Raw genomic sequence first — 57,671 nt, forward strand, 5'->3', positions numbered from 1 at the left:
GTCGGTCGGGTCAGTCCACGGGGATGATGACGCCCTGGTACTGCTCGGCGAGGAAGTCGGCCATCTCGTCGGAGGTGAGCAGCTCGTAGAGGGTCGCGATCCGCGGGTCGTCGGCGAGCTCGGGGGTCGTCGACAGCACGTTGTAGTACTCGCTGTCGCTCTCCTCGGCGAGGATCATCTTATCCTCACCCAGCCCGGCCGGCAGGGCGAACGCGGCGGTGACGATCGCGGCGTCCTGGTCCTCCACGGCCTGCGGCAGTGTCGCGTTCTCGATCTCGACGAACTCGATGTTGCGCGGGTTGGAGGTGATGTCGGCGATGGTGATCGGCTCGTCGGTGACCTCGATGAGGCCGTGCGCGGCGAGCAGCTTGAGCGCACGGCCCTCGTTCGTCGGGTCGTTCGGGATCGCGATGGACGCGCCGTCGGGCAGCTCGTCGAGGGAGGCGTAGTCGCCCGAGTACAGGCCCATGCGCGGCAGGTACACCTCGCCGACCGAGACGAGCTCCTCCCCGGCGGCCTCGTTGAAGGTCTCCATGAACGTCGTGTTCTGGAAGAGGTTGGCGTCGACGTCGCCGTCGACGACGGCCGGGTTCGGCGTGTTGTAGTCACTGAACTCGACGAACTCGACGGTGAGGCCCTCGGCCGGGGCGAGCTCCTCGGCGACGAACTTGAGCATGTCGCCGGCGGGGACGGCGAGCGCCCCGACGCGGATGGTGTCGGACTCGGCTGCCGAGCCGCCGTCGTCGTCCCCTCCGCAGGCGGTGAGCGCGAGGGCGGCGAGGAGGGCGACGGGGAGCGTGCGGGTGATGCGCATGGGTTCTCTTTCTCAGCGGTGTGACGTGCGTCGGGCGATGAAGCTGCCGATGCTCTGGAGGATCTGGACGAGCAGGACGAGGACCACGACGACGACGAGCATGTACTCGAGGCTGTAGCGCTGGTACCCGTAGCGGAAGGCGACGTCCCCGAGCCCGCCGCCGCCGACGGCGCCGACCATCGCGGAGTAGCCGATGAGCCCGACGACGGTGGTCGAGAGCCCGAGGGTGAGGGCGGGGACGGCCTCGGCGAGGAGGACCTTGAAGAGGACGGTGCGCTTCGTCGCCCCGAGGGAGACTGCGGCGTCGACGATCCCGCGCGGCACCTCACGGACGGCGATCTCGACGAGCCGCGCGAAGAACGGGATGCCGGCGACGGTGAGCGGGACGATCGCGGCGGTCGGGCCGATGAACGTGCCGACGACCGCCCGGGTGAAGGGGATGAGCAGGATCATGAGGATGATGAACGGGATGGACCGCCCGACGTTGACGACGACGTCGAGCACCCGGTTCACCACCTTCCCCAGCGCCCGCGAGCCGAAGGGCTTGGCGTAGAGGCCGCCGCGCTCGGTGGTGACGAGCAGGACGCCGATCGCCGTGCCGACGACGATGGTGAGGAGCAGGGCGACGAAGACCATGTAGAGGGTCTGCCAGGTCGCGTGGATGACGATGCCGAAGAGGTCGGACCAGAACTCCGGGGCGTCGCGGTCGATCATCGGACCACCTCCACGAACAGGCCCTGCTCGCGCAGGTAGGTGAGGGCGCGCTCGACCTCTTCGGCGCTGCCGGGGATCTCCAGCCGGGTGCGGCCGGTCTGGGTGCCGCCGTGGATCGTCTCGATCGCGGCGCCGAGGATGGCGACGTCGATGCCCTGGTCACGGGCGAGCTTGGCGATGACCGGCTCGGAGGACGTCTGCTTGGTGAAGGTGATGTCGACGATGCGGTGGCCGCGGTCCGGGGGGAGCTCGCCGAGCTCGAAGAGGGCGGCGGCCAGGCGGGAGCCGGGGGTGGTGATGAGCTGCTCCATCGCCCCGTTCTCGATGATCCGGCCGTGCTCCATGAGCGCCGCGGAGTCGCAGATCCGCTTGATGACGTCCATCTCGTGGGTGATGAGGAGGACGGTGAGGCCGAGCTCGCGCGACAGGCGGCGGATGAGGTCGAGGACCGAGCGGGTGGTCTCCGGGTCGAGGGCCGAGGTGGCCTCGTCGGAGAGGAGGACGCGCGGGTTGTCGGCCAGGGCGCGGGCGATGCCGACGCGCTGCTTCTGCCCGCCGGAGAGCTGGGCGGGGTAGGCGTCGGCGCGGTCGGCCAGGCCGACGAGGTCGAGGATCTCCTGGGCGCGGCGGCGTCGGGCGCCGCGGCCGGTGCCGGCGATCTCCAGGGTGAGCTCGACGTTGCCGAGGGCGGTGCGCGAGGAGAGGAGGTTGAAGTGCTGGAAGATCATCCCGGCCCGGCGGCGGGCCTCGCGCAGCTCCTTGCCGCGCAGCTCGGAGATCGTCGCTCCGGCGACGGTGACCGTGCCCGAGTCGGGCTGCTCGAGGGCGTTGACGGTGCGGATGAGCGTGGACTTGCCGGCGCCCGACTGGCCGACGATCCCGAAGATCTCCCCGGGCTCCACGTGCAGCGAGACGTGGTCGAGCGCGTGGACCTCGCCGCCGGGGGTGCGGAAGGTCTTGGACACCTCGACGAGGTCGATCACACCGGTCCTCCTGGGATCGCTGGACGCGCGCGGGGTTGCGGCGCGTCGCGGCATGCCCAGGTTCGACCGGTGGAGCGGGCCAAGTCCAACGAGAGAGACGGCAATCTCACGATGTGGCCTGTGATGTGTTCGGAGTCGTGGCACCGGGCTCCCGTCGCACCTTGCCACCCGAGGCGCTGGACGACCCCTCCGCGACCTCTGACCGACCTGATCGGTGCTCACCCAAGGGCTTGGCGGAGGCCTGTACATGAGCCGTCTGGGGCTCACCCTCCCTACGTGGTCCTGCGTATTGGCCTGTCTCCCACACGGACGCATCCTGGGTCGAGGGGCACACCCGCCACGGAAGGAGCAGCTCATGCTTTCGAGTCGAGTGCTGGTCGAGCGGCTGGCACCTACGGCGCCGCTTCCTCGGCTGCCGCACATCCCTTTCGAAGCACTCGCCGCCGGCGGAGCATGGGGCGGGGAAGAGGCTCTCCAGGCGGTTGAGGTCGCTGCGGACTCACGGCCGCGTGGCGCGACAGTGGCACTCGAGCTCATGGATGCACTGTCGGCAGACACCCCGTCCGCCGACATCGCTATCGGCCTTTTCGGCACCCGGGCCGATCCGGACCTCGTCACCCTTCAGATCGACTACCTGCGCTCATGCTTCGGCGTGGCCTACCTCCTCGCCGCCGGGGGTGTCGACGTCGGGCCCTGGGCCGAGCGGATTGCACTCGCGTGCGCGTCTGCGCGCCCCGTTGGCCAGGCGCTCCGGTCGATGTTCGTCGCGGACGGAGCTGGCGTGCCCGCCCCTGGTGAGCCCACCCGGAAGGACAGCGTGCGTCCTGCGCGTGAGCAGGACCCACTCGACCGGCTCCGTCCCGCAGGGTCGACGGTCCCATCCGTCAGAGGCCTGACGTCGACCTCCAGGCTCACACTCGGCGAGAACTTCCGGAAGAAGTCGTCGGTCCGAGCAGTGGAAGCAGCGCTCACCGTCTTCGGCACCGCGGTGGGCCGATCAGTACCCGTTCCTGCCGGTCGGGTGAGCCTCGTCGACCCGGTCGATGCCACGCCGGGAGAGCAAGTCGTGATCACCGGGGTGTCATTCGGTCCGCCGTCCTCCCGCGCCGTGCAGTTCAGCGGGAGCGGCGATGTGCGCGTGTCCGGTGAGGACGCTATCGAGTGGACGGACACACAAGTCCGAGTCGCCGTTCCTGCGGGGGCACGCCCTGGCCCCGTCGCAGTCGTCGAGGAGTCTCACACGACCGGGCCAGAGGGCGACACGGTGGCTGAGATCGTCACGACGCTGGAGCCCTACCTTTCCGCCGCCGCTGCGGCTCCGGTGCGCGTCGTGCTCGCCTCGCTCGCACCCCCCGCCCTCGCTGTCGTCGCCAGGGCAGCGGACGTCGCACATTGGGGGCCACCTGAGATCCTGGAGTTCACGATCGAGCCGGGACCCGACTTCAGCCCCGGACAGACCGTCACCCTGCGGTGGCGTACGAAGGGCGCCGACGAGGTCGAGATCGGGACGCGGCAGCTCTCAGGCGTTCACGAGTTGCCTATCCCACGCCCGCCGCTCCCGCTGTCGGGTGCCGTCACCGTCACCATTCCGGGGACCAGGTCATGGACCGCCGAGTACGCCGTCATCGCGCACAACACGCGGGGTGCAGGCACCAGCACCAGTGCCTACAAGACGATCGTGGTGCGTATGGCGCAACGGACGGGCCTCGCTCTCGGGGGCGGGGGCACGCGCGGCGATTTCCAGGTGGGCGCGCTCCAGTACCTCTACGACGAGCGCGGGTACCGTCCCGACGCGATCGTCGGCACCTCTGTGGGGGCGATCAACGCTGTCGACCTCGCAATGGGCGACGACCCCGGCCGCCACGCCGCCACGAGACTCCGAGCCAGCTGGGACGCCCTCACCGATGAGAGCAGCATGTGGGAGGAGGAGCCATGGGTCTCGGGACTCAAGGCAGATGCAAAGACCGCGCTCGGCCAGCTCTCATGGCAAGGTCTCCTACTCCTGCCCTATGCCGCGATCCGCGGCGTGCTCGCCGTCAGTGAGATCGGCGCGGCGGCAGCGCGTCCGGGAAGCGCGATCTTCAACCTCCTCCCGATCGCGCGACGGCTGAACGCCGCCTTCGACCGCTCGAAACTGCAGGCATCGAGGATTGCGCTGCGGCTAGTGTCGGTAAGCCTCGAGACCGGAGAGGTCGTCCAGGTCGACGAACGCGCAAACCTGACCTTTCCCGGCCCAGATCCGCAACGTCCGACGTTTCCCCCTTTCCCGCCGGTCCCGGTCACCGTGCCGCTCGGAGCCTTGGCCTCGGCAAGCATGCCCGGCATCTTTCCTGCTCTGCCGCTCGGCAACCACATGTGTGTCGACGGCGGCGTCCGCGACGTCGTGCCTGTGCGGATTGCGGTCGAAGAGCTCGGCTGCCACGAGGTCATCGCCCTCCGGTGCAGCGCGCCGGTAGAAATTCAGCAGATGGATCCCACTCGGACCTTTGCCCAGGTCATGGCCCGAGCAGTCCTCGGCATCACCTTCGACGAGGTCGCCGACGACGATGTCAGGCCGCCTGCCTGGGGCCGAGCTGTCACGGTCCACGAGATACGCCCCACCTTCGACCTCCACGACCCGATGGTGGTGGAACCCGGCCTCATCCGCATCGCAGCCGACTACGGATGGATGAGGGCCGCCGACGTGCTCGGTGTGCCAAGTCCCAAGACCGCTCGCGCGAAAGACCTTTCCGACCGCATCACCAGACTCCGTGTCTACAACTGGCAACTGACCTGGCGTGCGTTCGGAAAGGGCAACCATCCCGATCCTCACCGCGGGTTCGCCGACTTCATCCTCGCCGGAACATCTGGCAAGCCTCCCGTCACGGGCTTCAAGTCGGCGCACGATCCCGACGCCGTCCGAGCGATCCGACGGAACTGCCTCGCGATCCGATCGGCACTCGAAGAGAGACTCCGCGAACAGATCCCGATCCCCTCCGCCAGCGTTCACTCGGGGTGGTTCCGGGAGTGGGAGACAGTCAGCGGCGATCACCCGATGCCAGATCCATGGGGGTTCTTCGTCAGCGTCGCGGGCAATGTGGACGCTCAGCCGAAGCCCTCCGAGCTGTAGACGGGACGGTGATTCTCCGCCGTCCAGTACGCCGGGGAACGTTGACGCCCCCGCCCCCGCCCCCGACCATAGGGAGAGCCGGGCGCTTGTGAGGCTGCGCAGGGGGCGACAGATGCGAATGCGACGGCTGGCGTCCTGGCTGGATTTCGCCGGGGACTGCCTCCAGAGCCTTGAGAGCGAGGTCGACTGGTTGACGGTCGGCGATCTTCTCGCCACGCTTCTCCACGCACCGACTGCGGGACTGTTCACATGGAGCCCGCGCGTCGCCGGCTCAGTGACCGCCTTCGAGAGATCGCCCGAGCCACTCCTGCCGGACATCGCCTCTCGGGCGTCTGATTCCCACCCTCTCGCCCTGCACTATGTGAGAACTCGCACGTCAGGCGTCACTGCCATCCACGAGGTCGAGACGACTGCCGAAGGACGGCGATACGTCTCCGAGCTTCGAGCGGTCGGGATGGATCAGCACCTCTGGATACCGGTGCCCTCGGAAGGCCGGATGCTGCAGGTATGCGGAGCGTGCCGCGCCGCCGATCGGTTCACCGGCGACGAGCACGGCGACGCGGTGGCGGTCCAGCGGCTGCTCGTGGGCGTCGTCAAGCACTCACAAGCCGTACATTCATGGAGGGGGACGCCGGGCGGGTTGTCCGATCACCGGCTCGCCACGGCGGCGGAGTGGCATCTGACCGCCCGCGAGGTGCTCGTGCTTGACCTCGGCTCGCGCGGAATGACCTCCGCGGCGATCGCTCGCGCCCTGTCGATCTCGCCGCGCACCGTGGAAAAGCACTTCGAGAACACCTACCGCAAACTCGGCACACGCGATCGGATCTCAGCCGTCCTGCGCGCCCAGTCATCCGGTGTCCTCACCGCGAGAAGGACGAACTAGCGATCGTCGCCCGTCGTCGAACGCGAAAGGCGCGCCGCGTCCTGGGACGTGGCGCGCCTCGGCGGAGGGGCCGGCTAGCTCGCGACCGGCGAGAGCCTTCCGTCGACCATCTCGACGACTCGGTCGCAGTGCTCGAGGACGTCGTGGTCGTGGGTGACCATGACGACGGCGATGCCCCGCTCGTGGCAGCGCTCGGCGAGCAGCTCGACGATCTCGTGGCTGCGCGCCCGGTCGAGCGCCGCGGTGGGCTCGTCGACGAGCATGAGGCCCGGCTCGTTGACCAGGGCCCGGGCGATGCCCACACGCTGGCGCTCCCCGCCGGAGAGCTCACCGGGCCGGTGGCCGGCGCGGTGGCTCATCCCGACGGCCTCGAGCAACGGCATCGGGTCGAACCCGCGGGCGCCGGGGCGCCCGGAGATGCGGCGCGCGAGGCGCAGCTGGTCGGCCGCGGTGAGCGCGGGGACGAGGTTGCCGGACTGGAAGACGAAGCCGAGGCGGCGACGTCGGAAGCCGGCGAGCGCGCCCTGCCCTCGCTCGCGCAGCGCGGCGAGGTCCTCGCCGAGGACGTGGACGTCCCCGGAGGTCGGCGCGGCGAGGGCGCCGGCGACGGCGAGCAGGGAGGACTTGCCAGCGCCGGAGGGGCCGACGACGGCGACGAGCTCGCCGGGGACGACCTCCAGGCTCACCGAGTCCATCGCGCGGACCTTGCCCGCGCCGTCGCCGACCTCGAGGGTGACGTCGCGCAGCAGCAGGGCCACGTCGGCCGAGGGTGCGTCGTTCATCGTGTTCCGGGTGCTCTCGGCGGTGCTCATCGGGCGCCTCCCAGCGCGGTGATCGGTTCGATGCGGGTGACTCGCAGGACGGCGACAGCCGCCCCGAGCAGGCCGAGGAAGATGGTCAGCGCCGAGGCGACGGCGATGGCCGGGGCCTCCAGCGCGAACGGCATGCCCTCGGGCATGAGGGACCCGAGGCCCACCCCGACACCGACGCCGAGCGCGGTGAAGACGAGGAGCAGGATCGCCGCCTGGGCCAGGCCGTCACGCAGGAGGTAGCGGGCCGAGGCGCCCATGGCGCGGAGCACGGCGAGCTCGTGGCTGCGCTGGATGGTCCACACGGTGAAGAACGCGCCGACGACGAGCGCGCCGATCGCGTAGAGGAACCACTGGATCATCTGGAGCGTGAGGGTCTCTGCCTGGTAGCCCGGGGAGGCGTTGAAGGACTCCTTCAGGCTCATCGTCGTTGTCTCGGCGGCAGCGTCACCGGTGGCGTAGTCCCCGGCGGCGACGGCGGAGCCGTCCTCGCCGCGCAGGCCGATGACGGAGAACTCGGCGAAGTCGAGGCCGGCGAGGTCCTCGGCGCTCGGCGTCCTCCCCGCGGGCGCCTGCCCGGCGGCGATGAGCTGCCACGTCTCGAGCGGGAGGTAGGCGACGTCGACGTGGCCGAAGGTGGCCTGGTCCTCGGTGAAGCCGACGACCTCGAGCTCGGTGTCGATGCGGTCGAGGGTGACGACGGTGCCGAGCTCGAGCCCGTCCGCGGCGCCCGAGACGACGATGCCGGCGGGCTCCCCGACACCCTCACCCTCGGCGACCTCGGGTGCGAGGAAGGAGTCGGGCTCGACGCCGAAGAGCGTGAGGTCGACCTGCTCGCCGGAGTCGGTCACGGCGTTGACGATGGAGGCGCCCATCGGGCTCGCCTCGGCGACGCCGGGCTGGTCGCGCCACGCCTCGAGCTGGGTCTCGTCGACGACCGAGCGGGAGAAGGCGTTGTCGGCCTTGGTGCCGGCGTCGAAGGCGAAGGCGGTCGAGGACGGCAGGGCCTTGAGGCCCGAGACGCCGTCGTTGACGAGGCCTGCGGACAGGCCGGAGAGAAGGACCATGAGCACGGCGATGAGCGCGATGACCACGCCCATGAGACTGAACCGGCCCCTGGCGAACGTGAGCTCGCGCAGTGCAAGGAACATGTGGTGACCTTTGGTGTTGCTGGCGACCGGCACCGCTGCGGGCGCTGCGCCCGCGCCAGGATGTCGACACCATGTCGGAATGATGTCGACATTGTGTCCACAAAAGTCGTCCCCGCACAAGGTGCCTGGTCAGACCGGGCGGCCGCTGCCCCCGAGCTCGCGGACCAGCGGTCCGAGGACGGCACAGAGGCGGGCGACGGCGACGTCGCGCCCCTTTCCCGACTCGAGGAGGAGCGTGGCGCCGTGCACGACGGCGTTGACGAGCTCGGCGACCTCGTCCGGCGCCTCGACGTCGAGCGCGGACAGGGCGGCGATGAGCGGCCCCTGGACCTCGCGGTGCATGAGGGCGGCCTGCTCGTCGAGCGCCTCCCCCGGCTCGAGCGCGGCGAGCGCGCTACCGACGGCGTGGGCCCCCTCGTCCACGAGGTCGAGGTTGGCCACCGCGTAGGCGATGATGCGGTCGGCGTCGGTCGGCGCTGCGGCCATCGCCGCGCGGATGCGCTCGGTCCACCGCGGGTAGACGTCGCGCACCATCGCCTGCAGGAGCTCGCGCTTGGAGCCGAAGTACTGGTAGGCGCTCGTACGGGCGAGGCCGGCGCGCCCGGCGACGTCGGAGAGGCTGGGCGGCTCCCCCGTCTCGAGGAGGATGGCGTGCGCAGCGTCGAGCAGGGCACGCTCGCGCGCCGCTCTGTGTTCGGCGACGGTCGCCGCGGAGATCCTGGGCACGACACCGAACCATACGCCCGACTCGACGCCGAGTGGTGCCGTCCCGCAAACGCTCAGCCCCGCAGTCGCGCCAGGCCCTGCGCCGCGCGCTCCAGGACGCTCTCCTGCTTGACGTAGGTGAAGCGCACCCACGAGCCGAGGGCCTGCGCCGTCGGGGAGCCTGCGGCGCAGAACGCGGTCACCGGGATGCCGACGACGCCGGCGAGCTCGGGCAGGCGGCGGCACAGGTCGACGGCGTCGGTGAAGCCGAGCGGCGCGGCGTCGGCGACGACGAAGTAGGTGCCGGCCGGGCGGACGGTGGCGAAGCCGGCGGCGTCGAGCGCGCCGGAGAGCAGGTCGCGCCGCGAGGCGAGCGAGGTCGCGAGCCCGCCGACGTACTCCCCCGTGCGCCCGTCCTCGTCGGCGAGCGCCGTGGCGACGGCGTGCTGGAACGGGCCGGAGGCGACGTAGGTGAGGAACTGCTTGACGGTGCGCACGGCGGTGACGAGCTCGGCCGGGCCGTGCAGCCAGCCGACCTTCCAGCCGGTGAAGGACAGCGTCTTGCCGGCCGAGGAGATCGTCAGCGTGCGCCCGGCCGCCGCGGGCAGGGTGGCGAGCGGGACGTGGCGGGCGCCGTCGTAGGTGAGGTGCTCGTAGACCTCGTCGGTGACGATGACGGCGTCGCGGGCAGCCGCCTGCTCCGCGAGGAGGGTGAGCTCCTCGGTGGTGAGGACGGTGCCGGTGGGGTTGTGCGGGGTGTTGACGAGGACGAGCCGGGTGCGCTCGGAGAACGCGGCGCGCACGTCGTCGGGGTCGAGGTGGAAGCCGTCCGGGCCGGGCCGCAGGGCGACGGTGCGGTGGGTCGCGCCGGCCATCGCGATCGAGGCGGCGTAGGAGTCGTAGTAGGGCTCGAGGGTGAGCACCTCGTCCCCCGGGCCGGCGAGCGCGAGGATCGTCGCCGCGATGGCCTCGGTGGCGCCGGCGGTGACGAGCACCTCGGTGTCCGGGTCGACGGCGAGGCCGTAGTGGCGGGCCTGGTGGGCCGCGACCGCCTCGCGCAGCTGCGGGATGCCCGGGCCGGGCGGGTACTGGTTGAAGCCGTCACGGATCGCGGCGACGGCGGCCTCCTTGAGGTGCTCCGGGCCGTCGACGTCCGGGAAGCCCTGGCCGAGGTTGACCGCCCCGGTGCGGGTCGCGAGCTCGGACATCTCGGCGAAGATCGTCGGCGCGACGGCGCCCGACGGCGAGAGCAGGCCGGCCCCGCGGGCCACGTCGATCCACCGGTCACTACGCATGGCGGGCATCCTCGCACCTCTGCCGGGAGCGGGCGGCTCCCGTTCACCAGGTGCCCTTACACCTACGCGCAGCCTGTGGACGGCCAGGCGGCCGCGACCGAGCTCGACGCCATGGCGGGCGAGCTCAAGGAGCTCTGCGAGACCGCGGTGTTCCCGGCCATGGATCCCTGGGCGTCGGCCCGGACCAGGCCGCCACCTACGTCTACAAGAACGCCGACGGCACCGAGATCTGGAGCCAGACCTTCACGTCCTGACCCGCGCGAGGTGGCGTCCACGGCCCGTGGACGCCACCTCCCCGGCGGCGAGCTGGGACGTGCTCAGCGCACGGGCACGCCGTGCGCCGGCGTCAGAGCCGGTCGAGCAGCCGGCTCCGGCGCCGCTCGTACTCCTCGTCGCTGATCTCGCCGGCCTCGTGGAGGTCGGTGAGCGCCTTCGCAGACGCGACCACCTGCTCACCGACCGTGCGCCGGCGCAGGACCTTGATCGCCGCCGCCACGACGAGGACGGCGGCGACGAGGAACGCGACCAGCACGAGTGTCCACACCACGTCGTACGAGGCGGGGAGCAGAGGGTTCACACCGGGGGCAAGCATGGGCTCAGACTAGGGAAGACGCGTCGGGCCTGTGGGCACTCTCCACCCGAGGATCGCGGACAGCTACGTCACGGCCGGCGACGTAACGTGGGGCAGAGCCTTACCGTCGAGCCGAGGAGTGCCGTGAAGCCCTGGCCTGAGATCGTCCCCCGCCTGGTCGCCAGCGACATCGACGGCACGATCGTGCCGCACGGTGGCACCGTGAGCCCCCGCACCCGCGCCGCGCTGCAGCGGTACGTCGAGCACGGCATCGAGGTCGTCCTCGTCACCGGCCGCCCGCCCCGGTGGCTGCCGCCGGTGGTCGAGGCGACAGGGCTCACCGGTCCGGTCATCGCCGCCAACGGGGCGATGGTCGTCGACGCCGGGTCGCTGGAGCCGATCGAGGTCAGGGCGATCCCGCCCGAGCACCTCGGCGAGGCGGTCGAGCGCTTCACCGCGGCGTTCCCCGACGCCGTCTTCGCCGTCGAGACGCCCGGGGAGCTGCTCGTCGGGCCGGGCTTCGCGCAGGCCCCCGCACGCGGTCGGCGCGAGGGACTGACCCCGGAGGGGCCGCCCGTCACCGAGGCCGCCTCCCTCGGCGAGCTCCTCGACGTCGCGGACGTCATCAAGATCCTCGTCCGCAGCCCCGCGTCCGACCCGGACGAGATGCTCGCGACCGGCCGCGCCGAGGCGGGGCACGTCGTGAGCGTCACCCGCTCCGGCGTCGCCCGGCCGCTGCTCGAGCTCGGGCCGGTGGGCGTCACCAAGGCCTCGACCCTCGCCGAGCACGCGCGCGCCCGCGGCATCGACCGGGCGGACGTCGTCGCCTTCGGGGACATGCCCAACGACGTCGAGATGCTCCGCTGGGCCGGCCACGGCTTCGCCATGCACGACGGGCACCACGAGGCCCGCGCCGCGGCGCCGTACCTCGCCCCTCCCGTCGAGGAAGACGGCGTCGCCCAGGTCCTCGAGACCTTCCTCGCCGCCCGCCCCCTCAGCCCCGTCGTCGAGGGCTGAGGACACCTGACGGCCCGCCGGTCGGGACGGCGGCCGGACCCGGCTAGAGCACGATCAGACTGAGCACCCACGTCGCGAGGATGGCGGCGACACCCTCGATCGCCGTCGCCGGGGTCAGCGTGCGGTAGGCCGTGGCGACGGGGATGCGGCTGAGCTGGGAGACGACCCAGAAGTAGGAGTCGTTGGCGTGGGACACGACCATGGCCCCGGCGCCGACGGCGAGGACCGCGAGCGCCGCGCCCGTGGAGCCCGGCAGCCCGAGGGTGTCGAGCAGCGGGGCGACGAGCGCGGCGGTCGTGATGATCGCGACGGTCGAGGAGCCCTGCGCCGTCTTGAGGGCGGCGGCGATGACGAAGGGGACGAAGACGCCCAGGCCAAGGGTGGTGAGGTGCTCGGTGATGACGTCGGTGAGGGCGCTCGCGCCGAGGACGCCACCGAACGCGGCGCCGGCGGCGGTGATGAGGAGGATCGGCGCGGCCACGGTGATCGAGCCGGTGACGATCGAGTTGAGCTGCTCGAGTCTGCCCTTCCCCCGGAGCAGCGCGACGCCGAGCGCGAAACCGATCACGAGGGCGATGACGGGCGCCCCGACGAAGCGCACGGTGGTGGCGAGCGCGCCGTCCCCGAGCGGGGCGCCGGGCAGCGAGGCGACCGAGGCGAGGCAGATGAGGACGATCGGCACGAGGATCGGCAGGAACGAGGCGAGCGCGGAGGGCAGCGTGCCGTACGCGGCGCGCATCTCCTCGTAGGTCCGCTCGTTGCGTGCCTCCTCCTCGGTCTGCGGCTCGAGCTCGACGTAGCGGTTGCGCAGCGCGCTGGCGAAGAGGAGCGCGGCTCCGGCCGCGAACGCCGCCACGGGCAGACCCAGCCCGATGACGAGGCCGAGGTTGTCGACGACGCCGAGCTCGCTCGCCGCCGCGAGCGGCCCGGGAGTGGGCGGGACGATGGTGTGGGTGGCGTACAGGCCGGTCATGAGCGCGACCGACATGGCCACGGGTGAGACGCGGGCCCGCACGGTGATCGCCTTGCGCAGGGAGTTGAGGATGATGAAACCGGAGTCGCAGAACACCGGGATGGCGACGACGTAGCCGATGACGCTCATCGTGAGGTTGGGGAACCGCGTGCCGAGCACCCGGATGAGGGCGTCGGCCATGGAGATCGCGGCGCCCGAGCGCTCGAGGACGAGCCCGATCATCGTCCCGAAGAGGATGACGAGGCCGATGTTGCCCATCGTGTTGCCGAAGCTCGTGAGGATCGTCGGGATGATGTCCGCGGTCGGCAGCCCGAACGCGAAGCCGCCGACGACCGCGGCGCCGAGGAGCGCGAGGAACGGGGAGATCTTCAGCCTGGCCGTCATGTAGACGATGGCCGCGACGAGTAGGACGAGGACGAGGACGTCGATCACGGGGTGCTCCTTCGCACGAGGTGGTCAGCGGGTGGTCAGCGGTCGGATTCGGCGGGACGGTGGGCGAGGAGGCGGCAGACGGACTCCGCCGCCTCGGCGAGGAGCGGCGCCGCGTCCGCCCGCAGCTCCTCCTCGGTCGCAGGCCCGGGGGCGATGGACACGGCGGCGGTGAGCCCGGCGGCGGCGACCTCCTGCGCGGTGAGGGCGACCCGTCCGGCGAGGACGACGACCGCCGCCCCCTCCGGCGCGCACTCCCGCACCCGGTCGACGACCTTGCCGTGCAGCGACTGTCCGTCCAGGCTGCCCTCCCCGGTGAGGACGATGTCGGCACCGGCGAGCGCGGCGCGCAGGTCGACGGCGTCGGCCACGAGCCGCGAGCCGGGCAGGACCTGCGCCCCGAGCACCGCGCACAGCGCGGCGGGCAGCCCGCCGGCGGCGCCGGTGCCGGGCGTCTCGCGCAGCCATCGCTCCGGGACGCCGGTGGCGCGGGCGAGCCGGCCGGCGAGGTGGGCGAGCCCGGCGTCGAGGGTCGCGACGTCGTCGGGGCCGGCACCCTTCTGCGGGCCGAACACGGCCGCAGCCCCGCGCCGGCCGACGAGCGGGTTGTCGACGTCGACGGCGATGCGCCAGCGCACCCGCCGCGCCCGCGGGTGGAGGTCGTCGAGCTCGATCTGCTCGATCGCGGCCAGCCCTCCCCCGCCGGGTGGGACCGGGTTCCCGGCGGCGTCGAGGAACCGGGCGCCGAGCGCGCGCAGCACACCGGCGCCGCCGTCCGTCGTGGCCGAGCCGCCGATGCACAGGAGGATCTCCTCGGCGCCGGCGTCGAGCGCGGCGCGGGCGAGCTCGCCCACCCCGGCGGAGTCGGCGTGCAGCGGCCGGGGCGGCACGTCGCGCACGTGGGGCAGGCCGTTGGCCTCGGCCGCCTCGATGACGGCGGTGCGCGAGTCGGCGCTCAGCCCGTACCGGGCGGTGCGACGCCGGCCGAGGGCGTCGTGGACCTCGACGTGGCGCTCGCGCCCGTCCCACGCGGCGAGGAGCGCGTCGAGGGTGCCCTCCCCGCCGTCGGCCATCGGGACCGCCGAGACGGACGCGCCGGGGCCGAGGGCGCGCCGTGCGCCGCGCACCATCGCCTCGGCCGCCTCGCGGGCGGTGAGACTTCCCTTGAAGGAGTCCGGGGCGGCGACGACCTGCTGCCTCACCAGCACAGGCAGAAGGGGTGTCCCGCCGGGTCGGCGTACACCTGGAAGGTGTCGGCCCCGTTGCCGTTCTCGGCGGCCTTGAGCAGGCGGGCGCCCAGGGCCATGACGTGCTCGTGCCCCTCGGTGATGTCGTCGATCCACAGGTCGAGGTGGATCTGCTGGGGCTCGCCGTCGGGCCACTGCGGGGGGACGTGCTCGGGTGCGAGCTGGACGGCGACGCACGGCTTGCCGTCGACGACGATCTCGTGCCAGTCGCCGTCTGCCTCGACGGTGCCTCCCAGCACCCCCGCCCAGAAGCGGCTCTCGCTCTCCACGTCGGCGGCGTCCAGGACGACGAGGGTGTGCTTGATCTGCATGGCGGCCTCCTTGTCGGGTGGCGCCACGCTAGTCCGGTCGGTGCCCCGGCGGGAGGGTTCCGGGTGGGCGACCTCGCCCGCCCCGGCTCTGCGCCGGGGCGCCCGACCGCCTCAGACCTGCAGCAACGCCTTGATCGCGCGGCGCTCGTCCATGGCCCGGTAGGCCTCGGCGGCGTCCTCGAGCGGGAGCGCGAGGTCGAAGACCTTGCCCGGGTCGATGCGCCGCTGCCGAATGAGGTCGATGAGCTCGGGCAGGTACCGGCGCACGGGCGCGGGGCCTCCGTGGAGGGCGACGTGGGAGCCGAAGAGGAGCCTGCCGGGGATCTCGACGTCGTGGGAGACGCCGACGAAGCCGACGTGCCCGCCCGCCCGGGTGGAGTTGATCGCCTGGAGCATGGCCTCCTGGGTGCCGACCGCCTCGATGACCGAGTGGGCACCGAGGCCGTGGGTCATCTCCTTGACGACTGCGGCGCCATCGTCGCCGCGCTCGGTGACGATGTCGGTGGCGCCGAACTCCCGGGCCAGTGCCTGCCGGTCGGCGTGCCGGCTGAAGGCGATGATCCGTTCGGCGCCCATCTCGCGGGCGGCGAGCACCCCGAGCAGCCCGACGGCGCCGTCGCCGACGACGGCGACGGTCTTGCCCGGCCCGACCTGCGCGGCCGCGGCCGCGAACCACCCGGTGCCGAGCACGTCGGAGGCGGCGAGGAGGCTGGGGACGAGCTCGGCCTCGGGCTGTTCCGGGGTGGCGACGAGCGTGCCGTCGGCGAGCGGCACGCGCAGGTACTCGGCCTGGGCGCCGCTCATGCCGACGCGGTGGACGCAGCCGGACTGGTAACCCGAGCGGCAGATCTCGCACGTGTTGTCCGAGGCGATGAAGGAGCCGACGACGAAGTCGCCCGGCTTCACCGTCATGACGTCGGAGCCCACCGCCTCGACGATGCCGACGTACTCGTGGCCCATCGGCCGGGGGCGGCGGATCTCGTCGGCGCCGCGGTAGGGCCACAGGTCAGAGCCGCACACGCAGGTGGCCGCGAGTCGGATGACGGCGTCGGTCGGTTCGGTGACCGTGGGCATCGGCAGGTCCTCGACCCTGACGTCCCCGGCCGCGTGCATGACAACTCCGCGCATGGTGCTCCTCTTCGCTCGCGCCGCCCTGGGGCGGTCCCGGCTCGTGCCGGCCAGGTGCCAGCGTCGCCTCCGCCGGGCAGGCGCACAAGCGGGAAGGACGACGGCGGCGCTACCCCCCGCACGTGGGGTGGCGCCGCCGTCGGAGTGCTGTGCCCGGTCGTGCCGCGCACTGCACGGATGTCGAGAAACCTAGTCCTACGTGCGGCGTTGCACCAGAGGTAGCCCTCTCCCCTGCCGGCGTCGGACCGCGGGGAGACCATGGAGAGGTGACGCAGCAGCTCCTCTCGTGGGACGCCCACGCGGGCTCCTGGCAGCCGATCGCGAACGAGCAGCCGATCCCCGCGCGCAGGGCGCAGGTGCCGTGCGACGTCCCGGTGGAGGTGACGGCGCGGGTGGAGTGGGCGACGGACGGCGTCCAGCTCGTCGAGACGGTGGTGTGGGCGTGGTCGGGGCGCACGGTGCTCGTCGAGCTGCACGACACGCGGCGGCAGACGATCGGGGTGTGGCTCCCGGCGGGCGACGTCCGGCGCCGCTGAGGGTCGGACGCTCTCCCGGACCTCGCTCCGGCGCGACGTCCGGAGTCGCCGTGTGACGGCACGGGAGTCGGCAGGAGGCCGACGTCGGGCCGCCTGCCCGTCCGTAGCGTCACCGTCCATGACAACCGACACCGCCACCCGCCCGACGACCCTCACCCGGCTGCGCCTGCCGGCCCTCATCGCCTACACGTGGGTGATGATCCTGCTCCTCGGCGCGATCCTGCTCGAGACGCTGATGGTCTACCCCAACGTCTTCGCCGACCCGCCCGACTCCCTCGCCCTGACGATGGACTTCCTCTCCGTCACCGGACCGAGCGACTTCTTCCCGCCGTTCGGCATGGCCACCTGGGCCTTCGGCGCGGCCGCGCTCGTCACGACGTGGCGCCAGCGCGACGCCCGCGGCTGGGTCGCACTCAGCCTCGCGATGGTCGTGTGCGAGGGCATCGCCTCGGTGCTGTTCTTCTGGCCGCGCAACGAGATCCTCTTCGTCGAGGGCACGGCGGTGCACTCCGCCGACTACCTCGTCCAGGTCGCCCGCGAGTTCGAGACCTGGCACTGGGCCTCACGCATGGTCTTCAACGCCACCGCGGCCCTTGCCGCGTTCGTCGCGTTCCTGCGCGTCCACCGCGCATGGGTGCTGCGGCGCGCGGACCTCGGCTGAGGCTCAGGGGCGGCCGACGCCGTCGAGGTGCCGGCGCAGCACCTCCACCAGCCGCTCGGGGGTGGCGTGCCGCGGGTTGACGGCGGCGTGCACGGCGAGGCCGTCGACGAGCGCGAACAGCCGGTGCGCCTCGAGCTCGACGTCCTCGGCCGCGGCGTCGGCCGGGAGCAGCCGGCGCACCCACTGGAGGCAGCCGTCCCACAGGGCGGTGTAGGCCTCCTCGCGCAGCTCACGCAGCTCGGGCTGGACGAGCGCGCGGGCGGTGAACGCGAGCCAGACCTCGTTCTCCGCCCGCCGCTCCGCGTCGAGGGGCAGGAGCTCGCCGAGGACGGCGACGGCGGCCTCCCGGACGTCCGGCGGGCGGGGCGCAGCGGCGACCCGCTCCTTTACGCGTCCCACGACCAGACGCATCGCGAAGACGAGCAGGTCGGTCTGGGTGCTGAAGTAGTGCCGCAGCGAGCCGGTGGACAGGCCGGCCTCCCGGGCGACGGTCCGGACGGACGCCTCGGCGAGGCCGTCGCGGCGGACCACGCGCCACACCGCCTCACCCAGCTCCCGGCGGCGTTCCTCGACATCGACGACTCTCGGCACCTGCCCTTTGTAGCACGGTCGTGATACTTTGGGCGATCTGACACAGTCGTGCTAGATCCTCCGACCGAGGAGGCGTCGTGGACCACGCCGACCGTCCCGCCCAGCGCACCGCCACCCCCGCGCCCCCTCCGCCGACGCCCGCGCCGCCCGCCGCGCGCCGGGTCGCCCGGCGCAGCCTCGTCATCGCCGCCACCGGCTGGGTGACGGCGAACGCGTGGGTCGCCCTCACGGTGGAGCGCCGCCCCTTCGACTGGCCCGCGCGGCCCGCCGGCTCGGTGGGTCAGGACCTCCTGGACGCCAACCTCGCGCTGGTCCAGGTGCTCCTGCTCATGGGGGTGGTCCACCTCCTCACCCGGCGCCGTGCACGCCCGGACCTCGCTGCCCGCGCTCCCGACCGGACGACGTCGCTGCGGGAGACGCTCCTGCTCCTCGGCTACGGCGCGCTCGGCCTGGCCGGTGGCTTCCTCCTCGCCCGGGCGCTCGGCTGGCACCCGTTCGCGCTGCACGTCGCGGGGAGCATCTACGGCACGCACGCCGTCGTCGAGCCGGCCGAGATCCTCACCTGGGCGGGCTACAACCTCCTCGTCTACGCCGTCGTCCCGCTCCTCTGGTTCCGGCGGCGCTACTCGGCCCTCGCGCTGGGCCTGCGCTCGACCGACCGGCGCGGCGACCTCCTCGTCATAGTCGTCGTCCTGCTCCTCGAGCTCGCCTTCCAGGTCCTCGCCCTCGACCCGGGGATCGTCGACCTGGAACCCCGTCAGCTGGTGCTCGGTGCGCCCCTGACCTTCCTCCTCTACCTCGCCGGGGCGGTCCTGCCGGCGATGGTCTTCATCTACGCGATCCTCGTGCCGCGCTACCTCAGGCTCACCGGCTCCGCGACGGCGACCGTGATCCTGGGAGGGCTGACCTATGCCGCCATGCACGTGTGGGACGCCTGGACGGTGCTCACCTCGCCCAGGGACGCGCTCGTGTCCGGGATCTTCCTGCTCCTCACGTACTTCGCCCCGGGAATGATCAAGACCCACCTCACCGTGCGCACCGGCAACGCGTGGGTCCACGTGTGGGCCTACCACGCCCTCGCGCCGCACACCCTCGTGGACACCCCGCACGTCGTCCACTCCTTCGGCATCCACTGAGGTGCTGTCACGTCCTGCCCGCCCGCGGTGTCTGGTGAGCACAACCCGATGAGGACCTCCGAGGAGTGAGTGGACATGACACGCACGACAGACGTGGTGGTCGTCGGCGGCGGGTACGCCGGCGTCGTCGCCGCGAACCGGCTCAGCACGGCCCCGAACCTCCAGGTCACCCTGGTCAACCCGCGCAGCACCTTCGTCCAGCGGATCCGGCTCCACCAGCGCACCGCGGGCACGCACGACGCCGTCACCGACTTCGCCGACCTCCTCGCCCCCACCGTGCGGCTCACCGTCGACACGGTGACGAGGATCGACCTCCCGTCCCGGACGCTCGTGCTCGACAGCGGCGCCGCCGCCCGGTACGACTACCTCGTCTACGCAGTCGGCAGCCACAGTGCGCCGTCCCGCGTCCCCGGGGCGAGCGGGCACGCCCATCCGCTGAGCACGCTGGAGCAGGCGCAGGCACTCCAGCGCACGCTCGCCGCGACGAGCCCCGCGGAGCCGCTCGTCGTGGTCGGCGGGGGCGCCACCGGGATCGAGACGGCGGCCGAGCTGGCGGAGACCGGGCGCCCGGTCACCGTGGTCACCCGCGGCGAGGTCGGCACCTACCTCCACCCGGGCGCGCGGCGTGAGGTCCGGCGACAGCTCGAGCGGCTCGGCGTCACCCTGCTCGAGGGCGTCACGGTCGGTGCCGTCACCTCCCGCTCGGTCCACCTGTCCGACGGGCGGGAGCTGCCGAGCGCGGTCACCGTGTGGACCGCCGGCTTCGGCGTCCCGGACCTCGCCGCCCGCAGCGGCCTGAGCACCGACGCCGTCGGTCGTGTGCTCACCGACGAGACGCTCACCAGCGTCGACGACGAGCGCGTCGTCGCCGCGGGTGACTCCGCCGCGCCGTCGGGCCTTGCCTACCGGATGAGCTGCGCGGCAGCCCTGCCGCTCGGTGCCCACGCAGCGGCCACGGTCCTGCGGCGGGTGGCCGGCGAGGAGCCCACCCGCTTCTCCGTGCCCATGCCCGGGCAGTGCCTCAGCCTCGGTCGCCGGGCCGGCATCCTGCAGCTCTCCCGGCGCGACGACACCGCGACCCCGGTCTACGTCGGAGGCCGGCTCGGTGCGTGGCTCAAGGAGTCCGTCACCGCCGGCAACCTCGCCTCGCTCGGCATGGTCGCGCGCCACCCCGGCCTCATCGCCTCCCTCACCACCGTCCACGACCCGCGCCGGGCGCGGAGGGTCGCGGACCACACCGCCGCCTCCGCCGCGGCGACCCGGGCAGACTGAGGACACCCGGCCAGGGAGGTCGACCGTGACCGACGAGTCCACCGACGAGGCGACCGACTCCTTCGTCACCCACCGCAACCTGCTCTTCACCGTGGCCTACGAGATCCTCGGCTCGGCCGGCGACGCCGAGGACGTGCTGCAGGAGAGCTGGCTGCGGTGGGTCGGCGTGGACCTCGCCGACGTCCGCGACCGGCGCGCCTACCTCGTGCGGATCACCACCCGGCAGGCGCTCAACCGGCTGCGCACCGTGCGCCGGCGCCGGGAGGAGTACGTCGGGCAGTGGCTGCCCGAACCGCTGCTCACCTCACCCGACGTCGCGGAGGACGTCCTGCTCGCGGAGGGCGTCTCGATGGCGCTCATGGTCGTGCTCGAGACGCTCTCCCCCACCGAGCGGGCCGTGTTCGTCCTGCGCGAGACGTTCGGATTCGGCTACGACGAGATCGCCGACGCCGTCGGGAAGTCCCCCGAGGCCGTCCGGCAGGTCGCCCACCGCGCCCGCACCCACGTGAGGGCGCGCCGGCCCCGTCGGCCCACGAGCCAGACCGAGAGCCGACGAGCGCTGGAGGCGTTCAAGATCTCGATCGAGACGGGCGACGTCCAGGCGCTCATGGACGTCCTCGCTCCCGACGTCGTCGTCCTCGCCGACGGTGGTGGGGTGCGCCAGGCGGTGCCCAACCCGGTCCGCGGGGCGGAGAAGGTGGCCCGGCTGTTCCTCGGCGGCATCCGCAAGGCGGGCGGCGTCCTCGCCGCGGAGCACGCGGCCGTCAACGGCCAGCCGGCCCTCCTCGTCACCATGGACGGCGAGCTCGACGGCGTCTTCACGGCCCAGGTGGAGGACGGCCGGATCACCGGGATCTACTACGTCCGCAACCCGCACAAGCTCTCCCGGACCGAGGAGAGCGTCCCGCTCGCGCGGCGCTGAGGCATGGTCGCACGCCGACGGCCGCACGCGCCGGGCACCATCGAACCGGCGTCACCAAACCACCTCCCGACGTCGGCGTCAGGCGCTAACTTCTGCGCAGTGCCCAGGGAAGGGCACCTGACGACCTCGATGGGACAATCGGATGAACACCACTGTGCGCCGTCTCGGCGCTGGAGCGGCCGCCGCTCTGCTGACCGCATCGCTCGCCGTCGTGGCGGCACCCTCCGCACTCGCGAAGGGCGGTGAGGTCGGCGGCTCGGGCTCGGAGTTCCACCTCTCCGACACCTTCTCGGCCCAGGCCAACACGAAGTTCACCTACGGCCGCGCGACCGACGAGGTCTACGTCGGCGACTGGGACGGTAACGGCACCGACACCCTCGCGCTGCGCCGCGGCGCCACCTTCCACATCCGCAACTCCAACAGCGGCGGGCCGGCAGACCGGGTCGTCACCTACGGCCGTCCGGGCGACGTCGTCCTCGTCGGCGACTGGGACGGGGACGGCAAGGACACCTTCGCGGTCCGCCGCGGCGCCGTCTACCACGTGAAGAACTCGATGTCGGGTGGCCCGGCCGACCAGCAGGTCGTCTACGGACGCGCTGGTGACACCGTCCTCGTCGGGGACTGGAACGGCGACGGCAAGGACACCTTCGCCGTGCGCCGCGGCGCCGAGTACCACGTGAAGAACTCCATGACCCCCGGCCGCGCCGACAAGGTCGCGGTGTACGGGCGCGCCGGTGACGACGTGTACGTCGGCGACTGGAACGGCGACCGGAGGGACACGTTCGCCGTGCGCCGCGGCGCCCAGTACTTCGTCGCCAACGAGATCCGCCCCGGCAACGCCGACCGCACCGTCGTCTACGGCCGCACCACCGACACCACCCTCGTCGGCGACTGGAACGGCGACGGCACCGACAGCCTCGGCATCCGCCGCACCCCCGCGCCGCCCGCGCCGGCGCCCGTGGCCTTCCGCGACGGCACCCACCGGGTGGGCTCCGGCATCAAGCCGGGCACCTACCGCGCCTCGAGCGGCAGCCTCTGCTACTGGGAGCGGTTGTCCGGGTTCAGCGGTGAGCTCGACGACATCATCACCAACGACTTCGGCGGCCGCACGATCGTCACGATCGACGCCTCCGACGCCGGTTTCCGCTCGAGCAACTGCGGCTCGTGGGCGGCGGTCGGAGCAACCTACCAGTCCCCGCTCGCCACCGGCTTCCAGGACGGCACCTACGTGGTGGGCGGGCACATCGCCCCCGGCACCTATCGCGCCCCCGGCGGCACGAGCTGCTACTGGGAGCGCATGTCCGCGTTCAGCGGCTCGGTCGACGACATCATCACCAACGACTTCGGGCAGAGCTCGCCCGTCGTGACGATCGCTCCGGGCGACAAGGGCTTCTACTCCAACGGTTGCGGGACCTGGACCCGCTGAGGATCCCCGTCGGCGGCCCGTGCCACCCCGCGGTGGTGCGGGCCGTTCGTCGTCCCGCCGTCCGGCGACCTGGTCTAGAGCGCCTCGCCGATCCCGTCGTCGACGGCGATGAGCTCGCGCAGCCGACCCTGGAGCGCCGCCTGCTGGGCCATGACCGTGAGCCGCCACAGCGCCGATCCGCCCATGCCGGTGACCTGGTCGGCGTCCTGCTCGGGCCCCATCGGCGTCCTCCTTCGTCGGGGGCGACTTCCCCCGGCGTCGCTGTTGGCGACAGTAGAAGACGTTCCCGTGGCGCCCTGGGACCTTGATCCCGGGTCGCCCGAACGGCGGAAAAGAGGGAGGGCGGGAGCGGGGAGCCCGGCCGTATAGCCTCGTGACAGCCGACCACCCGAGGAGACCGGAGGACCAGTGCACCGCTTCGACGAGATCACCGTCGACCAGCTCCGCGCCGCGGGGAGTGTGAAGTGGACGCTGTTCCCCGACGCCATCGGTGCCTTCATCGCCGAGATGGACTTCGGCGTCGCGCCGCAGATCGCCGACGTCGTGCGCGCCGCGGCCGACTCCCAGGCCATGGGCTACCTCCCCTCGGCCGACCGCGCCACCACCGCCCGCGCCACGTCCGACTGGATGGCGGGCACCTTCGGCTGGCAGGTGCCCGAGGAGCACGTCTTCCTCCTGCCCGACGTCCTGTCCGTCCTGCGCGTCACCGTCCAGCGCTTCACCCCGCCGGGCTCCCCCGTCATCGTCCCCACGCCCGCCTACATGCCGTTCCTCACCGTGGTCCCCGCGCTCGACCGGGAGGTCGTCGAGGTGCCCTCGATCCTCGACGAGGACGGCCGCTACCGTCTCGACCTCGCCGGCATCGACGCCGCGTTCGCCGCCGGGGCAGGGCTCCTCGTCCTGTGCAACCCGTGGAACCCGGTGGGCCGCGTGCTCACGCGCGAGGAGCTCGCGGAGGTGGCCGCGGTGGTCGACCGCCACGGTGGGCGGGTGTTCTCCGACGAGATCCACGCCCCGCTCGTCCTCGACGACCGCCCGCACATCCCCTACGCCTCGCTCGACGAGCGCACCGCGGGCCACACGGTCACCGCCGTCGCCGCCTCGAAGGGGTGGAACGTGCCCGGCCTCAAGTGCGGGCAGATGGTCCTGTCCAACCCCGACGACGTCGCCGCCTTCGCCCCGTACGCCGCCGACACCGGGGACACCGTCGGCCTCCTCGGCGCCCGGGCGGCCACGGCCGCCTACAGCGAGTGCCAGGACTGGCTCGCCGACGTCGTGGGCTACCTGCGCGGCAACCGCGACCTGCTCCTCGAGCTGGCCGGGGAGATCCCGGGTCTGCGGGTCAGCCCGGTGGAGGGCACGTACATCGCCTGGCTCGACTGCCGCGACCTCGACCTGCCCGGCGGGCCCGCGACGTTCTTCCGTCGCGAGGCGGGGGTGGCCCTGACCGACGGGTCCTCCTGCGGGGAGGCCGGCGAGGGGTTCGCGCGCTTCGTCTTCGCGACGCCCCGCCCGGTCCTGCGCCGGGCGCTGGAGCAGATGCGCGACGCCGTCGCCGGCGGCTGAGGAGACGCACGACGTCGGCACGAGTGACCGCAGCGCGTCCGTCTCACGCGCGTTCCGCGGTCACGCCGTACCGCCACCGGCGTACCGCTAGGTACAGCGGCCGATCTTGTGCCCGATCCGCCGCGCGACCGCTCCGGTCTTGCGGTTGACCATGTGTGCCACCCAGCGAGCCCGCGTGGCGCCGGGAACGCGTCGCCCCAGGCCCTCCTCACGCGTGTACCGACAGGGGTTGCAGACGCCGCACGGCTTGCCCCCGAGGGTCGGGTAGTGGCAGAACCAGGTCAGCTCCATGACCTGGCCGAAGCCGGCGGCCGCCGCGCGCTCGCCCATCTCGATCTTCGTCATGTCGAACACCGGGAAGCGGAACGGACGGAACAGCTCCAGCGCGGGCTTCGTCGGCTGCGGCACGAGCTCGTGGTAGCCGCCGGCGTCATCGTCCTGGAACCGGACGTTCCCCTCGAGCAGCCGCACCGCGTTGTCGTCCCGATGGGCAACGATCTCGAGGTTGGTCAGGCCGGACGAGCGGGCCATCGCCGTGAGGAACAGGTACTGAGTCCCGAGAAACCCGAGCTGACGGGCTCCCTCGTGCTGCTTGCGCGCAGCGGGGTCGGCCGGGATGTCGTCATAGTGGTGGACGACGGTCGGCAGGATGAGCCGCGCCGCGTCCGGGTCGATCCGGGCGATCTCCTCCCGGATCTCCTGCTGCCGCAGCATCTCCAGCCGCGTGGAGGCGCGGCGCCAGTCCTTGACGTAGTGCGGTCGAACCGGCTTGCGGTACGTGAACACGAGGTCCGCGACCCGGTAGGTCGAGTCCCACCCAGCCGTCCACAGCACGTTGGCGGCGGCGGTCACAGGCGCGACACCTTCTCGGTCTCGGACGCCACACCGCGCGTGTCGAAGAAGCGCTGGGCTCCCCCGGCGAGCGCCTCGACGTCGTAGTCGCGGTGGTGCTGCAGCAGCATGACGAGGTCCGCATCTGCCACGGCCTGCTCCAGGTCGGGGACGCGTTCCATCGGCGTCCCGGTCGTGTGCCAGGTCTGGACGTGCGGGTCGTGGAAGACCACCGTGGCGCCCTTGTCCGTCAGGTGCTTGGCGACCGGCACGGCCGGGGACTCGCGCTGGTCGGCGATGTTCGGCTTGTACGTGACACCCAGGAGGAGGACGGTCGATCCGCGGAGCGCCTTGCCGTCCTCGTTGAGGATGTCCTGCGCCCGCTTGACCACGTAGGAGGGCATCGTCGCGTTGATCTCCTGGGCCAGCTCCACGAAACGGAAGGGGTAGCCCAGGCGCGCACGGACGTTGTACGACAGGTAGTTCGGATCGATCGGGATGCAGTGCCCACCCACGCCCGGTCCCGGGTAGAAGGCCTGGAAGCCGAAGGGCTTGGTCTTCGCGGCGTCGATGACGTCCCACAGGTCGATACCCAGCTCGTGGCAGAACCGAGCCATCTCGTTGACCAGCGCGATGTTGATGTGGCGGTAGGTGTTCTCGAGCAGCTTGGCCATCTCGGCCTCGCGAGTGCCCTTCGTGCGCACCACCGTGTCGACGATGCGGCCGTAGAACTCGGCGGCAGCCTCCGTCGACTCCGGCGTCACACCCCCGACGACCTTCGGGGTGTTCTTCGCACCGAAGGTCGGGTTGCCCGGGTCGATCCGCTCGGGTGAGAACGCGAGGTGGAAGTCGGTGCCTACCTTGAGCCCACCGGCCTCCAGCATCGGCTGGACGATCTCCTCGGTCGTGCCGGGGTACGTCGTCGACTCGAGGACGACGACCTGACCACGCTGCAGCTGGGCGGCGATGTCGGTCACCGCGGCACGCACCGCTCCTAGGTCCGGTCCGCCGTCCTCGCCGAGCGGGGTGGGGACACAGATGACGACGTGCTTGGCCTCGGCCAGCACCGCCGGGTCGGTCGTCGCCGAGAAGCCGCGCGAGACCAGGTCTGCGATCTGCTCGTCCGACAGGTCGTCGATGTGCGAGACGCCCCCGTTGAGGCCGTCGACAACGCCCCGGTTCACGTCGTAGCCGCGCACCGACAAGCCGGCATGCACCGCCTCGAACACCAGCGGCAGGCCCACGTACCCGAGCCCGACAACCGCAAGATCCACAGCCATGAAATTCCCCCCAAGTAGAGCGTTGCGGAGCCGACATCAATCCACCGGAGCAAGGCCCGGGCAGTATCGGCTGCGCTGGCAGACTACATCTGACGCCGATCTGCGATTGTCACGGCGTGCGCAGCCGGACTGCTCGACCACGTGCACTCCCCGGGCGCAGTCAGTCGCCACCACCCTGTCTGCGAGGCGTCGGGTAGCCTGCCTGAGTGAGAAGTGGGGGCTGGTCACCGGCATCGTGGCGCGCGGTCGACGGCCCATCGATCCGGGGGCGGCGGGCGAGCGGCCATGAGTGAGTCACCACGGCTCGGCAGGTTCGCCCTGTTCGTGCTGTTCGTCTGTCTGCTCGGGGGCCGGTTCAGCCTGGCGCGGCTGCACCCCTCCCTGCCCGCCTTCGACCTGCGCTTCGCAGGCCTGGCCATCGCGGTGATCGTCTTCCTCGTCTGGCGCGCCACCGACCGTGCGCCCAGCCCCGTGACTCGCTCCGGACCCGGCGCGATCGTCTTCGCCGGCTGGCTGTGGTTCATGGCTGCGAGCGCGATGTGGGCGCCGCCAGCCGCACGCGTCGCTGAGAACCTTCTCGACCTCGGCTTCATGGGCGCCTTCGTCGGCCTCGCATGGGCGTGCGTCGGGCGCCTGCCCCGCGACACCGTCGAGAGGGTCTGGACCTGGTTCGCCGTCGCCGGCGTCATCTACTTCCTCGCAGCCGTCGCCGCCGGCCCCGACATCCAGGGCCGGTACGCCGCCTTCGGAGGCGGTCCCAACGTCTTTGTCCGCGTCATGATCCTCGCTGCCCTCGCCGTCACCTACCTCGCCTCGCAGCGCGCGCAGCCGCGGTGGCTGTGGTTCCTGCCACTGTTCATCCTCGGCGCCGTGCTGTCGGGGTCCCGCGGCGGAATGGTCGCGTTCGTCGGCGTCGTCATCGTCGGGTCCTGGCCGATTCTGCGCCGCATGCGCGGCAACGTCCTCGCCCGCCTCGCGCTCCTCGGGGTGGCCGCAGCAGCCGCCATTCCGCCTCTGCTCGGCGCGGAGACCATCGAGTCCCTGAGGCAGCGTTGGGTCGTCCTGACCTTCGAGAGCGGTTACTCCTCCGGGCGCGACTCCATCTACACCCAGGTCTGGGAGCTGTTCTCGAGCTCGCCATTCGTCGGCGTCGGACTCGACGGCTACTACGGCCTCGTCGGCAAGGACCAGGGCTTCGAGTACCCGCACAACGTCCTCATGGCCTCGGCGGCCGAGGGGGGCGTCGTCGGTGCCGGGCTTCTCGTCCTCGCCGTCGTCGTGTTCCTGCTCTCGACCAGGCCCGGACCGATGCCGCCCGCGGCCCTGTACTTCACGCTCGCCGCCGTCTACCTCGCCGGCGCAAGCATGTTCTCCGGCGACTACTACGACGTCCGCCTGCTGTGGTTCTTCCTCGGGCTCGCCGCCATCGACACCCGCCGTGCTCGACGCGAGAGACAGGGTGCCGATGAGACACCCGGCGCGCTGTCGCGCCCCCGCAGCGCGATCGCGGCGAACAGTAAGCAACGAGTGTCGCGTATGCTGCCTGAGGCCTGACGCCTTCAGGCGCCGGGATGCATGCCGCTCCATCAGGGGTTCCAAGGCACGCCAAGAGGGGGAGATCACTTGTCCGGGGGGACACTGGCTCGAAGGAGCCTGGTGGGGCTGTGGGACTGCGCCGCATGGTGCATCGCCGTCGCTCTTATCGTTGGTACTCGTTACGAGTTCTATCTCAGCGTCGAGCAGTGGAACACCGTGTTCCTGTACGCCGCACTGGCGTGCCTGACACAGCTCGGTGTGGGTGCGCTGCTCAAGCTCTACCGGGGCAGGTACCGGCTCGGGAGCTTCGAGGAGAGCCCCGGTCTGCTGCTGTCGATGGTGGTGGTCGCGCTCATCCTCATCGTCGCCTTCGTCGCGATCGGGGGGCTGGCGAACTTCCCGCGGAGCATCGCGCTGCTCGCGCCGCCGTTCGCGCTCATCTTCATGGCCGCCGGGCGGTGGGCGTACAGGGCGTGGAGGACGCCCAAGCCCGTCAGCACCGAGAACGCCGAGAACGTCCTCATCTACGGCGCGGGCGACGCGGGCTACCAGCTCCTTCGCCTCATCGAGATGGACACCTCCTCCCCGTACCGCGTGGTCGGGCTGATCGACGACAACCCCGCCAAACGCCACCTCAACCTGCTGGGTCGGCCCGTGCTCGGCGGCCGCGACGACATCGTGCGCCGCGCTCAGGAACGTGACGTCACCACCGTCATCCTCGCCATCTCGGCGGCAAGCAAGGGCATGATCGCGGAGGTCGCGGACATCGTCGAGGGCTCGGGGATGAAGTTCCTCCTCCTGCCGCCCCTCGGCCAGATCCTCGGCGGCCGGGTGAAGCTCAGTGACGTCAAGGAAGTCGACATCACCGACATCCTGGGCCGCCGCCAGGTCAGCACCGACATCGGCTCGATCGCTGACTACCTCACGGACAAGCGCGTCCTGGTGACGGGTGCGGGCGGCTCCATCGGCTCCGAGCTCGCCCGCCAGGTGCACAAGTTCGGCCCCGCGGAGCTCATCCTGCTCGACCGTGACGAGTCCGCGCTGCACGGCGTCCAGCTCTCGATCTACGGCAAGGCACTCCTCGACACCCCCGACATGGTGCTCGCGAGCATCCGGGACAAGGCGGCCCTGCGGAAGATCTTCGAGGAGCACCGCCCCCAGGTCGTCTTCCACGCTGCTGCGCTCAAGCACCTGCCCATGCTCGAGCAGTACCCGGACGAGGGCTGGAAGACGAACGTCGTCGGCACCCAGAACCTCCTCGAGCTCTCGGCCGAGTTCGGCGTCGAGAAGTTCGTCAACATCTCCACCGACAAGGCCGCGAACCCGACGAGCGTGCTGGGCAGGACCAAGCGCCTGGCCGAGCAGCTGACCGCCTGGTTCGGCCAGCACGCCAGCGGGACGTACCTGTCGGTGCGGTTCGGCAACGTGCTCGGTTCGCGCGGGTCGATGCTGCACACCTTCCGCCAGCAGATTGAGCGCGGTGGTCCCATCACCGTGACCCACCCCGACGTGACGCGCTACTTCATGACGATCCCCGAGGCGAGCGAGCTCGTCATCCAGGCCGGTGCGATCGGCAGCGACGGGGAGGTCCTCGTCCTGGACATGGGCGAGCCGGTCCGGATCCTCGACGTGGCTCGACGCCTGGTCACCCACTCCGGTCAGGACATCGAGATCGTCTTCACCGGGCTGCGCCCGAACGAGAAGCTGCACGAGGACCTCTTCAGCGAGAACGAGACCGGCGTCCGGTCGCACCACCCGCTGATCTCGCACGTCACCGTGCCTCCGCTGGCCCCGGAGACGCTCGGGCGGCACACGCCCGAGCCGCGAGCCGGTCGTGCACGGACCGCGCAGACACTGCCCAACCGATGAAGGGACAGCCACGTTGACGGAGCGAATCCTGCTCTCCCCACCGGACACCGGCGCAGCGGAGGAGGTCGCCGTCATCAGGGCGCTGCGAGGCGGCTGGGTAGCGCCGCTGGGCCCCGAGGTCGACGCCTTCGAGAGCGAGATGGCCGCGTACACCGGCCGGAAGCACGCCGTCGCGCTGGCCTCCGGCACCGCAGCGCTCCACCTCGCCCTGCTCAACTACGGCGTCCGGCCCGGTGACCTCGTCCTGACCGCGACGATGACCTTCGCCGCGACGGCGAACGCCATCGCGTACACGGGGGCACAGCCGGTGTTCGTCGAGTGCGACGCCACCGGCAACATCGACGTCGACCTCCTTGACCACGCGCTCACCGACCTGCAGGAGCAGGGCCGGCGCGTTGCCGCGATCGTGCCCGTCGACCTCCTGGGCAAGGTCGCCGACTACGAGGGGATCGCCAGGATCGCGAACCGTGCGGCCATCCCCGTCATCGCCGACTCCGCGGAGTCACTCGGAGCCCACCGCGGCGGGCGCCCGGCCGGCAGCTTCGGAGACGCGGCCATCCTGTCGTTCAACGGCAACAAGGTGATGACCACCTCCGGCGGCGGCATGCTCCTCACCGACGACCCGGGTGTCGCAGAGCACACGCGCTACCTCGCCACGCAGGCGCGGCAGCCCGTCGTGCACTACGAGCACACGGACATCGGCTACAACTACCGCCTGTCCAACCTGCTCGCCGCGCTCGGCCGCGCCCAGCTCGACCGCCTCGACTCCATGATCGAGCGCCGCCGCGAGATCCGTCAGCACTACCGACGCTTCTTCGCCGACGTCCCGGGCGTCACCGTCTTCGGTGGCGAGGACGGCGCGGAGGACCGCGGGCAGACGCACGACAACTACTGGCTGAGCTCCATCCTCGTGGACCCCGCCGAGGCCGGGTGGACGGCGGACCAGCTCATCGCCCACCTCGCGGCGGCCGGCGTCGAGGCCCGGCCGCTGTGGAAGCCGATGCACCTCCAGCCCGTGTACCGCGACGCCCCCGCGTACACGAACGGCACCAGCGAGGACCTGTTCACCCGCGGGATCTCCCTGCCCAGCGGGTCCGCACACGACGAGGCCACCATCGCCCGTGTCCTCGACGCGGTCTCGGGCTTCCTCGGTGAGGCCCGCGCCGGCGAGACCGGCCGGTGAGCGCCATGAGGTACGACCGCGTCAAGCGTGCCCTCGACCTGGCTGTCGGTGGCGCAGCACTTGTCCTCAGCGCTCCGGTGCAGCTTGCCGTCGCCGCGCTGGTGCGCGTCAAGCTCGGCAGCCCCGTGCTCTTCCGCCAGGACCGTCCCGGCAAGGACGGCCGCGTCTTCCAGCTCGTGAAGTTCCGGACCATGCTCGAGCCGGATCCGGCCGGCGGCCTCATCACGAACGAGCAGCGCATGACCCCGTTCGGGCACCGGCTGCGTTCCACGAGCCTGGACGAGCTGCCCACCCTCCTCAACGTCGTCCGCGGGGACATGAGCCTCGTCGGCCCCCGGCCCCTGCGGACCACCTACCTCCCCCGCTACAGCCGCCGGCACGCCCGGCGCCACGACGTCCGGCCCGGCCTCACCGGCCTCGCGCAGGTGCGGGGACGGAACGCACTGACGTGGGAGGAGCGGCTCGACCTCGACATCGAGTACGTCGACTCCATGTCCCCGGCCCTCGACCTGTCCATCGTGCTGGCGACGATCAGGACCGTCTTCCAGCGCAGCGGCATCGCGGCGGAGGGTCAGGCGACGATGAGTGAGTTCATGGGCTCCGGCGAGCCCATCACCTGCGTGCCGCTCGTCGAGGAGCACCTCCCCGCCCGGGTCGAGTGGCTCAACGACCCACGGGTGCGCGCCGGGATCACCATCTCCTTCCAGGCGTCCCTCGAGGACACCGTCACGTGGTTCCGGAAGGCAGCCGAGGACGAGACCCGGGCCGACTTCGCCTGCGTCTCGCAGGACGGCTCGCCCGTGTCCATGTTCGGCATCACCGACATCGCCGACGGGAGCGCCGCCCTGTACCTCTACGTGGCACCCGACCTGCACGCGAAGGGCATCGGTCGTCTCACCATGGTCCACCTGCTCAAGGAGGCGCAGCGGCTCGGCCTCACCGAGGTGCGCCTCGAGGTCAAGGCCGAGAACACCTCGGCCGTCCGGCTGTACGAGCGCTTCGGCTTCCACGTGACCGGAGAGGTCCCGGGAGAGGCGAAGCTCAAGATGACGGCGGTCGTGCGTTGAGGGACATGAAGATCGTCATCGGCTCGGCCGGCCGGCGCACCTACCTCGTCGGCTGGTTCATGGCGGCTCTCGCCGAGCTCGGCCTGCCCGGCGAGGTCATCGTGACGGAGAACGACGTGACCAGCCCGAGCTTCGGGCTCGCCCACCGCTCGGTGTGGATGCCGCCCTACGCTGACCCTGCGTACGCCGAGCAGATGCTCGAGCTGTTCACGGCCGAGCGGCCCGACCTCTTCGTCCCGCTCAACGACTTCGAGATCGACCTGCTGTCACGGGGCCTCGGCTCCCGGCTCGAGGAGTACTGCGACCAGGTCTTGGTCCCCAGCCGCCAGGCGCAGCGGAACCTCTCGGACAAGCTGGCCATGAGCCAGTCCCTCGCCGCGGCGGGAGTGACGACCCCCCGCACGTGGCTGGCCGCCGAGCTCGACGAGCTGCGCGGCTCGGTCGACGACCCGGTGAGCGAGTACGTCGTCAAGCACCGCTTCGGCAGCGGCTCCTCCGGCCTGCGCTTCGCCACGCCGAGCCAGCTCGACTCCGCCGTCGCCGGGTCCCTCGCCGAGCTCCCGGCCCCCGACAACGACCCCGTCCCCGACCTGCCGCCAGCCGCTCGGGTCGTCGTCCAGCAGCGTGTGCCCGGCGACGAGTACGGCGTGGACGGGGTGTTCTCGCTGACCTCCCCCACCCCGGCGCTGACGGGCGTCCTCGCCCGCCGCAAGCTCCAGATGCGGGCCGGGGAGACCGACAAGGCCGTGACCGTCGACCCCGCCCCGTTCGTCGAGACGGTCACCCGCCTGGGCGATCTCATCGGTCCGCGCGGGCTCGTCGACATCGACATCATCCGCACCGCCGACGGCGCTCAGCACGTCATCGACATCAACCCCCGTTTCGGCGGCGGCTACCCGTTCTGCCACGCCGCCGGCGCGAATGTCCCCCTGTACATCCTCCAGTCCCTGCGCGGCGCCGCCGACCCCGCTCTGCTGGAGTACCGGACGGCGCTGACCGTGGCGAAGTACCAGGACGTGCGGGTCGTCGGCGAGCTGGACAACGTGGAGAAGGGCTCATGACGCTACCTGTCGCAGCACGACAGACCGCCTTCCGGCTCGTCGACACCGCCCGTGGCTCACGGACGAGGCCGGCGGTCGAGGAGATCACCCGGACCCTGGCACGCCCCGGGGACCCGGCGAGCGCCGAGCTCCACGCCCGCCGGCTGCGCGGGATGCTCGTGCATGCGGCCACGACGGCCCGCGCCTTCGCCGGCTGCTCCCCCGACGACCTCGCCTCCTACCCGGTGACCGACAAGAACATCATCCGCGAGCGTCTCGACGACTACAGGTCCTCCGCGCACACCGACGGCAAGCTCCGCCGCGTGTCGACGAGCGGCTCGACCGGCACGCCCTTCGCCTCCTTCCAGGACCCTGGCAAGGTGGCGCGGAACTCGGCCGACACCATCGCCTTCGCCCGCCGGATCGGCTACGACGTCGGTGCACCGGTGTACTACTTCACGGTCTGGCCGGCGAGGAGGGGCCTCGCCGCCGTCAAGCAGCGTCTCCAGAACGTCACCCCGGTCGACGTCACCCGCCTGGACGCCGACCAGGTCGCCCAGGTCGCCCGCCGCATGAGCCGGGCGGGTGACGGCGCGAACCTCATCGGCTACGCCTCCGCCATCGAGCAGTTCTGCGTCCTGGTGCGCGAGCAGGGCATCTCGCTGCCGTCCGGAGCGGTCAACTCGGTGCTGGCCACCTCGGAGGCCCCGAGCCCGGGCCTGGCCGCTCTCGTGGAGTCGGTGCTGAGGCGTCCGCTGAGCGTGCGGTACTCCAACATCGAGAACGGCATCCTCGCGCAGCGCCAGCCGGGGGCGTCCTCCTACCAGCTCAACACAGCCAGCTACCACGTCGAGCTCCTCGACCTGGACACCGACGGCCCAGCCGCCCCGGGAGAGCCCGGCCGGATCGTCGTCACCGACCTGTTCAACCGCGCCATGCCCTTCGTCCGGTACGACACCGGTGATGTCGGGTACTGGCACGTCGGCGCCGACGGGCAGGCGGACACCTCGAGGCTGGCCGGTATCGAGGGCAGGCGCTCGGACCTCATCTACGACGCCGACGACGCCCTGCTGTCGACCCACTTCGTCGCCAAGGTGATGAACGAGTACGTCGACGTCAGGCAGTACCAGCTCGTCCAGACCGGGCAGGGCGCCTACACCGTCCGCCTCAACGCCCCGCAGGACGTTGCGCGCGACGAGCGCATCGCCGCCGACTTCAGGCGCGAGCTCGGCAGCGGTGCCCAGCTCACGATCGAGCACACCGACGAGATCCCCCTCCTCGCGTCCGGCAAGAGACGCAGGATCATCAGCAACTGGTCCCCGGACAGGTGAGGACGCCGTGAAGATCACGTACATCCACCAGCACTACTCCCAGCTCCCCGCCGAGGGCGGCCTGAGCCGGCCGTGGCAGTTCGCCCGTCGGCTGGCCGCCGACGGCCACGAGGTGACGCTCATCGCCGGTTCCCGCCAGGCCCGGACGACGTACGTCGAGGGCGTGCGCATCGTCCACGTCCGTGCCCCGTACGCGAACGCTGCCGGCCCGGTGAAGCGGATCGTCGCCTTTCTGCTCTTCGTCCTGCGGGCGACCCTGCTCGCCGTGCGGACCCCGGCCGACGTCGTCTTCGCCAGCAGCACCCCGCTCACGGTGGCGGTGCCCGGCATGATCGGTGCGCTCACCAACAGGGCGCGCTTCGTCTTCGAGGTCCGCGACCTGTGGCCCACCGTCCCGATCGAGCTCGGCGTCCTCACCAACCCGGTGCTCAAGGCCCTCGCGCGTGGGCTCGAACGGCTCACCTACCGCCGGGCGGACACCGTCATCGCCCTCTCGGACGACATGGCCGCCGGGGTGCGGAGCGTCAACGGTACGGTGCCCGTCGTCGTCATCCCCAACGCGAGCGACTTCTCCCTCTTCCCCGATCCCTCGGAGACGCCGGAGATCCGCGCGGAGCAGGGCTGGGAGCCGGAGGAGACGGTCCTGGTCTACGCCGGGAGCTTCGGCCGCATCTACAACCTCGGCTGGGTGGTGGACCTCGCGGCCGCGCTGCGCTCCCAGGGCGTGCGCGTGGTGATGTACGGGAACGGCGGCACGATGCCCGCACTGCGGCAGCGTGCCACGAAGCACGGCCTCGACGTCGACTCCCTGCTCCCCGGCCGTGTCCGGCGCCAGGACCTCGCCCGCGTCCTGTCGGCGGCGGATGCCACCATCTCCAGCGTGCTGCGTCTCACGTGCCTCGAGCCGGCATCGATCAACAAGGTCTTCGAGTCGATGGCGGCGCAGAAGCCCGTGCTCTTCAACCACGACGGCTGGCTCACCGAGCTCATGACCGAGCACCGTGCCGGCTGGAGGCTCGACGACGACCCGGCCAAGGCGGCGCTCCAGGTCCAGGACATCCTGGCGCGCCCCGAGCAGCTCCGCGAGGCCGGCGAGCGCAGCGCCGAGCTCGGGCGCGAGCGCTTCGACCGCGACAAGCTCTACGTCGGCTTCCGCGCGGCGGTGGTCGGCGCGTGAGCCCGTCGTCACCTTCGGCGCGCGGTCCTCGGTGGATCGCCCGGTGAGCCGCCGGTTCACCCATCCCGCCTACGCCCTGCTCGCGGGGCAGGTGGTCACCGCGGGCGTCGCCTTCGCCATCAACTTCCTCTCCTCGAGCGTGATGCCGCCGGACCAGCGCGGCACCCTGGCCTTCTTCATCCAGCTGTCCTACATCGCGACCACTCTCGGGCTCCTGGGCGTCGAGCGGCCCTACGTGGCCGAACGGACGGGGGTCTCCTTCCCCACCGCCGTGAGGGAGCTCGGCCGGCTGACGAGGTCGGTGTGGGTCGGGGCCGCGCTCCTGGTGGTCGCCGCCTTCGTCACCGGGTGGGTCTCGGGCTGGTTCCTGGCACTCCTGCTCGCGATGACGGCCACCTACGTCGTCTCCAACGCCGCTGTGCGCAGGGTCCGGATCGCCTACGTCGTCAGCCGTGACCGCCGGACCTTCGTCACGAACACCATCGCGGTGCAGTGCGGGCTGCTCGGGCTGGGGGTCGTGCTCTACCTCCTCGACGTGAGCTCGCCGGCCGCCTGGCTGGGCGCCTACGCCCTGAGCAGCGCCGCGGCGATGGTGACGAGCACCCGCGCACGCCGTCGGTCGCGCGAGGAGCACGTGTCCCCGAGCCAGCTGGCGCGTGTCCGGCGCGAGGGGCTCAGGCTCATCCCCGCCTCGCTGGGCAACACCGCGCTGCTCCGCTCGGACCGTCTGATGATGCCTTTCCTCTCGTCGGCTGCGGAGCTGGGCATCTACGTCACCGTCGCGACGGTGATGGAGGTCGGTGCCTGGCCGATCCAGCAGTGGGTGGACGCCTCCCTGGGGCGGCTGCGCTCACGTGCCGCCGGCAGCAACCGAGGCCTCGTCATCAAGCTCTTCCTCGGGGTGGTGAGCCTCACCGTCGTCATCGGCGTGCTCGCCTACTTCGCGATCAGTCTGCTCCTGCCCGAGGAGTACCACCGGTCGCTGGAGCTCATCCCGATCCTCGGCGCGGGCACCGTCGTCTACGCGATGACGCGCCTGCAGCACGGCTGGCTGATCGCCGAGGGGCGTCCAGGCCTCGTGTCCGTCGCCGAGACGGTCGGGCTCGTGGCCTCCGCCGTCCTCTACGTCGGGCTCATCCCGCCCTTCGGGGCGATGGGTGCGGCGATCGGCTCCGGCATCGGGCACTGCATCCTGTTCGGCACGACCTGGGCGCTGCGGCGCCGCGCCAACAGGGCGTAGGTGCGAGGGCCCGCGGCGACCAGCCTCGACCGTTCGGCGGCCGGCCGCCTGGAAGTGATGTGGGAGGATGACCCGGGCATGACCAATGGACTTTCAGGGGGATGAATGGAACTGCGCGACTACCTGCACGTGCTTCGCACCCGATGGTTGTCCATCGTCACGGTTGCGCTGGTCACCCTGGCAGCGACAGCGGCAGCGACGTTGCTGACGACGCCGGAGTACACGTCATCGACGCGCATGTTCTTCGCGGTGCAGGGCGGCGAGACGGTCTCGGACCTCGCTCAGGGCTCGACCTTCACCGAGAAGCAGATGTCCTCCTACGCGGAGGTCGCCAAGTCCCCGATCGTCCTCGACCCCGTCGCCGAGGCCTTCGGCCTCGAGCAGGACTCCCGCAGCCTGGCCTCGGCCCTTGACGTCACCGTCGCGGCCGACACCACGATCCTCGTCATCTCGGCGACCGACGAGGACCCGGTGCTGGCTCGCGACCTGGCCAACGCCGTCGCCGACGAGCTCACGTCCACCGTCGGCAGCCTCTCCCCCGAGCGGCCCGACGGCACCGAGACGGTCCGCGCCACGATGCTCAGCGAGGCGCAGGTCCCCCAGTCCCCGTCGTCACCCAACACGATGCGCAACCTCGCGCTCGGCCTCGTCCTCGGCCTGCTGCTCGGTGTCGGCGTCGCGCTGCTGCGGCAGGTGCTCGACACGAAGGTCCGCGACGAGAACGACATCGCCGCCGTCACCGACGCGAGCCCGCTCGCCATCGTGCCGATCGACACCGCAGCGACCGACCATCCCGTCTTCATGCATGACGACTCCATGGGCATGCGCGCCGAGGCGATCCGCCGGCTCCGGACGAACCTCCAGTTCGTCGACTTCGGGGACCGGCCGAGCTCGATCGTCGTCACCTCCTCCGTCCCGGCCGAGGGCAAGACGACCACGGCGATCAACCTCGCCGCCTCGCTCGCCGACGCCGGCGCGCGGGTGGTGCTCGTCGACGCCGATCTCCGCCGCCCGACCGTGGCCAAGTACATGGGCTTCGAGGGACGCGTCGGCCTCACCACCGTCCTCATCGGCCGAGCCAACGTCGAGGACGTCGTCCAGCCCTGGCAGGGCTCCTCCCTCGACATCCTGCCCTCCGGTCAGATCCCGCCGAACCCGAGCGAGCTGCTCGGCTCGCGGGCCATGACGCGCCTGCTCGAGGAGCTCACCAGCACGTACGACGTCGTCATCCTCGACAGCCCGCCGCTCCTGCCGGTCACCGACGCCGCTGTTCTCAGCAAGCTCGCCGGTGGCACCCTCGTCGTCGCCGGCGCGGACCGCCTGCAGAAGCAGCAGCTGCGAGCCTCGCTCGAGGCACTGACCAAGGTCGACGCCCACGTCCTCGGCATCGTGCTCAACAAGGCGCAGCGCAAGGAGCGCGACCGGTACGCCTACGAGTACTACAGCAGCCAGGACCCCACTCTCACCGGGACCCGCTCGTCCTCGCGCAAGGCGCGTGGCGCTCGACAGGTCACCGAGCCCGAGCCCGCCGTCGCGAACCGGTCCACGTGGCCCGGCGAGCGGATGTCCGCCACTCCTCGCCGCTGATCACGGCGTGACGGTGACCTCGTCACCGGTCCACACCCACACCCGTCCACCTGCCGCGGACACGGCAAGATCCTCACCGCTGGGGGCCACCACGCCGCTGCACGTCGGCTCCTCCCCTGCGCTGCCGTCAGGACGGATGAGGGCGACGGCGAGGGTGTCCGCGCAGGCCTCCCAGGCACCGGCCACCACGTAGCCCTCGTCGGTCAGACCGACAGCCCGCGCCCGGACGTCGGGGGTGTGCCGCGTCCACGTCGCCCCGCCGTCGGCCGTGAGTGCGAGGCTGACGTCGGCGCACAGGACGGCGGCGTGCGCCGTGTCGAGCGCGGCGAGCTGGACCGCCTCGCAGGGTGTCTCCACCGTTCCCGCAGGCGCCCCCATGAGATCGGTGTCGCCCGGCACGAGGTACCAGGAGCCGTCGAGGTACTGGTCGTTCGCCGTCCAGGAGGCTCCGGCGGTCGAGGAGGAGAGGTACGTGGGCGCGCAGCCCGCTCCCCCACCGATGACGGAGAGCGACTCGGGCCCCAGGGCGCGCAGTCGGCTCACCGGAGCGAGGTCGACGGGCAGCTCCTGCCACGTCAGCCCGCCGTCCACGCTGCGCTCCACCGTCCCGGCCTCGCCGCAGGATCCCGCCGTCGCCCGCCACGCCGTCGTGCCGTCGACGTTGACGAGCAGCCGCCCCGACCGGGCGAGCCGCTCCACCTCAGCGAGCCCGTCGGTCTCCTGCTTCGTCGGCGGCGTGGTCGCCTCCACGCCGGGGGTCACCGTCGCAGGTCTGTCCGCGACGTCGACGACGGGAGTGGTCGGGCGGGTCACCAGCAGGGCGACGAGCACGACGTTGAGCAGGACGAGGGCGCCGAGGCCCGCCACGGGGAGTCGGCGGCTGGAGCGCGATGCCATCTGCGGTCACCTCATGGGAGTTCGGAGCACGGCCGTGCTCGGGTCAGGGTCCGAGGAAGAGCTGGGAGCACAGCAGTCGCGCGCCGTCGGGGACGCACCCGATCCCGATCTCGGTGAGGGCCGGGTCGAGGAGGTTCGCCCGGTGACCGGAGGAGTCCAGCCACGCCGCGACGACGTCGGCGGGTTCCGCGGTGCTGTTGACGAGGTTCTCGGCCGCGGTGGTGAACGGCGCGCACTCCTGGATCACCGGCCCCAGCGGTGCATGGACGAGCTCCTCCTGCCCGACGAGGTCCGTCGCGCGAGCCACGGCCGCCTGCCGGGCGCAGTCGGATGCCGCGAGCGGCTGGAGGCCCTCGGCGGAACGGGTCTCGTTGGTGAGCTCGACGAGCTCGGCCGCATACCCCGAGGGGTCCTCCGGTGTCGCGCCGGGGGGCGCCGCGGGCTCGGGGTGGGCGGCACCGGCGCCGCAGGCGCCGAGCGCGGCCGCGACCACACCGAGACAGCCGGCCAGCCGCAGTGCGCCGACACTTCTGCCCATCATCCTTCGCTCCCGGGTGGGCGAAAGGGCCCCGGCGACGAGTCGCCGGGGCCCTCTCGGACGTTCGTTGACGTCGGCAGACGTCAGGCGGAGACCTTCATGCGGCGGGTGAAGTAGATGGCCGCGGCGCCGACGAGCAGCAGCAGCGCGCCGCCGATGATCAGCGGGGTGGCCGTCGCACCCGTCTCGGGAAGGCCGGTGGCCCCACCGTCGGTGGTGACGGGCGCGCCCGAGCCCTCACCCACGACAACAGTGATGGTGTCGAGGACGTTGCCCTCGGCATCGGTGGCGACCAGGTCGTAGGCCCCCTCCTCGAGCAGAGTCACGCTGAAGACGGCCTGGCCGTCGACAGCGGTCTTCGTCAGCGCCTTGGTCCCGGCGATGAGAATGTCGTCGTCCCCCACGTTCGCGTCGTCCGAGGTGACGGTCAGCGTGACGTCAGTCCCGCTGGGTGCAGTGACCGTGACCGTGAAGGCCTCGCCCGGGGCCGGGTTGGTCGTGGACACTGTGACGTCGAAGTCGTCCTCCGAGTAGCCGAGAGCGGCACTCGGTGCGAGGACGAGCAGCGCCGCGGCGAACACCGCGACGATGGCACGTCGAATCATGAGCAGTTCCCCCAAGTTGGTCCCGAAGGACCATAGTTGTGATCGGTTCCGAACAGGCTAACGGCTCGAATCAGCATGTCAACGCGGCGGAGACGAACATCTCGTTACCCGGACCGGGGGTCGTCCGCAGGATCGGGTCGCCCGTGAGGCCCGTCCCGGTGGTGATGTCGATCTCCGTCGTCACGGACTGTCCCGGGCTCAGGTGCACCCGGCGCCCGACCACCACCTGGTCGTCGTGGACCTGTGGGAGGACCTCGACCTCGCCGGCCGGGTCGCGCACGCCCGTGATGCGCCCGCCCGTGGGCGCGTAGACGAGCAGGTTCGAGCGCATGTCACCGTGCGGGACGACGCGACCCAGACCGACGAGCGAGGCCGGGAGCGTAGCCGCGCCGTCGGGCACCTCGGACGTGAGCGTGACCGAGACCGTGAGGTCCTGAGCGCCGTTCGCGTGGCACTGCTCCGCGACGACCTCGACCTCCATGCGTTGGTAGTACGCGATCTTCGCGGCGCTGAGGTCGTTGACGTACACGCCGACGACGGGTGAGCCGTCGCCGTCGTCGCCGCGGAGCTCGCCGCTGAGGACGGTGCCGCTGAGCAGCGCCTGCTCCGGCTCGTGGGCGGACCACACGTGGATCCTGCCCTCGTCAGCGGCCTCGACGAGGGCGGCGACCGTCGCGGTGGGGTCGGCGCCGCCGGTCATCGCGCGGGAGAAGACCTGGGCGGCCGCGAGCTCGAAGAACGCGTCCTGGGCGGCGGGCTCCGCGATCTCGCGGTAGACCCCGTTGAGCATGAGATCCGCAGCGTTGTCCGCGGTCAGCTGCGAGCCCTCCCCGAGAAATCCGGCTGGAGCGCCGACCGCCCACAGGGCCTCCTGCGGGACGTCGATCGGGCCGGTGGCCGAGAGCATGGACCCGAGGACCACCGGGTCCAGCGAGAGGACTCCGTCGACCTCGCCCCCGACGCGCTCCGTCCACATCGCGCGGATGAGCTCGGCGCTGCGCGGGAAGTCCGGCGTGGCGGTGACGTTCCCCGGGTAGCGCCCCAGCTGCGTGCCGAACAGGGCGACCTCGGCGGCGCTGAGCTCGACGACGGGCTCGGGGAAGGAGCCGATGTCACCGGCGGAGAGCTGCTCGACGAGGTCGACGGCGCCGTCGTCGACCCGCAGGTGGAGGAAGGCGCCGGTGAGCCCGCCGGTGGACCGGGGCTCGGCGTTGTTCTGCACCATGAGGACGTAGTCCCGCGGCTCGTCGGCACCGAGCATCGGCGGGACGAGCTGGACGGCACGGGACGCCGTCGCCGTGAGGCTCGCGACGTCGTCGACCTGGCCGGTGAGGTCCGCGAGCGGGCCGCGCATCAGCTCGAGGACCTCCTCGGGGTCGATGGTCGCGAGACGCTCACGGGCGTCGTCGACGGCCTCGTCCGCGGCGACCACCTGCGGCGCGACCTCGGCGAACGGCGCGAGGTCGATCCGCCCGTCCTGCGGTGCCAGGCGCGCCGGGTCGACGACGCCCGCCGCGGAGACGAGCTGGGGCAGCACGTCACCGGCGAGGTCGTCGACCACCTCGGTGGCCGTCCGTGCCGCGGCGACGTTCGGGCCGAGGTACGGCACGTGCGCGGCCAGCGACCAGTGCGGCCCGGAGACGGCGTCCCGGGCAGCCCCGGCGTGCTCCCGCAGCTCCTCCGCCGTGGCCGCGGCGGCGTCGGTCTGCCCGCTGAGCGCCTGCTCGCGCAGCTGGGTGACGAGCGGGATCGCGGCGCGCAGATCGGCCTGCGCCGCCCGGGCCTGCACGGCGAACACGACCATGAGACCGAGGAGCGCGAGCAGGAGCAGCGTGATGAGCAGCGCCAGGACCGTGCGGCCACGGCCTGATCGACGTCGACGGCGGGGACGCTCGCCGTGGTCGCTCGGGCGGGGGGCGGACGTGTCGTCCTCGAGCCAGCTGGGGAAGGTGTCCGTCACGCGGCCATTCCACCACGGGGCACTCCGACCGGACAGCCCTTTCCAGGGCTCCCCGGCTCAGCCGACGACGGTGCGGAACGACCTCGTCAGCCGCTCCGAGTAGCTTCTCCTCCGCCTCGGCGAGGACCCTGCCGTGGATGAGCGCGACCGGCGCGAGCTGCGCGATGAGCGGCACAGTCGAGACCCCGGCCACGTACCTCTCCGGTGACGAGCCACGGTTCGGCTCCCGCCCGGCTGAGGTGCGCGCGCCGGGAGAGCTGACGCGAGACCCACACCCGCGAGCCCCCGCGCCGGGACTCCTGACCTCCCGCGCGCCGGGTTAGGCTCGGGCCCGGGAACGTTCGGAGGAGAAGGGGGAGGACCCGATGGCCTACCGCTCGGGCGAGGACTACACGATCCTCGTCGTGTGCACCGGGAACGTGTGCCGCTCCCCCGCGATCGAGCGCCTCCTGCGCTCCGCGTTCGTCGCCGGCAGCGGGATCGACGTGCACAGCGCGGGCACCGGGGCGCTCGTCGGCGAGCCGGTCCAGCCGCCCATGGTCAAGCTCCTCCAGCGCCATGGCGTCACGGCCGACGGGTTCGCCGCGCGCGCCCTCACCGAGCCGATGGTCAGCGGGGCCGACCTCGTCCTCACCGCCACCCGCGCCCACCGTGCCGACGTCGTCGAGCGGGTGCCGGCGGCCGTGCGGCGCACGTTCACCGTGCGCGAGCTCGCCCGGATGGCGGAAGCGGTCGACCCCGCCGAGCTCGACGCCGCCGCTGGAGCGGACGCCCGGCCCGCCGAGCGCCTCGCCGCGCTCGTGCCGCTGGCCTCCCGCCAGCGCGCGCAGGTCCCGGCCGAGCTCGACGACGTCGTCGACCCCTACCGGCGGTCCGAGGAGGTCTACGAGGAGTCCTTCGGGCAGCTGCTCCTGGCTGTGCGCACCATCGCGCGGACGGTGCTGGGTGTGCGCGCGGCGGGAAGCGTCCGGGTCGAACCCAGCACCGGGTTCTCAACCCGTTCTCGCCACTGAGCGGTCGACCTCGGGTGACCATGTCGTCATCCATGGTCGACGAACCGGCGGGCCCGGCACGCCGACCGGGCCGACCGGTTCGTCCCCAGATCTCCTTCCGGCTCTACCCGACCGGGTCCGTCGCCAGCGACGCCGCGAGCCGTGCACCGAGCTCGTCGTCGTGACCTTCCGCGCTTGCCCCGATCCGCCAGGCCCCCGCCGCGTACTCCCCCGCCGGTAGCGTGCGCCCGCCCGGTTGCCAAAGCGGCTGCCAGACGACGGCACCTGAGCCTGCGTAGTAGCGGTTGTCCTCGTCCCATGCCGAGCCCGGCACGTACGCCGCGGCCACGCTCGCGTCGTCGGACGTGGCCTGCGTCCAGGCGGGGAACCCGGTGACGTCACCCTGCCCGCGGGCCGGGTTCGCGTCGTCGCCCACGCGCGGCAGGGCCGAGTCGATGGTCATGGCCACCTCCCAAGCCGGTGCGGTGAGCTCAGCGGTCACCGACAGGTCCCAGCTCATGTCGAGCCAGCCGGGCTCGAACTCCAGGGTCCAGTCCGCCGTCGCCGGCTCGTCGCCGAGTGGGATGCCGGACAACCGCAGGGTCGAGCCGTCCACCTCCACCTGGGCCGGCTCCCCGGCGATGTCGGTGTTCCCGAAGTTCCCCACCGCGAGGTAGGGGGCGGTGGCGCGGTAGTCCTCGTCGAGCACGGCGGTCCAGCCGTCCCCGTCGCGGACCTCCATCGAGGTGAGGGCGGCACGCGGGGAGGTCTCCACCCGTGCCCGGTACGCCGCCGTCTCCACGTCGTAGCCGGTGGTGACGAGCTCGCCCTCGAAGTCGAGCGGCCGCAGCCACACGCCGCCCTGTCCCCAGCCGGCGCCGGAGACCCACCACTCCTCCCCGTCGCGGACGATCTCCGAGGCGTGCTCGCGGATCCGGCCCACCTCCTGGTCCACGGTGAAGTGCAGCGGGTCCTCGCTGCGGTACACCCGGGTGTCGCTGTAGTCCGAGGTGCAGCACACGGTGAGGTAGTACGCGCCGTCGTGCTCGACGACGAACGGCGACTCCGTCGGCCCGCCGGACGTGCCCTCGGCCGGGTGCTCGAACGCGGTCTGCCGCGGCCCCCAGCTCACCAGGTCGGTGCTCGTCCGGTAGGCGACGATGTGGTTGCCTCCCGCGGGGTCGGAGTTGGCCGTGTAGTACATGACCCACTGGTCGCCCACCCGCGTGACCATCGGGTCACGGCCGTCGAACCCGTCGACGAACAGCGGGTTCTGCGGGTGCCGCGTCCACGTGTACAGGTCCGTGGACGTCGCCAGCTGCATGCGGTAGGCCTCGTGGTCCGCGGTGCCGCCGGCGTAGAACATGTAGTAGGTGCCCTCGTGCTCGATGACGTGGGGCGCCCAGACGTGCAGCTCGCCCGCGTCCGGGTCCGCGTGCATCACCGGCTCCTGCTTGGTCCACGGGCCGTGGAGGGACTCGGCCGTCGCGTGGGCGAAGAACTTCTCGTCCAGCGGGTCGGCCGGCTCCTCGTGCGTGATGCCGAACAGGTGCCACGTGCCCTCGGCGTCCTGGACGAAGGTGTGGTCGTTGATGTACCAGTCCTCGTCCTCGCCGACCGACGGGTCGTAGACGCGCACGCGCTCACCGCCGGTGACCGCCTGGCGCCGCTCCTCGAACGGCCTGAGGGTCACCGGGGCCTCGGTGAGCCGCTCGATGATCGCCGCGGCCTGCTCGCGCAGGTCCGCCCGGGCAGCCTCGCTCAGAGTGTCCGGCCGCTTCGGGTTGTCCAGGTGCCTGACGAACCGCTCGAGCGCCCGCACCGCCGCCTCCACCCGGTCCCCCTCGAGGTGCCGGATCGCCTGCTCGACGGCGTTGGCCAGCTGGCCGGCGATCGGCCCGGCGACATCGCCGGACGTGACGTACCCGTCCACCGAGTCCCGCAGCCCGGCGAGCGCCTCGAGCGGGGTCTCGGGTGGCGGGGGCTCCTCGTCCAGCGCCCGCAGCGTGAGGTAGTCGACGCCCACGAGAAAGCCGGTGGAGCTCGCGTGCTTGCCGGTCACCCGGAACGTCACCTCGTTCGGGCCCTCGGTGAGGTCGACGGTGCCGAGATCGACCGGGCCGGTGGTCCCCACGCCCTGGGCGCGGTAGCCGTCCACCGGCTCGCCGACGACGACGCCGTTCACCAGCACCTCGACGATCCCGTAGTCCGGGGCCTGGGTGAGGACGGCCCCGAGGGCGTACTCGCCGGTCGCGGGTGCCTCGAGGGCCACGGTGATCTCCTGGTCCGCGACGGTCGGCCGGAACCACAGCTGGGCCCCGGCGGACCAGGAGACGCCGCAGCAGTTGGTCTGCCGCTCGTACGGGGCGTCGGCCGCGAGCACCTCGAGGTCCTCGGCCTCGAACCGCAGGGTCGCTCCGGTGCGCGCGGAGACCTCCGGGGAGAGCTCACCGGGGTTGCCGGCGGTGTCCACCGCGCGGACGCGGTAGAACCACTGCTCACCGAGCTCGAGGTCCTCGTGCCGGAAGCCCAGGTCGGTCGTCGTGCCGAGGAGGGTGCTCTCGCCGGGGGTGAAGCCGGACGTCATGGACCCGTAGACCTCGTACCGGGCGATCCCCACGTCGTCGGTCGCGGCGCCCCAGCCGAGCCGGACGGAGTTCGACTCCTCGCCCATCGCGGTGACGTCGGTGGGAGCCGACGGCGCCGTCGTGTCGGTGAACGGGGCGACGATCGACGCCACCTCGTAGCGCGCCGCGGACCACGGCGGGGCGCCGTCGAGCGGGGTGAGCGTGATGTCGAGCTGCCCGCCCTGTGCCAGGTGCGCCGGGATGACGAAGGAGTCCTCCAGCCACCGCCTGGTGGTGTTGCCGAGCGGCTGCAGCCACACGCCCGCGTCCTGGCCGCCGACCTCCACCCGGACGGTCTGGTGGGAGAGAGCCTGGTCGGAGAGCCGGCGCAGCCACACGCCGTGGTTGTCCTCCGCGACGTCGACGGTGAAGGAGACCGGGTCCCCGCCGGCACGGAGGTCCTCGGTGACCGGGGCCGGGTCGTGCGTGCCCTCGAAGGTCGAGGTCAGGGTCGTGACGTCACCGCCCCCGGTGTACCCGTGCGCCCCCTCGCTCGCCGGGTCCCCGACGTCGATCCGGTCGGTGACGCGCAGCGTGCTCACGTCCTCGTGGCCGTACCAGAACGCCGTCGAGCTGTAGCGTGCCGGCTCGTTGGCCACCGGGCCGGGCTCGATGCCGAAGCGGATCGAGGAGCCGAAGCTCACCGCCTCGGTGATCATCAGCCGGTAGGCGGCGTCGCACTGGTTCGGGCACTCGAGGATGCCGGTCTGCATCGCCGGCGCGCCGTTGAACGGGGCGGAGAACTCGTTGCGGTTGAAGTACCAGCCGCCGTTGTAGAAGTCCTCCGAGCCGGTGCCGTGGAGCTGCGGCGAGCGTGAGCCGTCGACGAAGACACGCTCGTCACCCTCGAGGTAGTTGCGGATGTTCCCGGCGGTGATGAGCCCGACCATCGTGTGGTTGACGCCCACGAACCGGCCGGTGCCGTTCGTCTCGAGGAAGATCCAGTCCTGCCCGGCCTCGGTCTCCCCGACCCTGGACTCGGCGCGGAAGTAGCCGATGGCGCGGTCCGCGAGCTGGTCGGCGACGGCGTCGTCCGCGTGCGACGTCACCGTCGCCTCCCCGGCCTCGAGGGGCAGGGTGGAGGTGTTGACGAGGTCGATCGTGGCGCGCTGCGCGAAGGGCATCGGCCACCACGAGAGGTAGGAGCCGTCCTCCTCGGTCTCCATCGCGTACATGAGGGCGTGGACCTCGGCCTCGCCGAGTCCCGAGCCGAAGAACTCCCCGAGCGGCGCGTCCACGGTCTGCTCGCCGTCGAAGGTCATCCGCAGGCGCAGGTCGCGCAGCAGCTCGTTGGAGCGCAGGATCGGCTCCTCGTCCTCGACCTGCGCGCCGTAGGAGTAGTTGCGCACCCCGTCCCACCGCTGCTCGACGATGACGTAGTCGTGCGCCTCCTCGCTCGCGAGGGCGTCGGGACTGGTGCCGACGTCGAGCTCGTCGGTGCGGACCGGCTCGCCGTCGACGATCGAGTCGACCCAGTAGCGGAACTCGTTGAAGTCGATCGAGGCGGAGACGAACGTGGTCGTGACGGTGATCTCGCTCTTGCCGGCGGTGAGCGCGGCAGGCAGCTCGACGGTCTGGTCGGTCCAGCGGCCCGGGTCACCGAGGATCGGCTCCCACTCCCCGGCGGCCTCGCCGTCGACGGTGATGGTCGCGCGCTGGTAGGCGGAGAGCGGGTCGAAGCGGCGGGTGAGGCGCACGCCGTCGTTGTCCGGGTCGATGGCCGCGGTGAAGGTGCTCGAGCCGACGAAGGCCCGGCCGTCGTCCTCGATCGGGTCGGGGACCGGTGGTACACCGACGATCTGCGGGAGCTGGAGCTCGATCTCGCTGACGACCCCGGCCCCGGACAGGTCGGCGAGCCGGACCGACTCACCGGGGGCGAGCTGGAGGCCGGTGGTCTCCGTCGTCGCGCCCGGGTGCGCCGGCTTCGGGTCCTCGTGCCCCCACGTCTGCGCCCGCTCGACGACCCCCGCGGGGACGGCGGCGGGGTCGAACGTCTCGACCCCCTCGGCGTCGGGGAAGGCCCGGTAGCTCACGAGGTAGAAGTACGGGTTGTTCGTCGTCGTGACCCGCATCGACTCCCGGTAGCTCATCGGCACCTTGAGGTAGACACCGCCGGAGCTCTGGTCCGCGTTCGCCACGAGTGGGTACACGAACGGGGCACCGAGCTCGCCGTCGACGACGTCCTGGAGCGGGGCGTCCACGACCGTCTCCCCGTCGAGCTCGATGATGATGTTGCCGGTGTTGGTGACGTCCCCGCCGTCGCGGGTGAACCAGATCGACGCGATCTCCCCCGCGCCGCTCCGCTCGGCGATGACGCAGCCCTGCTCGCTCTGCCGCAGGCAGGAGTAGGTGCCCTCGAAGCCGTCGTTGTTCCCCCCGGTACGGTCGAAGCTCGAGAACTGCCGGGTCTCCACCCCGCTCGTGAGAGTCGGGAGGAGGTCGAGGCGGCTGAGGTTCTCCCAGCCCGTCGGACCGGTCGCCTCGTGCGTCTGCACCTGAGGTGCGGAGGGCAGGGTCGCCGCCGCGGGCGCCAGCAGGCTCAGCCCGGTGAGGACAGCGAGAAGGGTCGTGAGGGCGCGGCCGTGGCCGGCCGGTGCGTGAGTGGACATGTCGTTCCCCCCGGTTCGATCGCTCGTCCTGGCCGTCAGCGGCTCCCGCCGAGCTCGGCGTAGACGTCGGTGGCGTTGTCGGGGGTGATGAGCTGCGTCTCGAGGGTCACTTCCTTCTCGACGTCCTCACAGCCGATGAGGATCTGCTCCGCGGTGGCCACGGCCTCACGGCCACCGGTCGGGTAGACGAACGTCGCCGACAGACGGCCCTCCTCGACCGCCTTGATCCCGCCGGACGGGATGGGCAGGGCGTCGATACCGATGAACTGGATGTCCTCGGCACGGCCGGCGGCGTCGGCGGCGAGGTAGGCACCCTCGGCCATCGGGTCGTTGTGGGCGTAGAAGACGTCGATCTCGTCGTTGGCCTGGAGGATGGCCTCGGCCTGGCTCTGGCCGAGCTCGCGCAGCCAGTCGCCCGTGCCCTCCGCGATGATCTCGATCCCCTCGGCCCCGGCGATGCCCTCGCGGAAGCCGTCGGCACGCTCCTGGGCGGGCGTGGAGCCGGACAGTCCGCGGAGCTCGGCGACGCTCCCACCGTCGGGGAGGAGCTCGGTGGCGACGTACTCCCCCGCGGCCCTGCCGATCTCGAAGTTGTCCGCACCGATGAACTGCGTGTAGGTGTCCCCCTCGATCTTGCGGTCGAGGACGATCACGGGGATCCCGTCGGTGTAGGCGCGCTCGACGATCGCGGTGAGCGGTGCCGCCTCGTTCGGGCTGATGATGAGGAGGTCGATGCCCTGGGCGAGGAAGTTCTCCACGTCCGAGACCTGCTTGGAGTTGTCCTGCGCGGCGTCGGCGAAGACCACCTCGAACTCCTCGATCTCGGAGGCGGCAGCACGGATGTCGTCGTCCATCTGCTGGCGGTAGGGCTCCGCGACGTTCGCCTGGCTCATGCCGATGAGGTACTCCCCGTCCGCGCCCGCACACGCGGCGGCGTCGGCGGTAGCGCCCGAGCCCGTGGCGGTGGCGGTGCCGCCCGTCGTGTCACCGACGCCGGGGGCGTCGGACTCGGTGCCGCACGCGGCCACGAGGAGAAGGGTGGCGCCGGCCGCGAGGACGACGTTGCGGCGGAGAATGTGTGCACGCTTCATTGCTGCCTCCTATTTCGCTGTCCGGAAGGCCTGGATACCCGCCGCGACGATGATGATGACTCCCTTGACGAGGAGCTGGATGTTCGAGTCGACGTTGTTGAGCGCGAGCATGTTGTTGAGGATCCCGAGGAGCAGTGCGCCGGCGATCGTCCCGGCGACGGTGCCGACCCCGCCCATGAGACTGGTGCCGCCGATGACGACGGCGGCGATGGCGTCGAGCTCGTAGCCGATGCCGGCGTTCGGGCTGCCCTGGTTGAGCTGGCCGGCCTGGATGATCCCGGCGAGCGCCGCGAGCAGGCCGGAGATCGCGAAGACAGTGACCTTGACCCGGGTGACGTTGATCCCCGAGAGCCGCGCGGCGCGCTCGTTGCCGCCGAGCGCGTAGACGTGCCGGGCGAAGACGGTGTTGCGGACCACGAGCAGCGCGATGACCGCCACGCCGAGGAAGATGAGTGCCGGGATCGGCACGGTGCCGTTGAACGTGCGGGAGTTGAGCAGGGCGAAGCTCTCCGGGACGTGGCCGGGGCCGTCGCCGTAGGCGAGCGGGACGCCTTGGCCGCCGGACCAGATGCGCGCGAGTCCTCGGGCGATCTGGAGCCCGGCGAGGGTGACGATGAAGGACTGGATGCCGAGCTTGGCGGTGATGAGCCCCTGCATCGCCCCGAACGCCGTGCCCATGAGGAGGATGAGCGCGACGGCCGGCAGCACCCCGTAGTCGTCGACCATGAGGAGGCTGGCCACGCCGGTGGCCGAGAGCCCGAGCACGGCCCCCACGGACAGGTCGATGCCGCCGATGAGGATGACGAAGGTCATCCCGATCGCGATGATCCCGATCTCCGAGGTGGCCCGGACGATGTTCAGCAGGTTCTCGGTCGCCAGGAAGACGGTCTCGCCGCCCCGTCGCGGTGAGAAGACGATGGCGGCGATGAACACGAGGATGAGCGCGACGTAGCTCTGCAGAGCGAAGAAGCGTTCCGGGATCGTGAACCTGCGGCGCTCGTTCTCCGCAGGGGCGCTCGTGTCGGGTGCGACGGTGTTCATCTCGACTCCACGGGGCGTGTTCCGACGTTCTCGTCGTCCGAGGCGTTCTCGGGCCTGCTCGTGTGCTCCATGCCGGCGGCGGCGAGCAGCCTCTCCTCAGTCGCCTCGGCCGCGGGCATCTGGGTGACGACCCTCCCCTCCCGCAGGACTGCGATCCGGTCACAGGTACCGAGCAGCTCGGGCAGCTCGGAGGACGCGAGGAGCACGGACACGCCCTCGGCGGTGAGGGTGGCGAGGAGCCGGTAGATCTCGGACTTCGCGCCGACGTCGACGCCCCGGGTGGGCTCGTCGAGGAGGAGCACGCGCGGCTCACGCAGGAGGTTGCGTCCGAAGACCACCTTCTGCTGGTTGCCGCCGGAGAGCGTGCCCACGAGGGTCTCCGGCGACTGCGTCTTGATCCGCAGGTCGGTCACGGTCTCGCTCACCTTGGACCGCTCGGCCCGCTTGGAGCGCCACCCGAACCTGGCGAGCTCGTGGAAGACGCTGAGGAGGATGTTCGCCGCGACCGAGCTCTTCATCACCAGGCCGGCGGCACGGCGGTCCTCGGGGACGTAGCCGATGCCGTGCCGGATCGCCGAGCGCGGGGAGTGGATCACGACCGGCTCGCCGTCGAGCTGGATGGTGCCGCGCAGGCGGCCGCCACCGAGGCCGTACACGGCCTCGAGGAGCTCGCTTCGGCCGGCACCGAGCAGCCCGGCGAGCCCGACGATCTCCCCGCGGCGCACCTCGAGGTCGATGCCGCTCGGCTCGGACCGGGAGGCGCCCGGACCGGCGTCGAGGCGCAGGTCGCGCAGACGGAGGCGGACGTCGTCCCCGGGCGGGGGCCGGTCGGGGAAGACCTGGTCGAGCGGCTTGCCGATCATCATCCGGATGACCTCGCCGGGGAGGGTGGAGGCGACGTCGAACGTGCCGACGTTCTCGCCGTCGCGCATGACGGCGCCGCGGTCGGCCACCTGGGCGATCTCGTCCATGCGGTGGGAGATGAAGACGACGGCGACGCCGCGGCGTCGCAGCCCGGGCACGATGTCGAAGAGCTTGGTCACCTCGGTCTCCGAGAGCGCCGAGGTGGGCTCGTCCATGACGAGGATGCGCGCGTCCAGCCGCAGCGCCTTGGCGATGGCGACCATCTGCTGCTCACCGACCCGCATGGACTGCACCTGCCGGGACGGGGAGATGGTGATGCCGATGTCGTCGAGCAGCGCCTTGGTCTCGCGTTCCATGGCGCGGCGGTCCAGCAGGCCGAACCTGCGTTGCTCGTCACCGAGGAACACGTTGTCGGTGACGCTGGCGCCGGGGACGAGGTCGAGCTCCTGGTGGATCATCGCGACGCCGGCGGCCTGCGCGTCCGACGGTGAGGAGAACCGCCGTTCCTCACCGCCGATGCGGATCGTGCCGGCGTCCGGCTCGATGACGCCGGCGAGGACGTTCATCAGCGTCGACTTGCCGGCGCCGTTCTCCCCGAGGAGTGCGAGCACCTCACCCCGGCGCACCTCCAGGTCCACGCCCCTGAGCGCACGGACCCCGCCGAACCGCTTGACGATCCCGCTCATCTCGAGGACGGGACCCGCCGACCCTGCCGCGTCGGACGACCGCACGCTGCCTCCCCCATTGAAGACTGTGGTGCTAGTAATCGATTACAGACTTTACCCAAGCCCGCCCACGCTGACAAGGATCAGCACGCACCGACCGTCGACAGCTCCCCGCCCCGTCCGACGGGCGGGAGCAACCCGCAGGCTTCTCCTGCCTAGCCCGCGAGCGACGTGGCGCCGCACAGGTGGACCTGCACACCGAGACGGTCGAACATCGCAGCCTTGACCTCCAGCGCCTTGTCGGCGGTGGCGGCGTCGGGCGCGTAGACGACCTGGATGTGGTTCGCCTTGTGGCGCGCCATGAACTGGTCCCGGCTCACGCCGTGGAGCACGGCGTGCATGACCGGCCACTCCGGGTTGGTGGCCCGCTTGCGCCGGTCGCTCTCCTCCGGTGAGAGCGCGACCGACGAGCCGCGGCCGATGTCGACGTGCAGCCGCCCACCCGCGATGTAGACGCGCGACCACACGATCTCCCCCGGGCGGGAGACGCCGTTGAGCGTGGCGCCGCCCGCCGGGAAGAACACCGGCCCCTGCCGCCACCCCTCGGCGGCGGCGTACCCGCCGTCGAGGTGGGACGCCGGGACAGATCCGGAGATCTCGAACGTCCAGACGTACTCTCCGTCGTACTCCTCGCCCCACCGCACGTCGTGGAGCGTCGTCGCCGGGTCCAGCCCCATCGCACGCCACACCCGGTGGGTGAGGAGCGCGTCGACGGCGACCCCTTCGTCCACCTCGTTGAAGTGCGGCAGCGCCCGGCCCTCCCAGAGCACCCGTGCGCCGTCGCGGCTCGTCACCGGCGGGCGATCGTCGTTGTTGAGCAGACCCTCGACCAGGTCGGAGGCCGGGGAGAGGTTCTTCAGACCCTGCTGGTACTGGATCCCGACGGCGTCGAGCCCGAAGTCGTCGCTCAGCCGGAGCACGGCGACGTACATCTTGTACTGCCACCGCAGCTGGGCCTCGGTGAGCTCGGTGGCCTCGTCGGTACCGATCCGGAAGGTCATCCCCGCGTCGCGGAGCCACTGCCCGACGCCGTCGGCCTCCTCGTCGGCCACCTGCCGCATCTGGGCCCAGAGCTCGCTCTGGGAGAGGCGCTCCTTGTAGATCCCGATCGGGTTGAGCAGCTCGTCGTCGATGATGGCGTTGTACATGCCCATGCAACCCTCGTCGAAGACGCCGATGATCGCCTTCTCGGCGAGCAGCTGCTCGGCCAGGGTGACCCCGAGCCCCGCCTCGGGGGTGTCGGTGAGCGCGGGCAGGTCGCGGACGTGGGAGGCGTCCTGCGGCACGGTGCCGCGCTCGAGCCAGCCGGCCACGCCCTGGCGGAACCACTCGTCACTGCCGTCGACCGTCCAGATCGTCGAGTACTCCTTGCCCATCTTCGTCAGGCCGCCGTTGAGGCCGAGCAGGCCGACGAGCCCGGGCCAGTCCGGGAGGAAGTTGGCGACCGTGAGGATCGGGCCCTCGTGGGTGCGCAGCCCGGGCAGGACGTGGTGGGAGTACTGCCAGGTGCCGACGGCGACGACGAGCGGCACGTCGCGCGGGACGGTCGCGAAGACCTCCAGGCCCATCCGCTGGCTGGAGATGAAGCCGTGGCCGGCCCCGGGGGCCACGTCGAGGGCACGCACCACCCGGTACCCCCGGGCGGTGATCACGTCGGTGATCATGCGCTCGAGCGCCTCCTGGACGGGCCAGCTCGCGGTGTTCGCAGACTCGCGGCCGTCGCCCGAGGAGACGAGGTAGACCGTGTCCGGCTCGGCCGCCGGCGGACGGGTGATCGTGGGCAGCTCGTAGGTGGTGGTCATGGTCCCTCCTGCGGAACGATGGCCGGCCGACACTCGTGGCCGGCCAGGGCATGGGTGGTCGGTTCCGGACGCCGCGGGAGGGCTCGAGGCGCGGCTCGCAGGCGCCCGACCGCGCGGCCGACGGCCCCGTGGGCATCGACGAGCACCGCTGTGCCGATCGACGTCCCTACATCCACCTCGATGCTGACCCGCATGGGGCTGAGGCTGTCAGAAATCGATTACACCTGTCAACGGCCGACGGACGTGCCGGTACCACCCGGCCGTCACGGGCGGCACGGCGTCGCCTCTACGGTGCGCCGAGCAGCACCTTCGTCTCCGGCGCGGCGGCGCTTCCGTGGATGCGGTCGACGAGCAACCGGGCGGCGGTCACGCCCATCTCGCGCGGCTGCAGCGAGAGGTGGAAGACCTCGTCGACGTCGGACGTGGCGAAGGGCAGGTCACCGATGATGCCGACGTCGACGTGCGGGCCGGACCACCCGGCGAGGACCTGGAGCACGCCGACACCGACGAGGTTGTTCGTCGCGAGGACGGCCTCGGGCGGCGTCGGTGCGGCGAGGAGATCGGCCATGGCCGAGCGCCCGCCGTCGACGCGGAAGTTCGCGTACACCAGACGACTCGACGAGAGCCCGGCTTCCTCGAGCGCGTCACGCCACCCCGTGGCGCGCTCGACGGCGGTCGGGGTGGTCCGCGGCCCGGTGATGCACGCGATGTCGCGGTGCCCGCGGGCGATGAGACCCTCAGCCGCCCTGCGGCCGAGGGAGTAGTTGTCGAACACGACCTGGTCGACGTCGTCGCGCACCGCCCGGTCGATGACGACGACGGCACGGTCACGGCGGATCAGCCGGGAGAGGTCCGGGGCCGCGTCCCCCGCCGGCGCGAGGATGACCCCTGCCATGTTCTCGTGCTCGGCGACGGCGAGGTAGAGGCGCTCCTTGGCGACGTCGTCGTCGGCGTTGCAGAGCACCACGGAGAGGCCGGCGGCGCGTGCCACGTCCTCGACTCCGCGGGCGACGGACGTGAAGAACGGGTTCTCGACGTCCGGGATGATCAGCGCGATGACGTCACTGAGCTGGCGGCGCAACGAGCGTGCCGTGCGGTTCGGGGCGTAGTCGAGCTCGGCGACCGCCACGCGGACCCTGTTCTCGAGGTCCGACCGGACCTTGACCCCGTTGAGCACGCGGGAGACCGTCGCCGTGGAGACGCCCGCGTGCGCGGCGACGTCAGCTATCCGGACCATGGGGCTCCTCGCTCAGGTGCCAGCCAGGGTAACCGGCGGCCACACGGAGGGCGTAGCCGCCCGCACGCCTCAGCGCGCCGCCACCTGCCGCAGGAAGCTCTCGACGATCCCGCCCGCGGCGATCGAGCCGTGGCCACCGCCCTGGACGAGGGCGGCGACGGCGAGGTCGCCCTGCGTGGCGATCATCCACGAGTCCACCCGGTAGGAGTCCCCCGCCCCCACCTCGGCCGAGCCGGTCTTCGCGTGGACCGGCTCCCCGGGCACGTCGGCGAGCAGGATCCCGGTGCCCTCCTCGACCACCGCGCGCATGTAGCGCGACAGCACCTCGGCCTCCTCCGCGGTGAGCGGCACGGCCGGGGGCGTGGCGGCAGCGCCGTCGGCGACCTCCTCCGGCCCGAGGACCAGGCGGGGCGTCACCGCCGCGCCGGCCCGCACCGAGGCCGCGACCGTGGCCATGGCGAGCGGGGAGGCGAGCACCTCCCCCTGCCCGATGAACGCGGCGGCGAGCTCGGTCTCGGTCGTCTCGGTCGGCACGGAGCCGGTGAACGCGCCCCAGCCGGTCTCCAGCTGCTGCCCGAGGCCGAGGGCCGCGGCGGCGTCGGCGAGGTCCTGCGCGCTCACGCCGTCCCGCGCGTTGATGAGCGCGGTGTTGCACGACTGCGCGATCGCGTCGGTCATCGCGACGTCCCCGAGGTGGGTGGCCGGGTAGTCGGGGTAGTTGGTGATGCCGTAGCCCGCGACCGTGACGTCCGGGGTGCAGGAGACGACGTCGTCGGGCCCCACGCCGGCACGCAGCAGCGCGAGCGCCGTCACCACCTTGAACGAGGACCCCGGCGCGAGCGTCGCGAGGGCGGCGAGGTTCTGCCCCTCGGTGCCCGCGCTGTTCGCCACGGCGAGCACCTCGCCGGTCGAGGGGCGGATGGCGACGAGCCCGGCCGGGGCCTCGGTCCCGGCGAGCGCCTCCTCCGCGGAGGTCTGCACCGCGGTGTCGAGCGAGAGCTGGACGTCGGCGCCGTCGACCGGCTCCCGGGCGAACACCTCCGACTCGGCCCCGCCGGCGGCGGTGCGGACGACGGCGAGACCCGAGGTGCCGCGCAGCTGCGCGTCGAAGGTGCGCTGCAGCCCGGAGAGCCCGACGACGTCCCCCGCCTGGACGGCGCCCTCGGACTCCTCGACGATCTCGGCGGTCGCCTCCCCTGCCCGGCCGAGCAGCGGGCGGGCCCAGGCGGACGTGGGCGCGAGCGGCAGCTCGTCCGGCACCGCGACGGCACCGGGCACGCCCTCGAGCGCGGCGAGGTCGACGTCCTGCGAGCCCTCGCGCACGGTGATGATCTCGACGAACGCCCGCGGTCCGGCGGCGAGGACCCGCTCGGCGTAGCCGGCGGTGTCCTCGAGCCCGACGACCTCCGCGAGGGCGACGGCGCCGGCGCGGACGTCGTCGTCGCTCGCCCCCTCGGGGAAGCGGGTCTTGTCGATCCCGACCCGCCGGACCGGGCGGTCGGTGACGATCGGGGTGCCCGCGCCGTCGAGGATGTCCCCGCGCTCGGGCACCGTGCGGGCGAGGCTGAGCGTGGCGCCCCCGCCGAGTCCCTCGGCGAGCACGCGCTCGTCGTACTCGGGGGTCCACGCGCCCTCGTCGTCCTCGTGGAGGCGGGCGCGGGTCTCGTAGGTCCAGTCGCTCTCGCCGTCGGCGTCGAGGTCCCAGGCCCAGCCGAGGGTGACGTCGGCGGTGCGCGGGCCGTCCTCGCCGGTCGTCTGCGGCTCCCCGACGGCGACGACGTCGACCACGCGCGGGAGGTCGACGAGGTTGGTGAGCGGGACGGCGAGGTCGGTGCTCCCCCACGTGCCCGACTCCAGCGTCGTCGCCAGCCGCGCGGCTGCCGCGGCGACCCGCTCCGTGGGGTCCTCCTCCGCGCTGCACGCCCCGAGGGCGCCGGAGGCGACGAGAAGGAGGGCGGTCGGGGCTGCGGCGTGGCGGATGCTCCAGGTCACAGGCCGAAAGTCTGGCACGGAGGAGCCGCAGGTCGAGGTCATTTCGGGGTGCCCCGTCCTGCGCGTCGGCCGGGGGCCAAGGCGGACGCCCGAGAGGGCGGTCAGCGGACGTGGCGGTAGAACGCCCGCAGGTCCTCCACGAACAGCTCGGGCACCTCGAGGGCCGGGAAGTGCCCGCCGCGCTCGTGCTCGGCCCAGTACCGGAGGTCCGGGAAGCGGCGCTCGGCCCAGCGTCGGGAGGGCCGGGGAACCTCCGCCCCGAAGACCGAGGCCCCTGCGGGCACCCGGACCACCGGCTCGT

General features: G+C 71.9%; 48 protein-coding genes (1 of these 48 cut by a window edge). 20 read left to right on the forward strand and 28 right to left on the reverse strand.

The genetic code is table 11. The features are described from left to right. Window positions 1-10: 10 nt before the first annotated feature. From FHE66_RS02165 to FHE66_RS02175, 3 genes are read right to left on the reverse strand one after another with little or no spacing between them, the layout of a single operon-like run. Window positions 11-814 (reverse strand): MetQ/NlpA family ABC transporter substrate-binding protein, encoded by an 804-nt coding sequence (locus tag FHE66_RS02165; protein ID WP_139071355.1) that lies wholly within the window; start codon window positions 812-814, stop codon window positions 11-13. 12 nt (window positions 815-826) lie between these two features. After that, window positions 827-1,528: a methionine ABC transporter permease gene (locus FHE66_RS02170; RefSeq protein WP_139071356.1), complete on the reverse strand. Its 702-nt coding sequence runs from the start codon at window positions 1,526-1,528 to the stop codon at window positions 827-829. Next, a complete protein-coding gene (locus tag FHE66_RS02175; protein WP_255303575.1) occupies window positions 1,525-2,511 on the reverse strand; it encodes a methionine ABC transporter ATP-binding protein in 987 nt (328 codons plus the stop codon). Before FHE66_RS02175 ends, FHE66_RS02170 begins: the two co-directional genes overlap by 4 nt. 535 nt (window positions 2,512-3,046) lie before the next feature. Between FHE66_RS02175 and FHE66_RS02180 the strand changes: the two genes are divergently transcribed. Further along, a complete protein-coding gene (locus tag FHE66_RS02180; protein WP_168202715.1) occupies window positions 3,047-5,620 on the forward strand; it encodes a patatin-like phospholipase family protein in 2,574 nt (857 codons plus the stop codon). 112 nt (window positions 5,621-5,732) lie between these two features. Continuing rightward, window positions 5,733-6,503, forward strand: coding sequence for a response regulator transcription factor (locus FHE66_RS02185; protein ID WP_139071359.1), 771 nt, complete (start codon window positions 5,733-5,735; stop codon window positions 6,501-6,503). Between the two features lie 74 nt (window positions 6,504-6,577). On the opposite strand, the gene FHE66_RS02190 is transcribed toward FHE66_RS02185, so the two are convergent. From FHE66_RS02190 to FHE66_RS15275, 5 genes are all read right to left on the reverse strand, one after another. After that, on the reverse strand, window positions 6,578-7,315 hold the full coding sequence (locus tag FHE66_RS02190) for an ABC transporter ATP-binding protein (RefSeq protein ID WP_176554607.1): 738 nt from the start codon (window positions 7,313-7,315) through the stop codon (window positions 6,578-6,580). Further along, window positions 7,312-8,463 carry an ABC transporter permease gene (locus FHE66_RS02195; protein ID WP_139071360.1) on the reverse strand — a complete coding sequence of 384 codons (1,152 nt, stop codon included), beginning with the start codon at window positions 8,461-8,463 and terminating at the stop codon, window positions 7,312-7,314. The genes FHE66_RS02190 and FHE66_RS02195 overlap by 4 nt, the downstream gene beginning before the upstream one ends. 129 nt (window positions 8,464-8,592) lie before the next feature. Then, window positions 8,593-9,189: a TetR/AcrR family transcriptional regulator gene (locus FHE66_RS02200; protein WP_139071361.1), complete on the reverse strand. Its 597-nt coding sequence runs from the start codon at window positions 9,187-9,189 to the stop codon at window positions 8,593-8,595. Window positions 9,190-9,242: 53 nt separating this feature from the next. Then, a complete protein-coding gene (locus FHE66_RS02205; RefSeq protein WP_139071362.1) occupies window positions 9,243-10,463 on the reverse strand; it encodes an aminotransferase class I/II-fold pyridoxal phosphate-dependent enzyme in 1,221 nt (406 codons plus the stop codon). A 346-nt stretch (window positions 10,464-10,809) separates the two neighbouring features. Beyond that, window positions 10,810-11,040 carry an SHOCT domain-containing protein gene (locus FHE66_RS15275; protein ID WP_168202716.1) on the reverse strand — a complete coding sequence of 77 codons (231 nt, stop codon included), beginning with the start codon at window positions 11,038-11,040 and terminating at the stop codon, window positions 10,810-10,812. A gap of 138 nt (window positions 11,041-11,178) precedes the next feature. On the opposite strand from FHE66_RS15275, the gene FHE66_RS02210 reads away from it, so the two are divergent. Continuing rightward, window positions 11,179-12,051, forward strand: coding sequence for an HAD family hydrolase (locus tag FHE66_RS02210; protein ID WP_168202717.1), 873 nt, complete (start codon window positions 11,179-11,181; stop codon window positions 12,049-12,051). A 43-nt stretch (window positions 12,052-12,094) separates the two neighbouring features. On the opposite strand, the gene FHE66_RS02215 is transcribed toward FHE66_RS02210, so the two are convergent. From FHE66_RS02215 to FHE66_RS02230, 4 genes are all read right to left on the reverse strand, one after another. After that, the gene (locus FHE66_RS02215) at window positions 12,095-13,456 is read right to left on the reverse strand and encodes a GntP family permease (RefSeq protein WP_139071364.1); all 1,362 of its coding nucleotides are present in this window, start codon (window positions 13,454-13,456) and stop codon (window positions 12,095-12,097) included. 35 nt (window positions 13,457-13,491) lie between these two features. Then, on the reverse strand, window positions 13,492-14,655 hold the full coding sequence (locus FHE66_RS02220) for a glycerate kinase (protein WP_369692750.1): 1,164 nt from the start codon (window positions 14,653-14,655) through the stop codon (window positions 13,492-13,494). Then, the gene (locus FHE66_RS02225) at window positions 14,652-15,011 is read right to left on the reverse strand and encodes a VOC family protein (RefSeq protein ID WP_139071366.1); all 360 of its coding nucleotides are present in this window, start codon (window positions 15,009-15,011) and stop codon (window positions 14,652-14,654) included. Before FHE66_RS02225 ends, FHE66_RS02220 begins: the two co-directional genes overlap by 4 nt. A 111-nt stretch (window positions 15,012-15,122) precedes the next feature. Further along, window positions 15,123-16,139 carry a zinc-dependent alcohol dehydrogenase family protein gene (locus FHE66_RS02230; protein WP_139071367.1) on the reverse strand — a complete coding sequence of 339 codons (1,017 nt, stop codon included), beginning with the start codon at window positions 16,137-16,139 and terminating at the stop codon, window positions 15,123-15,125. Between the two features lie 266 nt (window positions 16,140-16,405). Between FHE66_RS02230 and FHE66_RS02235 the strand changes: the two genes are divergently transcribed. Further along, a complete protein-coding gene (locus tag FHE66_RS02235) occupies window positions 16,406-16,675 on the forward strand; it encodes a hypothetical protein (RefSeq protein WP_139071368.1) in 270 nt (89 codons plus the stop codon). Window positions 16,676-16,793: 118 nt separating this feature from the next. After that, window positions 16,794-17,336 (forward strand): hypothetical protein, encoded by a 543-nt coding sequence (locus tag FHE66_RS02240; protein WP_139071369.1) that lies wholly within the window; start codon window positions 16,794-16,796, stop codon window positions 17,334-17,336. A gap of 3 nt (window positions 17,337-17,339) precedes the next feature. Here the strand turns inward: FHE66_RS02240 and FHE66_RS02245 are convergent, their stop codons facing one another. Continuing rightward, complete coding sequence (locus tag FHE66_RS02245; protein ID WP_139071370.1) at window positions 17,340-17,927, reverse strand: TetR/AcrR family transcriptional regulator; 588 nt, start codon at window positions 17,925-17,927, stop codon at window positions 17,340-17,342. A gap of 77 nt (window positions 17,928-18,004) precedes the next feature. Between FHE66_RS02245 and FHE66_RS02250 the strand changes: the two genes are divergently transcribed. From FHE66_RS02250 to FHE66_RS02265, 4 genes are all read left to right on the forward strand, one after another. Continuing rightward, window positions 18,005-19,063, forward strand: a complete 1,059-nt coding sequence (locus tag FHE66_RS02250) for a hypothetical protein (protein WP_176554609.1) — start codon at window positions 18,005-18,007, stop codon at window positions 19,061-19,063. Window positions 19,064-19,138: 75 nt separating this feature from the next. After that, complete coding sequence (locus FHE66_RS02255) at window positions 19,139-20,335, forward strand: NAD(P)/FAD-dependent oxidoreductase (RefSeq protein WP_139071371.1); 1,197 nt, start codon at window positions 19,139-19,141, stop codon at window positions 20,333-20,335. Window positions 20,336-20,360: 25 nt separating this feature from the next. Then, window positions 20,361-21,257, forward strand: coding sequence for an RNA polymerase sigma-70 factor (locus tag FHE66_RS02260; protein ID WP_139071372.1), 897 nt, complete (start codon window positions 20,361-20,363; stop codon window positions 21,255-21,257). 142 nt (window positions 21,258-21,399) lie between these two features. Continuing rightward, a complete protein-coding gene (locus tag FHE66_RS02265; protein ID WP_139071373.1) occupies window positions 21,400-22,683 on the forward strand; it encodes a hypothetical protein in 1,284 nt (427 codons plus the stop codon). A 74-nt stretch (window positions 22,684-22,757) separates the two neighbouring features. Here the strand turns inward: FHE66_RS02265 and FHE66_RS15280 are convergent, their stop codons facing one another. Then, window positions 22,758-22,904, reverse strand: coding sequence for a hypothetical protein (locus FHE66_RS15280; RefSeq protein WP_176554610.1), 147 nt, complete (start codon window positions 22,902-22,904; stop codon window positions 22,758-22,760). Window positions 22,905-23,091: 187 nt separating this feature from the next. On the opposite strand from FHE66_RS15280, the gene FHE66_RS02270 reads away from it, so the two are divergent. Further along, the gene (locus tag FHE66_RS02270) at window positions 23,092-24,249 is read left to right on the forward strand and encodes a MalY/PatB family protein (protein ID WP_255303576.1); all 1,158 of its coding nucleotides are present in this window, start codon (window positions 23,092-23,094) and stop codon (window positions 24,247-24,249) included. Between the two features lie 87 nt (window positions 24,250-24,336). Here the strand turns inward: FHE66_RS02270 and FHE66_RS02275 are convergent, their stop codons facing one another. Then, window positions 24,337-25,101 (reverse strand): 7-cyano-7-deazaguanine synthase, encoded by a 765-nt coding sequence (locus tag FHE66_RS02275; protein WP_139071374.1) that lies wholly within the window; start codon window positions 25,099-25,101, stop codon window positions 24,337-24,339. Then, window positions 25,098-26,360, reverse strand: coding sequence for a nucleotide sugar dehydrogenase (locus FHE66_RS02280; RefSeq protein ID WP_139071375.1), 1,263 nt, complete (start codon window positions 26,358-26,360; stop codon window positions 25,098-25,100). Before FHE66_RS02280 ends, FHE66_RS02275 begins: the two co-directional genes overlap by 4 nt. A gap of 285 nt (window positions 26,361-26,645) precedes the next feature. Between FHE66_RS02280 and FHE66_RS02285 the strand changes: the two genes are divergently transcribed. From FHE66_RS02285 to FHE66_RS02325, 9 genes are all read left to right on the forward strand, one after another. Beyond that, window positions 26,646-27,914: an O-antigen ligase gene (locus FHE66_RS02285; protein WP_139071376.1), complete on the forward strand. Its 1,269-nt coding sequence runs from the start codon at window positions 26,646-26,648 to the stop codon at window positions 27,912-27,914. 102 nt (window positions 27,915-28,016) lie between these two features. Continuing rightward, window positions 28,017-29,765, forward strand: a complete 1,749-nt coding sequence (locus FHE66_RS02290; protein ID WP_255303577.1) for a nucleoside-diphosphate sugar epimerase/dehydratase — start codon at window positions 28,017-28,019, stop codon at window positions 29,763-29,765. Window positions 29,766-29,778: 13 nt separating this feature from the next. Further along, window positions 29,779-30,948 carry an aminotransferase class I/II-fold pyridoxal phosphate-dependent enzyme gene (locus FHE66_RS02295; protein WP_139071378.1) on the forward strand — a complete coding sequence of 390 codons (1,170 nt, stop codon included), beginning with the start codon at window positions 29,779-29,781 and terminating at the stop codon, window positions 30,946-30,948. A gap of 5 nt (window positions 30,949-30,953) precedes the next feature. Then, window positions 30,954-32,015: a GNAT family N-acetyltransferase gene (locus tag FHE66_RS15960; RefSeq protein ID WP_176554611.1), complete on the forward strand. Its 1,062-nt coding sequence runs from the start codon at window positions 30,954-30,956 to the stop codon at window positions 32,013-32,015. A gap of 5 nt (window positions 32,016-32,020) precedes the next feature. After that, window positions 32,021-33,076, forward strand: a complete 1,056-nt coding sequence (locus tag FHE66_RS02305) for an ATP-grasp domain-containing protein (RefSeq protein ID WP_139071379.1) — start codon at window positions 32,021-32,023, stop codon at window positions 33,074-33,076. Next, window positions 33,073-34,386 carry a hypothetical protein gene (locus FHE66_RS02310; RefSeq protein WP_139071380.1) on the forward strand — a complete coding sequence of 438 codons (1,314 nt, stop codon included), beginning with the start codon at window positions 33,073-33,075 and terminating at the stop codon, window positions 34,384-34,386. Before FHE66_RS02305 ends, FHE66_RS02310 begins: the two co-directional genes overlap by 4 nt. A 7-nt stretch (window positions 34,387-34,393) precedes the next feature. Continuing rightward, window positions 34,394-35,563 carry a glycosyltransferase family 4 protein gene (locus tag FHE66_RS02315; protein ID WP_139071381.1) on the forward strand — a complete coding sequence of 390 codons (1,170 nt, stop codon included), beginning with the start codon at window positions 34,394-34,396 and terminating at the stop codon, window positions 35,561-35,563. 43 nt (window positions 35,564-35,606) lie between these two features. Further along, complete coding sequence (locus FHE66_RS02320) at window positions 35,607-36,803, forward strand: lipopolysaccharide biosynthesis protein (protein WP_139071382.1); 1,197 nt, start codon at window positions 35,607-35,609, stop codon at window positions 36,801-36,803. 105 nt (window positions 36,804-36,908) lie between these two features. Further along, window positions 36,909-38,390: a polysaccharide biosynthesis tyrosine autokinase gene (locus FHE66_RS02325; protein ID WP_139071383.1), complete on the forward strand. Its 1,482-nt coding sequence runs from the start codon at window positions 36,909-36,911 to the stop codon at window positions 38,388-38,390. Here the strand turns inward: FHE66_RS02325 and FHE66_RS02330 are convergent, their stop codons facing one another. From FHE66_RS02330 to FHE66_RS02345, 4 genes are all read right to left on the reverse strand, one after another. Beyond that, on the reverse strand, window positions 38,391-39,287 hold the full coding sequence (locus FHE66_RS02330) for a hypothetical protein (RefSeq protein WP_139071384.1): 897 nt from the start codon (window positions 39,285-39,287) through the stop codon (window positions 38,391-38,393). 43 nt (window positions 39,288-39,330) lie between these two features. Then, window positions 39,331-39,828 carry a CAP domain-containing protein gene (locus FHE66_RS02335; RefSeq protein ID WP_139071385.1) on the reverse strand — a complete coding sequence of 166 codons (498 nt, stop codon included), beginning with the start codon at window positions 39,826-39,828 and terminating at the stop codon, window positions 39,331-39,333. Window positions 39,829-39,908: 80 nt separating this feature from the next. Then, the gene (locus tag FHE66_RS02340; RefSeq protein ID WP_139071386.1) at window positions 39,909-40,430 is read right to left on the reverse strand and encodes an LPXTG cell wall anchor domain-containing protein; all 522 of its coding nucleotides are present in this window, start codon (window positions 40,428-40,430) and stop codon (window positions 39,909-39,911) included. Window positions 40,431-40,500: 70 nt separating this feature from the next. Next, entirely contained in the window at window positions 40,501-42,390 is a 1,890-nt protein-coding gene (locus FHE66_RS02345; protein WP_139071387.1) for a DUF4012 domain-containing protein, read from the reverse strand. Between the two features lie 365 nt (window positions 42,391-42,755). On the opposite strand from FHE66_RS02345, the gene FHE66_RS02350 reads away from it, so the two are divergent. Continuing rightward, window positions 42,756-43,403, forward strand: a complete 648-nt coding sequence (locus FHE66_RS02350) for a low molecular weight phosphatase family protein (protein ID WP_139071388.1) — start codon at window positions 42,756-42,758, stop codon at window positions 43,401-43,403. A gap of 103 nt (window positions 43,404-43,506) precedes the next feature. On the opposite strand, the gene FHE66_RS15690 is transcribed toward FHE66_RS02350, so the two are convergent. From FHE66_RS15690 to FHE66_RS02395, 8 genes are all read right to left on the reverse strand, one after another. Next, window positions 43,507-48,618, reverse strand: a complete 5,112-nt coding sequence (locus tag FHE66_RS15690) for a DUF2961 domain-containing protein (RefSeq protein ID WP_218013587.1) — start codon at window positions 48,616-48,618, stop codon at window positions 43,507-43,509. Window positions 48,619-48,653: 35 nt separating this feature from the next. Beyond that, window positions 48,654-49,709: a substrate-binding domain-containing protein gene (locus FHE66_RS02365; protein WP_139071389.1), complete on the reverse strand. Its 1,056-nt coding sequence runs from the start codon at window positions 49,707-49,709 to the stop codon at window positions 48,654-48,656. Window positions 49,710-49,718: 9 nt separating this feature from the next. Further along, a complete protein-coding gene (locus FHE66_RS02370; RefSeq protein WP_139071390.1) occupies window positions 49,719-50,750 on the reverse strand; it encodes an ABC transporter permease in 1,032 nt (343 codons plus the stop codon). Then, complete coding sequence (locus FHE66_RS02375; protein WP_139071391.1) at window positions 50,747-52,300, reverse strand: sugar ABC transporter ATP-binding protein; 1,554 nt, start codon at window positions 52,298-52,300, stop codon at window positions 50,747-50,749. The genes FHE66_RS02370 and FHE66_RS02375 overlap by 4 nt, the downstream gene beginning before the upstream one ends. A gap of 194 nt (window positions 52,301-52,494) precedes the next feature. Beyond that, entirely contained in the window at window positions 52,495-54,141 is a 1,647-nt protein-coding gene (locus FHE66_RS02380; protein ID WP_139071392.1) for a fucose isomerase, read from the reverse strand. Window positions 54,142-54,427: 286 nt separating this feature from the next. Beyond that, window positions 54,428-55,378, reverse strand: a complete 951-nt coding sequence (locus FHE66_RS02385) for a LacI family DNA-binding transcriptional regulator (RefSeq protein ID WP_139071393.1) — start codon at window positions 55,376-55,378, stop codon at window positions 54,428-54,430. 69 nt (window positions 55,379-55,447) lie between these two features. After that, window positions 55,448-57,370: a penicillin-binding transpeptidase domain-containing protein gene (locus tag FHE66_RS02390; RefSeq protein WP_255303578.1), complete on the reverse strand. Its 1,923-nt coding sequence runs from the start codon at window positions 57,368-57,370 to the stop codon at window positions 55,448-55,450. A gap of 101 nt (window positions 57,371-57,471) precedes the next feature. Further along, window positions 57,472-57,671, reverse strand: partial view of an epoxide hydrolase family protein gene (locus tag FHE66_RS02395; RefSeq protein ID WP_139071395.1) — the final stretch only. Its footprint extends 970 nt past the window's final position; 200 of the gene's 1,170 nt are visible here — the last part of the coding sequence; the start codon falls outside the window, past its right edge; it ends in the stop codon at window positions 57,472-57,474.

Source organism: Georgenia sp. 311 (assembly GCF_006151955.1).
Lineage (GTDB): Bacteria > Actinomycetota > Actinomycetes > Actinomycetales > Actinomycetaceae > Oceanitalea > Oceanitalea wutianyii.

What these genes read in the sequence shown, in the direction of transcription:
- FHE66_RS02180 (WP_168202715.1), top strand. Translation starts at nt 3,047, where the DNA reads ATGGATGCACTGTCGGCAGACACCCCGTCCGCCGACATCGCTATCGGC.
- FHE66_RS02335 (WP_139071385.1), bottom strand. Translation starts at nt 39,828, where the DNA reads ATGATGGGCAGAAGTGTCGGCGCACTGCGGCTGGCCGGCTGTCTCGGT.
- FHE66_RS02375 (WP_139071391.1), bottom strand. Translation starts at nt 52,300, where the DNA reads ATGAGCGGGATCGTCAAGCGGTTCGGCGGGGTCCGTGCGCTCAGGGGC.
- FHE66_RS02170 (WP_139071356.1), bottom strand. Translation starts at nt 1,528, where the DNA reads ATGATCGACCGCGACGCCCCGGAGTTCTGGTCCGACCTCTTCGGCATC.
- FHE66_RS02325 (WP_139071383.1), top strand. Translation starts at nt 36,909, where the DNA reads ATGGAACTGCGCGACTACCTGCACGTGCTTCGCACCCGATGGTTGTCC.
- FHE66_RS02230 (WP_139071367.1), bottom strand. Translation starts at nt 16,139, where the DNA reads ATGCGCGGAGTTGTCATGCACGCGGCCGGGGACGTCAGGGTCGAGGAC.
- FHE66_RS02350 (WP_139071388.1), top strand. Translation starts at nt 42,756, where the DNA reads ATGGCCTACCGCTCGGGCGAGGACTACACGATCCTCGTCGTGTGCACC.
- FHE66_RS02310 (WP_139071380.1), top strand. Translation starts at nt 33,073, where the DNA reads ATGACGCTACCTGTCGCAGCACGACAGACCGCCTTCCGGCTCGTCGAC.
- FHE66_RS02190 (WP_176554607.1), bottom strand. Translation starts at nt 7,315, where the DNA reads ATGAGCACCGCCGAGAGCACCCGGAACACGATGAACGACGCACCCTCG.
- FHE66_RS15690 (WP_218013587.1), bottom strand. Translation starts at nt 48,618, where the DNA reads ATGTCCACTCACGCACCGGCCGGCCACGGCCGCGCCCTCACGACCCTT.
- FHE66_RS02285 (WP_139071376.1), top strand. Translation starts at nt 26,646, where the DNA reads ATGAGTGAGTCACCACGGCTCGGCAGGTTCGCCCTGTTCGTGCTGTTC.
- FHE66_RS02330 (WP_139071384.1), bottom strand. Translation starts at nt 39,287, where the DNA reads ATGGCATCGCGCTCCAGCCGCCGACTCCCCGTGGCGGGCCTCGGCGCC.
- FHE66_RS02165 (WP_139071355.1), bottom strand. Translation starts at nt 814, where the DNA reads ATGCGCATCACCCGCACGCTCCCCGTCGCCCTCCTCGCCGCCCTCGCG.
- FHE66_RS02380 (WP_139071392.1), bottom strand. Translation starts at nt 54,141, where the DNA reads ATGACCACCACCTACGAGCTGCCCACGATCACCCGTCCGCCGGCGGCC.
- FHE66_RS02185 (WP_139071359.1), top strand. Translation starts at nt 5,733, where the DNA reads ATGCGAATGCGACGGCTGGCGTCCTGGCTGGATTTCGCCGGGGACTGC.
- FHE66_RS02240 (WP_139071369.1), top strand. Translation starts at nt 16,794, where the DNA reads ATGACAACCGACACCGCCACCCGCCCGACGACCCTCACCCGGCTGCGC.
- FHE66_RS02255 (WP_139071371.1), top strand. Translation starts at nt 19,139, where the DNA reads ATGACACGCACGACAGACGTGGTGGTCGTCGGCGGCGGGTACGCCGGC.
- FHE66_RS15960 (WP_176554611.1), top strand. Translation starts at nt 30,954, where the DNA reads ATGAGGTACGACCGCGTCAAGCGTGCCCTCGACCTGGCTGTCGGTGGC.
- FHE66_RS02205 (WP_139071362.1), bottom strand. Translation starts at nt 10,463, where the DNA reads ATGCGTAGTGACCGGTGGATCGACGTGGCCCGCGGGGCCGGCCTGCTC.
- FHE66_RS02385 (WP_139071393.1), bottom strand. Translation starts at nt 55,378, where the DNA reads ATGGTCCGGATAGCTGACGTCGCCGCGCACGCGGGCGTCTCCACGGCG.
- FHE66_RS02305 (WP_139071379.1), top strand. Translation starts at nt 32,021, where the DNA reads ATGAAGATCGTCATCGGCTCGGCCGGCCGGCGCACCTACCTCGTCGGC.
- FHE66_RS02370 (WP_139071390.1), bottom strand. Translation starts at nt 50,750, where the DNA reads ATGAACACCGTCGCACCCGACACGAGCGCCCCTGCGGAGAACGAGCGC.
- FHE66_RS02265 (WP_139071373.1), top strand. Translation starts at nt 21,400, where the DNA reads ATGAACACCACTGTGCGCCGTCTCGGCGCTGGAGCGGCCGCCGCTCTG.
- FHE66_RS15280 (WP_176554610.1), bottom strand. Translation starts at nt 22,904, where the DNA reads ATGGGGCCCGAGCAGGACGCCGACCAGGTCACCGGCATGGGCGGATCG.
- FHE66_RS02340 (WP_139071386.1), bottom strand. Translation starts at nt 40,430, where the DNA reads ATGATTCGACGTGCCATCGTCGCGGTGTTCGCCGCGGCGCTGCTCGTC.
- FHE66_RS02365 (WP_139071389.1), bottom strand. Translation starts at nt 49,709, where the DNA reads ATGAAGCGTGCACACATTCTCCGCCGCAACGTCGTCCTCGCGGCCGGC.
- FHE66_RS02280 (WP_139071375.1), bottom strand. Translation starts at nt 26,360, where the DNA reads ATGGCTGTGGATCTTGCGGTTGTCGGGCTCGGGTACGTGGGCCTGCCG.
- FHE66_RS02225 (WP_139071366.1), bottom strand. Translation starts at nt 15,011, where the DNA reads ATGCAGATCAAGCACACCCTCGTCGTCCTGGACGCCGCCGACGTGGAG.
- FHE66_RS02195 (WP_139071360.1), bottom strand. Translation starts at nt 8,463, where the DNA reads ATGTTCCTTGCACTGCGCGAGCTCACGTTCGCCAGGGGCCGGTTCAGT.